This window comes from Maritalea porphyrae (assembly GCF_027213965.1).
Lineage (GTDB): Bacteria > Pseudomonadota > Alphaproteobacteria > Rhizobiales > Devosiaceae > Maritalea > Maritalea porphyrae_A.
This window is the reverse complement of the sequence record NZ_JAPWGX010000003.1, coordinates 456,483-514,153: the sequence shown is the minus strand read 5'-3', so window position 1 is coordinate 514,153 and position 57,671 is coordinate 456,483. Positions and strand designations below refer to the sequence as shown.

The 57,671-nt window shown below is 49.9% G+C and carries 55 protein-coding genes and 1 pseudogene (1 of these 56 only partly in view); 30 read left to right on the top strand and 26 right to left on the bottom strand.

Translation table 11 applies throughout. From position 1 onward, the window contains the following. From O4H47_RS11430 to aat, 6 genes are all read left to right on the top strand, one after another. Positions 1–522, top strand: partial view of a M48 family metalloprotease gene (locus O4H47_RS11430; RefSeq protein WP_269394108.1) — the 3' portion only. It extends 819 nt beyond the left edge of the window; 522 of the gene's 1,341 nt are visible here — the last part of the coding sequence; its start codon lies beyond the left edge, outside the window; it ends in the stop codon at positions 520–522. A 32-nt stretch (positions 523–554) separates the two neighbouring features. Continuing rightward, the gene (locus O4H47_RS11425; RefSeq protein ID WP_269394107.1) at positions 555–1,427 is read left to right on the top strand and encodes a DsbA family protein; all 873 of its coding nucleotides are present in this window, start codon (positions 555–557) and stop codon (positions 1,425–1,427) included. Between the two features lie 127 nt (positions 1,428–1,554). Beyond that, positions 1,555–1,995, top strand: coding sequence for a type II 3-dehydroquinate dehydratase (aroQ, locus tag O4H47_RS11420; RefSeq protein ID WP_269394106.1), 441 nt, complete (start codon positions 1,555–1,557; stop codon positions 1,993–1,995). Between the two features lie 24 nt (positions 1,996–2,019). Then, positions 2,020–2,514 (top strand): acetyl-CoA carboxylase biotin carboxyl carrier protein, encoded by a 495-nt coding sequence (gene accB, locus O4H47_RS11415; RefSeq protein WP_269394105.1) that lies wholly within the window; start codon positions 2,020–2,022, stop codon positions 2,512–2,514. A gap of 11 nt (positions 2,515–2,525) precedes the next feature. After that, on the top strand, positions 2,526–3,863 hold the full coding sequence (gene accC, locus O4H47_RS11410) for an acetyl-CoA carboxylase biotin carboxylase subunit (protein WP_269394104.1): 1,338 nt from the start codon (positions 2,526–2,528) through the stop codon (positions 3,861–3,863). Between the two features lie 17 nt (positions 3,864–3,880). After that, complete coding sequence (gene aat / locus O4H47_RS11405; RefSeq protein ID WP_269394103.1) at positions 3,881–4,570, top strand: leucyl/phenylalanyl-tRNA--protein transferase; 690 nt, start codon at positions 3,881–3,883, stop codon at positions 4,568–4,570. Here the strand turns inward: aat and O4H47_RS11400 are convergent. The 3 genes from O4H47_RS11400 to O4H47_RS11390 form a co-directional block, all read right to left on the bottom strand. Further along, positions 4,507–4,965 (bottom strand): DUF2155 domain-containing protein, encoded by a 459-nt coding sequence (locus O4H47_RS11400; protein ID WP_419719618.1) that lies wholly within the window; start codon positions 4,963–4,965, stop codon positions 4,507–4,509. The two genes, aat and O4H47_RS11400, sit on opposite strands and share 64 nt — an antisense overlap. Beyond that, the gene (locus O4H47_RS11395) at positions 4,946–5,332 is read right to left on the bottom strand and encodes an NADH:ubiquinone oxidoreductase subunit NDUFA12 (RefSeq protein ID WP_269394102.1); all 387 of its coding nucleotides are present in this window, start codon (positions 5,330–5,332) and stop codon (positions 4,946–4,948) included. The genes O4H47_RS11400 and O4H47_RS11395 overlap by 20 nt, the downstream gene beginning before the upstream one ends. A 162-nt stretch (positions 5,333–5,494) precedes the next feature. Continuing rightward, the gene (locus tag O4H47_RS11390) at positions 5,495–6,088 is read right to left on the bottom strand and encodes a response regulator (RefSeq protein WP_269394101.1); all 594 of its coding nucleotides are present in this window, start codon (positions 6,086–6,088) and stop codon (positions 5,495–5,497) included. 738 nt (positions 6,089–6,826) lie between these two features. On the opposite strand from O4H47_RS11390, the gene O4H47_RS11385 reads away from it, so the two are divergent. From O4H47_RS11385 to O4H47_RS11370, 4 genes are all read left to right on the top strand, one after another. Beyond that, positions 6,827–10,513, top strand: a complete 3,687-nt coding sequence (locus tag O4H47_RS11385; protein WP_269394100.1) for a vitamin B12-dependent ribonucleotide reductase — start codon at positions 6,827–6,829, stop codon at positions 10,511–10,513. 249 nt (positions 10,514–10,762) lie between these two features. Beyond that, positions 10,763–11,014 (top strand): HNH endonuclease signature motif containing protein, encoded by a 252-nt coding sequence (locus O4H47_RS11380; protein ID WP_269394099.1) that lies wholly within the window; start codon positions 10,763–10,765, stop codon positions 11,012–11,014. Between the two features lie 55 nt (positions 11,015–11,069). Beyond that, positions 11,070–11,849, top strand: a complete 780-nt coding sequence (locus O4H47_RS11375; protein ID WP_269394098.1) for a hypothetical protein — start codon at positions 11,070–11,072, stop codon at positions 11,847–11,849. 916 nt (positions 11,850–12,765) lie between these two features. After that, a complete protein-coding gene (locus tag O4H47_RS11370; RefSeq protein ID WP_269394097.1) occupies positions 12,766–13,053 on the top strand; it encodes a GIY-YIG nuclease family protein in 288 nt (95 codons plus the stop codon). A 956-nt stretch (positions 13,054–14,009) separates the two neighbouring features. Here O4H47_RS11370 and O4H47_RS11365 read toward each other — a convergent pair. From O4H47_RS11365 to O4H47_RS11345, 5 genes are all read right to left on the bottom strand, one after another. Next, positions 14,010–14,378 (bottom strand): DUF4342 domain-containing protein, encoded by a 369-nt coding sequence (locus tag O4H47_RS11365; RefSeq protein ID WP_269394096.1) that lies wholly within the window; start codon positions 14,376–14,378, stop codon positions 14,010–14,012. Between the two features lie 143 nt (positions 14,379–14,521). Continuing rightward, positions 14,522–15,271 (bottom strand): glycosyltransferase family 2 protein, encoded by a 750-nt coding sequence (locus tag O4H47_RS11360; protein ID WP_269394095.1) that lies wholly within the window; start codon positions 15,269–15,271, stop codon positions 14,522–14,524. Between the two features lie 137 nt (positions 15,272–15,408). Then, positions 15,409–16,338, bottom strand: coding sequence for a hypothetical protein (locus O4H47_RS11355; protein WP_269394094.1), 930 nt, complete (start codon positions 16,336–16,338; stop codon positions 15,409–15,411). Between the two features lie 69 nt (positions 16,339–16,407). Beyond that, the gene (locus tag O4H47_RS11350; protein WP_269394093.1) at positions 16,408–17,757 is read right to left on the bottom strand and encodes a pyridoxal phosphate-dependent decarboxylase family protein; all 1,350 of its coding nucleotides are present in this window, start codon (positions 17,755–17,757) and stop codon (positions 16,408–16,410) included. A gap of 9 nt (positions 17,758–17,766) precedes the next feature. Continuing rightward, positions 17,767–18,075, bottom strand: a complete 309-nt coding sequence (locus tag O4H47_RS11345) for an ArsR/SmtB family transcription factor (protein ID WP_269394092.1) — start codon at positions 18,073–18,075, stop codon at positions 17,767–17,769. An 80-nt stretch (positions 18,076–18,155) separates the two neighbouring features. Between O4H47_RS11345 and O4H47_RS11340 the strand changes: the two genes are divergently transcribed. From O4H47_RS11340 to O4H47_RS11325, 4 genes are all read left to right on the top strand, one after another. Beyond that, positions 18,156–18,575, top strand: a complete 420-nt coding sequence (locus O4H47_RS11340) for a DUF1801 domain-containing protein (protein WP_269394091.1) — start codon at positions 18,156–18,158, stop codon at positions 18,573–18,575. 46 nt (positions 18,576–18,621) lie between these two features. Further along, positions 18,622–19,047, top strand: coding sequence for a DUF1801 domain-containing protein (locus tag O4H47_RS11335; protein ID WP_269394090.1), 426 nt, complete (start codon positions 18,622–18,624; stop codon positions 19,045–19,047). A 9-nt stretch (positions 19,048–19,056) separates the two neighbouring features. Further along, positions 19,057–19,512 (top strand): SRPBCC family protein, encoded by a 456-nt coding sequence (locus O4H47_RS11330; protein ID WP_269394089.1) that lies wholly within the window; start codon positions 19,057–19,059, stop codon positions 19,510–19,512. 337 nt (positions 19,513–19,849) lie between these two features. Further along, positions 19,850–21,325 carry an AMP nucleosidase gene (locus tag O4H47_RS11325; RefSeq protein WP_269394088.1) on the top strand — a complete coding sequence of 492 codons (1,476 nt, stop codon included), beginning with the start codon at positions 19,850–19,852 and terminating at the stop codon, positions 21,323–21,325. Positions 21,326–21,346: 21 nt separating this feature from the next. On the opposite strand, the gene O4H47_RS11320 is transcribed toward O4H47_RS11325, so the two are convergent. The 3 genes from O4H47_RS11320 to aspS form a co-directional block, all read right to left on the bottom strand. Continuing rightward, positions 21,347–23,635 carry an NADP-dependent malic enzyme gene (locus O4H47_RS11320; protein WP_269394087.1) on the bottom strand — a complete coding sequence of 763 codons (2,289 nt, stop codon included), beginning with the start codon at positions 23,633–23,635 and terminating at the stop codon, positions 21,347–21,349. A 121-nt stretch (positions 23,636–23,756) separates the two neighbouring features. Beyond that, positions 23,757–25,547 carry an EAL domain-containing protein gene (locus O4H47_RS11315; RefSeq protein ID WP_269394086.1) on the bottom strand — a complete coding sequence of 597 codons (1,791 nt, stop codon included), beginning with the start codon at positions 25,545–25,547 and terminating at the stop codon, positions 23,757–23,759. A 160-nt stretch (positions 25,548–25,707) separates the two neighbouring features. Next, complete coding sequence (gene aspS / locus O4H47_RS11310; protein WP_269394085.1) at positions 25,708–27,480, bottom strand: aspartate--tRNA ligase; 1,773 nt, start codon at positions 27,478–27,480, stop codon at positions 25,708–25,710. 217 nt (positions 27,481–27,697) lie between these two features. Between aspS and rnd the strand changes: the two genes are divergently transcribed. After that, a complete protein-coding gene (gene rnd / locus O4H47_RS11305; protein ID WP_269394084.1) occupies positions 27,698–28,861 on the top strand; it encodes a ribonuclease D in 1,164 nt (387 codons plus the stop codon). Here rnd and O4H47_RS11295 read toward each other — a convergent pair. The 4 genes and pseudogenes from O4H47_RS11295 to O4H47_RS11280 form a co-directional block, all read right to left on the bottom strand. Next, a pseudogene (locus tag O4H47_RS11295) lies at positions 28,862–30,331 on the bottom strand (exopolyphosphatase). It lies immediately after the preceding gene. A 71-nt stretch (positions 30,332–30,402) separates the two neighbouring features. After that, positions 30,403–32,595, bottom strand: a complete 2,193-nt coding sequence (locus O4H47_RS11290; RefSeq protein WP_419719617.1) for an RNA degradosome polyphosphate kinase — start codon at positions 32,593–32,595, stop codon at positions 30,403–30,405. Positions 32,596–32,677: 82 nt separating this feature from the next. After that, positions 32,678–33,361 (bottom strand): hypothetical protein, encoded by a 684-nt coding sequence (locus tag O4H47_RS11285; protein WP_269394081.1) that lies wholly within the window; start codon positions 33,359–33,361, stop codon positions 32,678–32,680. A gap of 3 nt (positions 33,362–33,364) precedes the next feature. Next, positions 33,365–34,498 (bottom strand): AI-2E family transporter, encoded by a 1,134-nt coding sequence (locus tag O4H47_RS11280; protein ID WP_269394080.1) that lies wholly within the window; start codon positions 34,496–34,498, stop codon positions 33,365–33,367. A 150-nt stretch (positions 34,499–34,648) separates the two neighbouring features. Between O4H47_RS11280 and purM the strand changes: the two genes are divergently transcribed. The 4 genes from purM (at position 34,649) to O4H47_RS11260 (ending at position 38,053) form a co-directional block, all read left to right on the top strand. Further along, entirely contained in the window at positions 34,649–35,725 is a 1,077-nt protein-coding gene (gene purM / locus O4H47_RS11275) for a phosphoribosylformylglycinamidine cyclo-ligase (RefSeq protein ID WP_269394079.1), read from the top strand. Continuing rightward, positions 35,722–36,351 carry a phosphoribosylglycinamide formyltransferase gene (gene purN, locus O4H47_RS11270; protein WP_269394078.1) on the top strand — a complete coding sequence of 210 codons (630 nt, stop codon included), beginning with the start codon at positions 35,722–35,724 and terminating at the stop codon, positions 36,349–36,351. Before purM ends, purN begins: the two co-directional genes overlap by 4 nt. 10 nt (positions 36,352–36,361) lie before the next feature. After that, positions 36,362–37,060 carry an SDR family oxidoreductase gene (locus O4H47_RS11265; RefSeq protein ID WP_269394077.1) on the top strand — a complete coding sequence of 233 codons (699 nt, stop codon included), beginning with the start codon at positions 36,362–36,364 and terminating at the stop codon, positions 37,058–37,060. Between the two features lie 96 nt (positions 37,061–37,156). After that, positions 37,157–38,053, top strand: a complete 897-nt coding sequence (locus O4H47_RS11260; protein WP_269394076.1) for a DMT family transporter — start codon at positions 37,157–37,159, stop codon at positions 38,051–38,053. Between the two features lie 51 nt (positions 38,054–38,104). On the opposite strand, the gene O4H47_RS11255 is transcribed toward O4H47_RS11260, so the two are convergent. Beyond that, the gene (locus tag O4H47_RS11255) at positions 38,105–38,821 is read right to left on the bottom strand and encodes a helix-turn-helix transcriptional regulator (RefSeq protein WP_269394075.1); all 717 of its coding nucleotides are present in this window, start codon (positions 38,819–38,821) and stop codon (positions 38,105–38,107) included. An 81-nt stretch (positions 38,822–38,902) separates the two neighbouring features. Here O4H47_RS11255 and O4H47_RS11250 point away from each other — a divergent pair, with 81 nt between their 5' ends. After that, positions 38,903–39,631: a glutathione S-transferase family protein gene (locus O4H47_RS11250; protein WP_269394074.1), complete on the top strand. Its 729-nt coding sequence runs from the start codon at positions 38,903–38,905 to the stop codon at positions 39,629–39,631. Positions 39,632–39,798: 167 nt separating this feature from the next. Here O4H47_RS11250 and O4H47_RS11245 read toward each other — a convergent pair whose 3' ends face one another. The 9 genes from O4H47_RS11245 to gatC are packed head-to-tail and all read right to left on the bottom strand — an operon-like array spanning position 39,799 to position 45,860. Next, complete coding sequence (locus O4H47_RS11245) at positions 39,799–40,305, bottom strand: GNAT family N-acetyltransferase (RefSeq protein ID WP_269394073.1); 507 nt, start codon at positions 40,303–40,305, stop codon at positions 39,799–39,801. A 26-nt stretch (positions 40,306–40,331) separates the two neighbouring features. Next, a complete protein-coding gene (locus tag O4H47_RS11240; RefSeq protein WP_269394072.1) occupies positions 40,332–40,727 on the bottom strand; it encodes a VOC family protein in 396 nt (131 codons plus the stop codon). Beyond that, positions 40,717–41,226 carry a GNAT family N-acetyltransferase gene (locus O4H47_RS11235; RefSeq protein WP_269394071.1) on the bottom strand — a complete coding sequence of 170 codons (510 nt, stop codon included), beginning with the start codon at positions 41,224–41,226 and terminating at the stop codon, positions 40,717–40,719. Before O4H47_RS11235 ends, O4H47_RS11240 begins: the two co-directional genes overlap by 11 nt. Positions 41,227–41,244: 18 nt before the next feature. Next, positions 41,245–41,742 (bottom strand): GNAT family N-acetyltransferase, encoded by a 498-nt coding sequence (locus O4H47_RS11230; protein ID WP_269394070.1) that lies wholly within the window; start codon positions 41,740–41,742, stop codon positions 41,245–41,247. Positions 41,743–41,746: 4 nt separating this feature from the next. Next, positions 41,747–43,231 carry an Asp-tRNA(Asn)/Glu-tRNA(Gln) amidotransferase subunit GatB gene (gene gatB, locus O4H47_RS11225; RefSeq protein WP_269394069.1) on the bottom strand — a complete coding sequence of 495 codons (1,485 nt, stop codon included), beginning with the start codon at positions 43,229–43,231 and terminating at the stop codon, positions 41,747–41,749. Between the two features lie 25 nt (positions 43,232–43,256). Then, positions 43,257–43,574 carry a chorismate mutase gene (locus tag O4H47_RS11220; protein ID WP_269394068.1) on the bottom strand — a complete coding sequence of 106 codons (318 nt, stop codon included), beginning with the start codon at positions 43,572–43,574 and terminating at the stop codon, positions 43,257–43,259. 17 nt (positions 43,575–43,591) lie between these two features. Further along, positions 43,592–45,076, bottom strand: a complete 1,485-nt coding sequence (gatA, locus tag O4H47_RS11215) for an Asp-tRNA(Asn)/Glu-tRNA(Gln) amidotransferase subunit GatA (protein ID WP_269394067.1) — start codon at positions 45,074–45,076, stop codon at positions 43,592–43,594. Then, a complete protein-coding gene (locus tag O4H47_RS11210; RefSeq protein ID WP_269394066.1) occupies positions 45,073–45,567 on the bottom strand; it encodes a GNAT family N-acetyltransferase in 495 nt (164 codons plus the stop codon). The genes gatA and O4H47_RS11210 overlap by 4 nt, the downstream gene beginning before the upstream one ends. 5 nt (positions 45,568–45,572) lie before the next feature. Continuing rightward, positions 45,573–45,860, bottom strand: coding sequence for an Asp-tRNA(Asn)/Glu-tRNA(Gln) amidotransferase subunit GatC (gene gatC / locus O4H47_RS11205; protein WP_269394065.1), 288 nt, complete (start codon positions 45,858–45,860; stop codon positions 45,573–45,575). A gap of 214 nt (positions 45,861–46,074) precedes the next feature. Here gatC and O4H47_RS11200 point away from each other — a divergent pair, with 214 nt between their 5' ends. Next, a complete protein-coding gene (locus tag O4H47_RS11200; protein ID WP_269394064.1) occupies positions 46,075–46,437 on the top strand; it encodes a DUF1304 domain-containing protein in 363 nt (120 codons plus the stop codon). A 7-nt stretch (positions 46,438–46,444) separates the two neighbouring features. On the opposite strand, the gene O4H47_RS11195 is transcribed toward O4H47_RS11200, so the two are convergent. Next, positions 46,445–46,969 (bottom strand): hypothetical protein, encoded by a 525-nt coding sequence (locus tag O4H47_RS11195; RefSeq protein WP_269394063.1) that lies wholly within the window; start codon positions 46,967–46,969, stop codon positions 46,445–46,447. Between the two features lie 80 nt (positions 46,970–47,049). Between O4H47_RS11195 and ruvX the strand changes: the two genes are divergently transcribed. From ruvX to rpmG, 9 genes are all read left to right on the top strand, one after another. Further along, complete coding sequence (ruvX, locus tag O4H47_RS11190; protein ID WP_269394062.1) at positions 47,050–47,505, top strand: Holliday junction resolvase RuvX; 456 nt, start codon at positions 47,050–47,052, stop codon at positions 47,503–47,505. Positions 47,506–47,599: 94 nt separating this feature from the next. Beyond that, positions 47,600–48,556 carry an aspartate carbamoyltransferase catalytic subunit gene (locus tag O4H47_RS11185; protein ID WP_269394061.1) on the top strand — a complete coding sequence of 319 codons (957 nt, stop codon included), beginning with the start codon at positions 47,600–47,602 and terminating at the stop codon, positions 48,554–48,556. Then, positions 48,553–49,845 carry a dihydroorotase gene (gene pyrC, locus O4H47_RS11180; protein WP_269394060.1) on the top strand — a complete coding sequence of 431 codons (1,293 nt, stop codon included), beginning with the start codon at positions 48,553–48,555 and terminating at the stop codon, positions 49,843–49,845. Before O4H47_RS11185 ends, pyrC begins: the two co-directional genes overlap by 4 nt. Continuing rightward, entirely contained in the window at positions 49,846–50,454 is a 609-nt protein-coding gene (plsY, locus tag O4H47_RS11175; RefSeq protein WP_269394059.1) for a glycerol-3-phosphate 1-O-acyltransferase PlsY, read from the top strand. Beyond that, positions 50,454–51,599 carry a DNA-processing protein DprA gene (gene dprA, locus O4H47_RS11170; protein WP_269394058.1) on the top strand — a complete coding sequence of 382 codons (1,146 nt, stop codon included), beginning with the start codon at positions 50,454–50,456 and terminating at the stop codon, positions 51,597–51,599. The genes plsY and dprA overlap by 1 nt, the downstream gene beginning before the upstream one ends. Positions 51,600–51,735: 136 nt before the next feature. After that, positions 51,736–54,318, top strand: a complete 2,583-nt coding sequence (gene topA / locus O4H47_RS11165) for a type I DNA topoisomerase (protein WP_269394057.1) — start codon at positions 51,736–51,738, stop codon at positions 54,316–54,318. Between the two features lie 11 nt (positions 54,319–54,329). Further along, positions 54,330–56,636, top strand: a complete 2,307-nt coding sequence (gene rnr, locus O4H47_RS11160; RefSeq protein ID WP_269394056.1) for a ribonuclease R — start codon at positions 54,330–54,332, stop codon at positions 56,634–56,636. Positions 56,637–56,645: 9 nt separating this feature from the next. Beyond that, the gene (locus tag O4H47_RS11155; RefSeq protein ID WP_269394055.1) at positions 56,646–57,062 is read left to right on the top strand and encodes a DUF983 domain-containing protein; all 417 of its coding nucleotides are present in this window, start codon (positions 56,646–56,648) and stop codon (positions 57,060–57,062) included. 125 nt (positions 57,063–57,187) lie between these two features. After that, positions 57,188–57,355, top strand: coding sequence for a 50S ribosomal protein L33 (gene rpmG, locus O4H47_RS11150; protein ID WP_269394054.1), 168 nt, complete (start codon positions 57,188–57,190; stop codon positions 57,353–57,355). The last annotated feature ends 316 nt before the right edge of the window (positions 57,356–57,671 follow it).

The window sequence follows — 57,671 nt, the reverse complement described above, 5'->3', positions numbered from 1 at the left end:
GACAAGTCAATCGCAGCGCGCTATGCCCGCACAATTGCCGGTTATCGCGCGGGCGCAGGCGCAAGCGCTGTAAAACAAATGGCCGCTTTAGCCAATGCAGATCCACGCAATCCAAACTTCCAGGAAATGCTCGGACAAATGTATTATGAAACCGGCCAGCCAACCAAAGCCATCCCACCGCTAAAACGCGCAGTTGAGCTTTCACCAAATGAACCTGAATTTCGTTTGATCTACGCTTTGGCGTTGGCCGATACAGGCGACAATCCAAACATAGAAGAAGCCATTCGTCAGCTCAAACGTGTGTCGGCAACTTCACCAAAATCACCACGTCCCTTTGCGATACTCGCACGTGCTTATGCAAAACTTGGCGACAAAGGCCAAGCCGACCTAGCCTCAGCGGAAGCAGCCTTGCTGAATGGAGAAAAGGGTTTGGCGCGCAGTCTCGCCAAAAAGGCGCAACGCAATCTCACCAAAGGAACGCCTGCTTGGTTGCGTTCTGACGACATATTGTCCCTAACTTGATCTCAAACTCATTCTGATTCGAAAGATTTAAAATGCAAGCTCGTACCATTTACTTCATTACCGGCGCCCTGTTGCTCGCTGCCGCCATTCTCTTCGCAGCGGTTTCCATCACACAGCAGCAGCCCCAGCTTTCGACCTCAGAAATTCAGCAGTTAATCGATGACGCTATCGAACAAAAGATCGGCTCACTGCAAACAACAAAAACTCAGGGCCAAAGCACCCCCGTGGATACCTCTCAACTTGGCCCCGTTATCGAAAACTACCTGATTGCCAATCCGTCAATTTTGCAGCGCATGTCAATCGCATTGCAGCAAGAAACAGAACGCGAGCAGAATGAACAAGCCAAAGCGGCGTTGTCCACCTTGCACGGCGCGATCTACGATGATCCGGATCACGTAGTTTTGGGCAATCCAGAAGGTGATGTCACCCTGGTTGAGTTCTTTGACTATAATTGTGGTTTCTGTCGCCAGGCACTTGCCGACGTGATTGAGTTGCTGGAAGAAGACAAAAATGTTCGCCTCATCCTAAAAGAGTTCCCAATTCTAAGCCAAGGCTCTGTAGACGCGGCGCGGATAGCTGTATTGGTGGCGCGCGACAAAGACGTCAGCTATATGGATTTCCATCAGCAAGTCTTTGCCTCACGCGGTCAAATCGACAAGGCCACAGCACTAAAAGCAGCTGAAGCACTGGGCATGAACCCGATTGAGCTGGAATTGCAAATGGGCGACAAAACAGTCACCGATACAATTGGGCGCAATTACCAAATCGCAGATTCTTTGGGCATTTCTTCAACACCAAATTTCATCATTGGTGATGAAATCCTACGCGGCGCAGTCGGCATCGCTGAGATGCGGGAAAAGGTGAAAAACATGCGCGAATGCGGCAAAGCGACGTGTAATCTATAAAATCAGCCCATTTTATCTATAAACTGTCAAAAAGAGCAAAGGATTGTCTTGCAACCCTTTGCCTTTTCGCCCAATTTCGTATAGTCACATCACACTTTTGTGGCGAACGGCATAAGTAGAGGCGTTGATGACCAAAAAAATCGCAATTCTGAACGGACCAAATCTCAACTTGTTGGGGAACCGTGAAGGCGACATTTATGGCAATATCGGCCTAGCTGAAATTGAAGCCGCGTGCGCAGACGAATGCGCCCGGTTCGACTTTGGCCTTGAGTTCCTACAAACCAATTCTGAAGGTGAGCTTGTAACGCTTATCCAAGAAGCAGGCGCTGCGTGTGATGGACTTATCATCAACCCAGCTGCATATACGCATACTTCGGTGGCCATTCATGACGCGATCCGCGCCATCAATATCCCCACAATAGAAGTGCATCTTTCTAACATTTATGCGCGTGAAGAGTTCCGCCATAAATCATTTGTATCCCCAGTTGCCACCGGAACCATTTGCGGTTTGGGCCCAACTGGATATATCCTCGCAATTGGGGCACTGGCGACACAGATCCCAGCGTAATTATCAATCGGAGAAGCAACCTAGATGACTAAAGGTTCACAAATTGACCGCGATCTTATCCGGACGATTGCAGAATTGCTGAATGAGCAAGATCTTGCTGAAGTTGAAATCGAAAAAGACGACTTCCGCGTTCGTGTTACGCGTTCATACCCTCAAGAAGTTGTCCACATGCCAGCTCAAATGGGCTACGCTCCGCAAATGGCAGCACCTGCCCCAGCACAGGCAGCTGCTCCAGCAGCACCAGTAGCAGTGGCCGCACCTGCCCCCGAAGACTTGGGTTCTCACCCAGGCACGCTTACTTCACCAATGGTTGGCACTGCCTATATGGCACCAGAGCCGGGCGCAGCAGACTTTGTTCAAGTCGGCGCGAAAGTGACTGAAGGTCAGACCGTTTTGATCATTGAAGCCATGAAAACAATGAACCAAATCCCAGCTCACAAAGCTGGCACGGTGACACGTATTCTTGTGGAAGACGCCCAGCCTGTCGAATTCGGTGAACCACTTGTTGTGATTGAATAGGAGAAACAAACATGTTCTCCAAAGTCCTAATTGCCAACCGCGGCGAAATTGCATTGCGGATTTTGCGTGCCTGTAAAGAAATGGGCATTCAAACCGTTGCTGTACACTCGACAGCAGACGCAGATGCCATGCATGTGCGCCTTGCAGACGAAAGCGTGTGCATTGGCCCCGCCCCTGCAAAAGACAGCTATCTCAACATTCCCTCCATCATGGCGGCATGTGAGATCACCGGCGCAGACGCCGTTCACCCGGGTTACGGCTTTTTGTCGGAAAACGCACGGTTCTCGCAAATTCTTGCTGAGCATAATATCGCGTTCATCGGCCCTTCAGCGCACCATATCGACATTATGGGCGACAAGATCGAAGCGAAGCGCACCGCTAAAGCCCTTGGCATTCCTGTTGTGCCCGGCTCGGAAGGTGGCGTAACAGAAGACGCTGAAGCCAAACGCATCGCCAAAGAAATCGGCTATCCAGTGATCATCAAAGCAGCCTCTGGTGGCGGTGGTCGCGGCATGAAAGTGGCCAAAAACGAACAAGAAATTGGCGTTGCCCTTTCAACAGCCCGCACAGAAGCAAAAGCAGCTTTTGGTGATGATGCGGTATATATCGAGAAATATCTCGGCAAACCACGTCACATTGAGATTCAGGTTTTGGGTGACGGCAAAGGCCGTGCAGTGCACTTGGGCGAACGCGATTGTTCGCTGCAACGTCGCCACCAAAAGGTTTGGGAAGAAGCATGCGCTCCAACCATCACAGCCGAGCAACGTGACAGAATCGGCATGATTTGCGCGAATGCTGTGGCAGAAATGAAATATTCTGGCGCGGGCACAATTGAATTTCTCTATGAAGACGGCGAGTTCTATTTCATTGAAATGAATACGCGTTTGCAGGTTGAGCACCCCGTAACCGAACGCATTACCAACGTGGACATTGTTTACGAACAAATCCGCATTGCGGCAGGCATGGAAATGACGGTCAAGCAAGAGGAAGTGCAGTTTTGGGGGCACGCGATCGAAGTGCGCATTAACGCTGAAGATCCAGAAACCTTTGCACCATCACCGGGTACAATTTCATACTACCACCCAGCTGGTGGTGTGGGCGTTCGGGTCGATTCTGGTGTTTATCAAGGCTACAAAATTCCACCCTATTACGACAGTTTGATTGGCAAGCTCATCGTTCATGGCCGTACGCGACCAGAATGCCTGCAGCGTCTCAACCGAGCTTTGGACGAATTTGTGGTTGATGGTGTCAAAACAACTCTGCCATTGTTCAGAAAGCTCATCAAAGAACCTGATGTTATTGCCGGTAACTACGATATTCACTGGTTGGAAAAATATCTCGCGAAGTAAAGATATACAGGGCCGCAATGGCCCTGTTTTTAATTATGGAACCAAACGACCCTTACGCGCTCAAACTCACCCCTGAAATGCTGCTTAGTGCCTATGCACATGGCATCTTTCCCATGGCAGAAAGCGCCAACTCAAACGATCTGTTTTGGGTTGACCCCGATGAGCGCGGGATACTCCCCCTTGATGGGTTCCATATTTCCAGAAGCTTAAAGAAAAAAATGCGCCAAGAAGCGTTCGAAGTACGTGTGGACACCAATTTCTTGTCTGTCATTTCCGCCTGCGCAGCAGAACGGCCTGACAGTCAAGAAACCTGGATAAACGATGAGATTATAGACCTGTACCATGCGCTTTTCAGGGCCGGTCACTGCCATACGGTGGAGGTGTGGAGCCAAGGCAATCTGGTTGGCGGCCTTTACGGCATTTCTCTAGGTGGTGCTTTCTTTGGTGAAAGCATGTTCCATAAAGTGCGGGACGCCTCAAAGATCGCCCTAGCCCATCTGGTTGATCGCCTAGTTGTTGGCGGCTTTCAGCTATTGGATACCCAGTTCATAACTGATCACCTGCGCTCGATGGGCGCGGTCGAAATACCGCGCGCGCAATATCACGCTAAACTCAGTCAAGCACTGCAGCTAGACGGGGATTTCTATCGGCTTGATGGCGGCGGCACATCTGAGTTTTGCTTGCAATCAACCAGCCAAATATCATAAACGGCATTATCAATTGCATTCAACGCAGGGCTTTCGGCAAACATCCAACCTGTAAAGATGCGGCTCAAGGTTTGTTTGAGTGACACTTGATCAACTTCAACAAAAACTGTCGTGCGCTGCGTTTCATTGGGTGGTCGGGTGTGGCAGGCCCTTGGTGTCATCTGCAACGCACCAAATTGCACCGTTTCATCAATATATACGTCGAAATTAATGATGCGGCCTGTGATTTTGTCTAATCCGGCAAACACAGCAACAGGGTTAGAAACCGGCTCAGCCTTTGCAGGCGCAACGAAAAGCAGGCCCGCCAAAACGACGAGCCAAACAAAGGCGCAAGTGCGCCCAATCAAGAGGCGGTAAAACACCATCAATACATGACTATTCTGGAGACCAGGCATCGTAGTCGCCTGTCACATTTGGGCGCTCGCCTTCAACCAACATGCTGCCCTTCGGCCGATATGCCGATGCAGTGCCCGTCAAATTCTCGTGGTGAGGTTTTTCCCAAGCTTTTGGCTGATAGTTTTGCTCGGTTGGCGGCACGTCTGTGCGACCATGCATCCAGCCATGCCATCCCGCTTGAATTGCAGACGCTTCAACTGGACCATTAAACGTTACCCAGCGACGCTTTGGGTCTTTCTTGGAAACCCAATACTTGTTGCCCGCTTCATCTTCACCGACGAATTTGCCGTTCAATGCCGTGAACAAACGCGTGCCCATTGTCTGGCCATGCCACCAAATAAATATTTCTGCGAATAGCTGCTTCATTTCAGCTCCAAGATCAAATACGTCCAAATGAACCACATTGGCCCAATTCTTCTCTTGAAAGCGTTTAACATCTCTTTTGGGCAAGAGCCAGACATATAGCAGACAAAAACCGTGCCAAATTGTCCGTTTATGCGCCCTCACCTTATATCTGTTGTGCTCAGGTCAATAAAATGACGACTTCAGAATTCTGTCGACATCAGATTGAATTGATTCCACTTGCGCCATTTGCTCGTCTTGTTCAAATCCATTTGATTCGAACCCACCAGCTCTAAGCTGTTTGTTGTCGAGCCGGTCGACCAAATTTCCAACAACATACTTGTCACCAACCAGCTGCATTTTCTGGTGCTCCGCGGAGACCCAAGCAATGTACTCAAACAAGCGCGTGGTCGAAATGGGTTTGGCAAGCACGGCATGGGCACCCAGTTTGATTGCTTGTTCAAAAGCCCTCTGGCGCACCTGTGACATCACCATAATTACGGGCAATAAGCACACCGGATACAGCTGACGGGAGCGAAACTGTTTTAAGAATCGGTCGCCGGACAAACCATCTGCCTCCCAATCGACCAACAATACATCTGGTGGATCAGAGAGAATCGCGGGTATGGCGTCTTTGGGGTTGTTATATATCCGCAAAGCGCGCGTCGCGGCGCCGGAGAGCATTGATCTATATAGAACTTGCATGTGTCGTGCAGTCTCAATCACAACAACGGAGGGCCCCTTAATATCTTCGGGGCTGTGCGGAACATGAACACCCATAGAAAACAACCTAAACGCAATACAATATACTCACTAAATAATGCGCTTGACAGCATTCCAATAAAAGTTGGCACGGTCACCAATGGCACTTTCACGGACCCCAATTGGTTAACGTCTTCTTTGACCATTTGTTCAATCCTGGGCGCAAACTGTCGATATTTCGGGAACATATAGCCGTTGTTAGATGTGATTCTCATGGCGACCCACCCGGTACTTATTGCCGGACCTGCCCCATATTGCCACCGAATCACACTGTTCACTTTATCCCCATTGTTCACACCAAATATACCAGATATGGTCATAATCGAGGAAATTGGCACTAGGGATTGTGAAAACTGAAAATGATTGTAGTTGACGATATTTCGGAAATCAGTAGGCTCTGTCGTTGCGAATTGAGTAAATGCACCGACATAGCAAACCGCGTATTAGAACCCTTCATTTTATCGAAGGGTCGGGATGTTGTTTGTTCGGCCCAAGATGCGAATCCAGTTTGGATACGTTGATCTACTTAAGTAGGAAATTTGGGCAAATGGCAGCCGCAAGAGTTCAAAACGCGCGTATTTTGGGGAATTAAACCAGCAATTAATGTTGGGCTCCAAGATAAAATTAACGGGGCACATAGGCTGTGCAAGAAAGCCTCATTTCTTGCGCCTAACGGGCAAAGTCGAACAGAAAATCGAAGGACCATAGTGGTTCAACGGGCGCCATATGTGCGTCCAATTACAGCGGGGACTAAAGATGCGCATAGAGCGGCGTTACACCAAGCCAAATCAATCTCCTTACGCGGGAATTACATTTCGCAAGGCAACAAGTGAGATTAAGAACCCCGATGGTTCTGTTGTGTTTCGGCTTGAAAATATTGACGTGCCAGAAAGCTGGTCGCAGGTCGCAGCTGACATAATTGCGCAAAAATACTTTAGAAAAGCTGGTGTTGCAACCGCGCTGAAAAAAGTTGAAGAAAACACCGTTCCGTCTTGGCTTTGGCGCTCTGTCCCTGACGAAAAAGCCCTCGATAAACTGCCAGAAGACCAACAATTCGGCTCCGAAATTGATAGCCGCCAAGTGTTTGACCGCTTGGCTGGTACTTGGACCTATTGGGGTTGGAAAGGCGGCTACTTCAACAAAGAAGAAGACGCCCGCGCTTTCTTTGACGAACTTTGCTATATGCTCGCCACTCAAAAATGTGCGCCCAATTCCCCTCAGTGGTTTAACACTGGCCTACATTGGGCTTATGGCATTGATGGACCTGGCCAAGGCCACCACTATGTTGACCCCTTCACCCACGAGCTTGTGCGCTCAAACTCCGCCTATGAGCACCCCCAGCCACATGCCTGTTTCATTCAGTCAGTAGACGATGATTTGGTTGGCGACGGCGGCATTATGGACCTTTGGGTACGCGAAGCACGTTTGTTCAAATATGGTTCGGGCACCGGTTCAAACTTCTCTGCCCTTCGCGGCTCTGGCGAAAGCCTTTCGGGTGGCGGCAAGTCTTCCGGCTTGATGTCATTCCTTAAAATCGGTGACCGCGCTGCAGGCGCCATCAAATCTGGCGGCACAACCCGCCGCGCCGCCAAAATGGTTGTGGTCGACATTGATCACCCAGATATTGAAGAATATATCAATTGGAAGGTGAAGGAGGAGCAAAAAGTAGCCGCCCTCGTCACCGGGTCCAAAACAGTTTCCAAACATATGAAAGCCATCATGAAGGCCTGCGTGAATTGCGAAGGCCAAGGCAATGATTGCTTTGATGTGCTTAAAAACCCTGCCCTTAAGCGTGAAGTCCGCGCGGCGAAAAAAGCCTTGGTGCCAGAAAACTACATTCAGCGCGTCATCCAGTTCGCTGAACAAGGTTACACAGACCTTGAGTTCCCTGTTTACGATACGGATTGGGATAGCGAAGCTTACCTGACCGTTGCGGGCCAAAACTCCAACAACTCTATCCGCGTGACAGATGGCTTCCTAGAAGCTGTTGAACAAGACACCGATTGGGACTTGGTTGGCCGCATTTCAGGCAAAACCACCAAAACGCTAAAAGCCCGCGACCTTTGGGACAGTGTTGGCTATGCCGCTTGGGCATGTGCCGATCCGGGCATCCAATACCATACCACCATCAACGATTGGCACACCTGCAAATCATCAGGCGATATCCGCGCATCGAACCCATGTTCAGAATATATGTTCTTGGACGATACCGCGTGTAACCTCGCCTCTTTGAACCTGTTGCAGTATCGCGCAAAAAACGGCGACTTCCTGATCGAAGATTTTGAGCATTCTGTTCGCTTGTGGACCATGGTGCTTGAAGTTTCAGTGATGATGGCGCAATTCCCATCAAAAGCCATTGCAGAACGCTCATTTGAGTTCCGCACCTTGGGTCTTGGGTATGCCAATATCGGCGGCCTATTGATGACCAACGGCATTGGCTATGATTCAGATGAAGGCCGCGCCATTGGCGGTGCCATCACAGCAATCCTAACCGGCGTGTCTTATGCAACTTCTGCTGAAATGGCCAAAGAGTTAGGCCCGTTCCCAAGCTATAAGCCAAATGAGCAAGATATGCTGCGCGTGATCCGCAATCACCGCACCGCCGCACACGGCAAGTCAGAAGGCTACGAAGCGCTTTCCATCAATCCTGTGCCGCTTGACCATGCCAATTGCCCCGATACGCGGCTGGTGGATCATGCCAAAAAGGCATGGGACAAAGCCCTTAAACTCGGCGAAAAGCACGGTTTCCGTAACGCCCAAGTGTCTGTGATTGCCCCAACCGGCACCATTGGCTTGGTGATGGATTGTGACACCACTGGCATTGAGCCTGACTTTGCGCTTGTGAAGTTCAAAAAACTTGCCGGCGGCGGTTACTTTAAAATCATCAACCGCGCAGTGCCTGAAGCTTTGCGCACCCTTGGCTATGCAGAAGACCAAATCGCAGAGATTGAAGTCTATGCAGTTGGCCACGGTAACTTGAACCAAGCACCGGGCATCAACCCAACAACGCTGAAAGCCAAAGGCTTCACCGACGAGAAAGTTGAAGCCATCAATTCAGGACTTGAAAGCGCATTTGATATTAAATTCGCCTTCAACAAATGGAGCCTTGGCGAAGACTTCTGCCGCGATACGCTTGGTTTGTCTGACGAACAATTAGACGACATGAACTTTGATTTGTTGGCAGCTATTGGCTTCACCAAACAAGAAATCGACGCCGCCAACATCCACGTTTGTGGGGCGATGACGCTTGAAAAAGCACCTCACCTGAAAGAAGAGCACTATAATGTGTTCGATTGCGCCAACCCTTGTGGTCGGATCGGCAAGCGCTTCTTAAGCGTTGAAAGTCACATCCGCATGATGGCCGCCGCGCAACCGTTCATCTCTGGTGCGATTTCTAAAACCATCAACATGCCAAACGATGCAACGGTTGAAGAGTGTAAAGAAAGCTACATGCTGTCTTGGAAACTCGCGCTTAAAGCCAATGCACTTTATCGCGATGGCTCAAAGCTCTCTCAGCCACTCAACTCCCAACTTTTGGCCGACGATGAAGATGACGCCATTGACGCGGCAGAAGATTTGGTTGCCAAAGCCCCAGTGGACCGCACTGCTGCCGTTTCAGAGCGGATTGTTGAACGCATTGTTGAGCGGGTTCGCGACCGGGAAAAAATGCCCGACCGCCGCAAAGGCTACACGCAAAAATCCCGCGTGGGTGGTCACACCATCTTCTTGCGCACCGGCGAATATGACGATGGCCGCATTGGCGAAATCTTCATCGATATGCACAAAGAAGGCGCCGCCTTCCGCGCCATGATGAACAACTTCGCCATCGCCATTTCTCTTGGCCTTCAATATGGCGTGCCGCTGGAAGAATATGTGGATGCGTTCACTTTCACTAAGTTTGAGCCTGCGGGCATGGTGCAAGGCAACGAAGCAATTAAATCCGCAACATCTATTCTTGATTATGTGTTCCGCGAATTGGCGATCTCATATCTTGATCGCGATGATTTGGCCCACGTAACCCCAGACAATATGAGCACCACCTCTTTGTCCCCCAACGCTGCCCAAGACCAAACTTCAGGCAACGGCCCAAAACCAGTTGGCGCATCCCAATATGTGTCCAAAGGCCTAACCCGCGGCCGCGTGAAAGACAAAAACCTGATGCTTGTCTCCTCTGAACCAACGGCCTCTACTGGCAACCCGGTTCAAGCCATGCAAACCAGTGCTGCAACCATGTTGCACACCTCTGGCCAAACAGCCCTAAAAGCTGAACCCACCGTCGCCCCCGGCTCTGCCCCGTTAGCAGACACCAACATCCAACGCGCCCAAGCGCGGATGAAAGGCTACGAAGGCGAAAGCTGCCCCGAGTGCGCAAACTTCACGCTTGTGCGTAATGGCACGTGTTTGAAATGTGACACTTGTGGAAGCACTACGGGTTGTAGCTAGGAAATAACGAAGCCCGGGCAGAAATGTCCGGGCTAAAATTTTTAGGAAGTACAAATCATGAACTGAATATTCGCTGGTTCTAAATACACCAAAACCGGAGCTGTCACTCCGGTTTTGGAACCGCGCATCAACCGATTTGGCGGCGCGGGGCAAATAGGTAATCTCCCCTTTTTGCGATTCCGATTAAATCGCAAAATCTCCTGTTTGTCGACACGCCAAGTCATTCAAATGATCGACAAGGATATAAAAATGTTTGATCAACAAAACAGACAGGCTATTTGGCGCAAGGCCCAACCAATACCCAATTATGATCCAAATATTTGGCGATGGGACAAGTTTGGCAATGTGATTAAATATGCGAATTATGGTCTAACGACTGAGCATGGTTGGGAGTATGACCATATAACGCCAAGCTCCCTCGGCGGAGGAGATGAAATTCCAAACCTCCAGCCATTACACTGGCGAGCCAATAGACAAAAAAGCAATCGGTTTATTGGTTAATAGTTGCCCCGGTCGGCCCAAAATCGACCGGGGTTTTGATTTTTGAGGGATCGGAATGAAAATACCGGCTTGGTTAAATAAAGAGAACTTTGAATGGTTCTATAAGCTTGTCCGTAAAGCGCCGTATGTACGTGTAACAGGCTTAGGAATTGCAACTAGCGTTGCGATCCTAACAACGCCGATTTGGTGGCAGATACTCTTAGGTGCTGCATCTAAATATGACGTAGGGATCGGAGCCCCGCCTCACCCCCTTATTGGACTGGCAATTTTCGTCGTTAGCCTCGCATTTTTTTACGTTTGTTTTCAAACGGATCGAAAAAACACACATGACATCAAGGCTGCGAAGAGAGATCATGATAAAATTGTTGCGATAGATTTGGTTAAAAAATCAGTCCAGCCGGAGTTCATGAATTTTCTAATCCGCATGGAACGGGACCATGCGATTTTCTCTACTGAAAGCTATTTCATGTACGATCTCTGCGTGAGTCTTTTGGACAAAAGACGAAAATTCTCATCCCTAACTTTGGAAAAAGCGCGCGCCGAAGCTGGAGAGAGCTTAAACCTGTTAAACGAGTTTCGAGGAATGAGATTCTTCCCACATGGAAACGCAGATAGTTCTGAAGACAGATACTTTGCACTAGAACCAAATCTAAATCTTGATCGGAGCCGGAATTGGTCCCCCGAATTTGATGAACGATACAGAGCGGTAGTCAACGAGATGGTGAAATTACTCGACAGGTTTGAAAATTCATACAACACTCTACTCGACGAAATTCGTGAAGAACTCCAAGTATCCGTAAATACAGTTGAGCAGCAAAAAGATCCCTCACCCTGAGCCTGTCGAAGGGCGAGCTAAGAGGAAAAGGCGCCAACACAAATTGCAAACGCCATCGACAACGACCCATCCTTCGACAAGCTCAGGTTGAGGAATTCGTGGCGCTGCATGGATACTCGGGTCAAGCCCGAGTATGACGAGGGTGTGGTTGGGGTGGGCAAGCAGCACCAATCATCTGCAAGCGTCCAATGTGGAAGGCAAAACTTTCCAACAGCACCGCCCCGCACTCGATGCGGGGTCAAAGGGAGGTCCCGGATCAAGTCCGGGACGGTGCGAAAAGGGATGACGGGCGTGCGGGGCGCTTAGGTAGCGGTTACTGAATGCACATATATCACAACAGTTTCCCTATCCTTCGACAGGCTCAGGATGAGGAGTTCGTGGCGCTGCATGGATCCCCGAGCATGACGAGGGTGTTGTGAGGTTGAGCAAGCAATGCCAATCATCTGCAAGCGTCCAATGTGCAAAGCAAAACTTTCCACCCGCACCGCCCCGCACTCGATGCGGGGTCAAAGGGAGGTCCCGGATCAAGTCCGGGACGGTGCATAAGGGAGTGCGGGGCACTTAGGCAGCGAAAACACAATTGATTTGATAATCTGCTGCATGCGAGAGGCGCTCCCCTCACAGCAAAGGTAGAAAAACCCTGGCAATTCGGATGGACAACGCAGCAAAACACTCCAATTCGTCCAAACACTGTAAAGTCAAGTTATCCACCAGCATCTCAACCTCCCCCACCCGTCATCCCTGCGCAGGCAGGGATCCAGGCCGGAGCAAACGAAAAGCACAAATGCCCGCGGATAATCCCGCCTAGACGCCAGACTAAAACCGGGGTGACGACAGAGTGTTGTGGAACGGCCCAGCACAAACCGAAACTTGAAGTGATTTGACGGTCCGAAACAAACCAACCAAACTCCGGCCTATGCCTGCCTTCGTTTACATACTTGCCAGCAAAAAGAATGGAACTCTCTATGTCGGGGTGACCAATAATCTCGTTCGCCGGGTCTGGGAACACAAAGAAAGCTTGGTCGACGGTTTCACGAAGAAACATGAGATCAAACTGTTGGTGTACTTTGAACCATTCGATCAGATAGACGCGGCCATGAACCGCGAAAAGCAGATAAAAAGCTGGAAGCGACTATGGCGCATCAGATTGATTGAGAAAAACAATCCGATGTGGAACGATCTCTACGATGAGATTTGCCGATAGTCCTGCCTGGATCCCAGCCTTCGCTGGGATGACCGCGTTTAGATAAACAGCAGTTATAGGCAAACTCATGCGAAATCAGTGAGGCGACATGGATACTCGGGTCAAGCCCGAGCATGACGAGCGTGTGGTTGGGCTGGGCAAGCAGCACCAATCATCTGCAAGCGTCCAATGTGCAAAGCAAATCTTACCACTCGCACCGCCCCGCACTCGATGCGGGGCCATTTCAGCTCAAAACCAAAAAAAATTATCCCCGCCTCACCCACTTGCCGCATAATCACCCCATCTTCGCTCCAGCGGCCAACGACGGATGGTGGAGTAATTGAGCTACCCATGATTGGCGCATGCTAGCGCGCCAACCGCGGCTCAAAAAAGAAGAGGTTGAGGCCAAAGGGGACGCCATTGGCTACGCAACGCATTTATTGTCCAGCCCGACACCGAGGGCAGCTGTAAGTCGATTGGCGGGGGTTGTTTTCCGTCTTTGCCGCAAGGCAATCATCAAGTGATCGCAAGAGATCAAAGCAGTTTTGATGGATCGCAGGAAAAGGAGATAGAAGGGTTTAGCACTCCGGGGCAACAAGTGAATCGCGACAAAACTCAATTGCACGAGGCATTTATCGTCTCATTTAGATTCTATACCATAAGACGAGACCATAAATGCCTCGTGCTACCGCAACACATTTCGCACCCCGAGCGCTTCTGCGCGTCGGACGATTTTTCGTGCTTTGGTTTGGAAGTTGGGTCCCGGATCAAATCCGGGACAGCCAATCTGTTGGCGTGCCGCCTGCATGGGAAAACACAATGGCGGAGGTGCCGGGGAAGCGAACAAAGTTCGCGACGGCGGCAAAAAAAGCCCCGCACGTAGTGAGGTCAAAACTCCCATAAAAAAAGCCCCGGTAAAAACCGGGGCAATTGTTTGGGAGGTCATCTAAGTTGAATTCATGCTAGGCCAGCAAAAGTTAAGACTTTGCCTTCTTCTTCTTTTTCTTTTTAGGCGCATCTTCTGCATCGTCATCGCCCGCCGCTTTGTTGGGGTCTCGAATGACTTCAATTTTTACCTTAGCAAGCACGCCAGCAAGGCCCCCAAGAATGGCAAGCCACGGCGCTGCGAGCATCACCACGCCGCCAACAACCACGCTGCCGGTCAGTGGCACTTCAATCACCAAATCATCATTGGCCGAACGGATGCGTAGCTTGCGCACATTGCCTTCAGAAACCAGTTTGGTGATTTCTTCAACAAGCTTGCTGCCCGCCACCTCAATCTCTTCGGTGAAGCTTTCCCAGCCGCCCTTTGGCTCCTCGGAATTTTTGCGCTTTTCATCAACCATCATAGGTCTCCTTTGCTGCATTGTACGCCAAATGTGGGCATTAGCGCGCAAAGAACAAGGCGCAACGGGGCAAATAATTGCCGCCGCTGCGCCTTGAAATGCCTCAATCTGTGCCCTAGTGGGGCAAATTCAGTTGATTTTGCTTAGCTTTTGTCGCCGGGGCGAATGTCTGTATAGGTCTTGGTTGCCGGTTTGCCGCGGAATGTCACCCAGAAAAAGTTCAAAACATAAACCCCAGCGGTCTGAAACACACCCTCTTCGGTCAAGCGCCGGCCAGAGGTGCGCATAGGCAACTTAAAGGTCCATTTGACCGGACCAACCTTTGAAAGCCGCACAGCGATGTCTGTGTCTTCGCCATAAAAGGAAATTGAGGTGTCATAACCGCCAGCCTTAAGCCAAGCCGAACGGCGGATCACAAAGTTTCCACCCTGGATCATCGAGCCAACTTTAAGCACAAAGCGATTGAGTAAATAAACCGCAAAGGAAATGTAATAAAAGAACCGCACCAGCATTTGGTTCCAAAGCGAAAGGTCATAATAGATATAAGGACCGCTTAGACCAACAAGCTCAGGTCGTTTCTCAAATGTGGACATGACGGTTTCAATCCAACCGTCTGGCAATTCGGTGTCTGCATCAAGGTTAGCCACAAGCTCAGCGGTGGAGGCGTTAAAGCCCGCACGACGCGCATAAACCAAGCCCTTGTCGAACTCATCAACAACGGTTACGCCCTCAAAACTCTGGGCGATCTCCTTGGTGCGGTCCGTCGAAGCATTATTGACCACGATGATTTCGCATTCAACGCCCGAACTCTTCACCCGCTTGGTGACAGATTCAAGACAACGTCCGATTAGGCCTTCTTCGTTAAAGGCCGGAATAACAAATGCCAATTGCATGAGAGCTCCTTAAATTGGCATTTCAATCAGATGAAATGCCCCGCCGCTTCGCTCAAAACTATCCCCGTCCCTCAATTACTACATATAATGGGCGCAAATAGCGATGCTGCGGGCGGGTTATGCCCAAAATTGGAGAATTATTCAACCCCGAAGTGCTTGAATACCCGCATTGCAAACAGCGTAACCCATCTGCTGGGTTGCCCTGCCCGCTCCATATCAAAGTGGGTTTGCCCCGGATGTTTGGCCTGCACATTCCAGCGGCCATCTTTGCGACGTTTCTTTTTGAGCACGTCAATGGCGGGCTGCAACCGATCATCCCAAGGGTGTTTTGCGGCTTGCAAATAATCCAACGCGCGCAGGATGGAGTAATACCAACGATAGGGATAAGAGAGTTTTAGAAAACGTTTTTCAATCAACAAACCGGTGCGGTCCGAAATAAACAATTGATGCAAAAGCATAAATTCTTCTGCCTGTCGCATCGCACCCCGCACCTCATCAGCGCGATATGTGTAACCAGCATTCAAATAGCTCAAGAACCCTTCTAGCACCGAGCAGGTTGTATGCAGAGACGAATGATGTGGTTTGCCGCGATTGGAGCGACAATTAAAACCGCCATCCGCCATATGCTGACCCAGCAAAAAATCTACAATGGATTTCAAATCGTCTTCAGGCAATTGGAAATAACTAGCATAATGAAGAAACATGCCATTTACGCAAACATCGCAGACCCCCTTCGCCCCAAACGGCCCAATACCGCCATCAACGGGGGATTTTTCAGAAGCGACAATATGGGAAATGTCAGACCAGATTTGAGGAATATCAGGCGCAATTTCTATATTGCGCAAATCGAGCAGCGTATAATGGCTGGAGGTCCATTTTGGTTGATAAAATCTCTGTCCCCAACCGCCCGATGAATTGCGCGCCTCCAAAAACTGTTTGCCCCAGCCTTCTTTCCCAATTCGGTCGCGCAAGTCAAAACGGTCTTCACCGAGCAAATCGCGTCTGGTTTGATATTGAACTGCGATGTCGCCTTCCAGCAACCAAGCAATAATTTGCGCATTGTCCATGGGCGCACCCTCCAAACTGAAGTCAGTTTAGAGGAAACACCAATGATCTGTGTTGACCGATATCAACCGCTAAAGTTCAGCAATTGCGCGCCCAATGGCATCAATCGCACGCTCAATATCCTCGTCCGTCGTCCGCCAAGAAGAAACAGAAAGCCGAAACACACTTTCACCACGCCATTTGGACGGTCCAAACCAAATCTCTCCCGCTTCGGAGATCCGCTGAATAAGAGCGGCGTTCTTCTGTTCGTTGCCAAGGGTACAAAGCACTTGATTGATCACTACATCATTCAAAACGGTAACACCGTGGCCGCGCAAGCCTTCGGCCAGCCGCACTGCTTGTGCACAATGGCGAGTAACCATCTCGTCAACGCCTTGGCGCCCCAACGAACGAAGGGCAGCCCAAATGGGGATACCGCGCGCACGGCGCGAAAACTCAAGTACCAGGTTCTTTTGCGAAAAAGGTTCAGTAGTCGAATAAACAGCATCCGAGTTCAAGGTCGCTGCAAACTCATCTGCATGTCCGCAAATCGCCATCGCCCCATCATAAGGGGTGTTCAGCCATTTGTGCCCGTCAGTTGTCCAACTGTCTGCAAGTTCAACACCGTGCGTCAGATGTTTCTTCGTTTCACTAGCCCGCGCCCAAAGACCGAATGCGCCATCAACATGCACCCAAGCACCAGCAGCATGGGCAACAGGTATGATCTCAGAAAACCGATCAAACGAACCTTTATTGACTTCGCCGGCCTGCAAACAAACGATCGTCATATCGTCGATTTCTGGCATCTGATTAACGATCACCCGACCATCTTCATCGCATGGAGCAATCAGCAGCCGGTTCAGGCCAAAACCCAGCAGCTTGGCCGCTTTCTTGATGGTTATGTGAATGGTTTCAGACACCATCAGTTTAACCTCAGGCGCACCAACAAGGCCATCAACATCTATGTCCCAGCCCTTACGCTTGAGCAAAGTTCGTCTAGCAACAGCCAACATCGACAGGCCGCAAGCGGTGGCACTAGTGCCAAAACCAATCTGGCTCTCACGTGGCAAATCAAGGATATCAAGCACCCAATTTGTCGCCACAGTCTCAATTCTAGCGGCAACCGGAGAATTGACAAACGACGACCCACACTGGTCCCATGCGCTTGCCAATCGCTCAGCAGCAGCTGCAGCTGGCAAAGTCGCCCCGATAACAAAACCAAAATAACGCCCACCATTGTTGGTCACAGTGGCCGGTGTGCCCAGATCATTCAGCAACGCCAGTGTTTCCATAGGATCGGAAGAGCTATCGGGCAGCGCCTCATTAAACCCGTCCAAACCCTCAACCGCGGCCTGATCAGGAAACACGCGACGCTCGTCGACAGTATTCAAATATTCGATTGCTCGCTGATTTGCAGCACGAATGGTATCAATCTCACCCACAATATTCCCCTAAAGCTCGCTAGCAACGCGGTTAGCAACTCGCTGAATCGCCTCTTCGTTGCGCTTATAAAACGTCCACTTCTTGATCCGCTTGGACGAAATCAACCCCGCATCGCGCAACAAGCCAAGGTGCGCCGAAGCGGTGGGAGCACTGACACCAAGTTTGTCAGCAATAAAGCCCGAGCAGACCCCGTCACTAACCAAATCTCCATCCACTTGTGGAGGAAAATTACTTTCAGGGTCCTTTAGCCACTCCAAGACTTTAAGTCGTTTCTCGTGCGCCAAAGCGTTGGCGATAAATACAAATTCTTCGTCCATGATTTAGTCAATAAGCTAACTGACTAATTGAATGCAAGGAAATTCTTGACGATTGTGCCAACTACGTGATGATTAAACATATGACAGATTACATGACACCAGAGGCATTTCTCGCTTCCATTGAAGACGAAAACCGTCGCAATGATTGCATAAAAATCCACAACATGATGACCACCATTTCTGGCTGGGAAGCAAAGATGTGGGGACCATGCGTAATTGGTTATTCCAGCTACAAGTACAAATACAAAAGTGGCCACTCCGGCGAAACATTTCGCATAGGTTTTGCCAACCGCAAAACGCAAATCACACTCTATATTTTGTGGTACCCAGAAAAAAATGATCCCTTGCTTGCCAAATTGGGAAAGCACAAGGTCGGCAAAGGTTGTTTATATATCAAGCAATTAAGCGATATTGATGAATCTGTTCTGCAAGCCCTTATAAAACGCGCCGTAACTGGATTTGGCAATCGCAGTGAAATCAAAGAAACAACGGCAAACTAGCCAACTGGGCATATTTCGTGGTTTGATGATCCAAGGGGAAGCGAGAATGGCACAGAACAAAAACAAAACCCAAAAAACAGAACAAAATGTTGACGAATACCTTATGACGATTGAAGGGGACGAAAAACGCGCGGACTGCTTCAAAATCAATGAGATGATGGAACGCATTGTGGGCGCACCAGCCAAAATGTGGGGCACCTCGATCGTTGGCTTTGGCGATTATCACTATAAATATGAAAGCGGACGCGAAGGCGATTTCATGCGCTCGGGTTTTGCAGCGCGTAAGGCCAATATCGTCCTCTACATTATGGCCGGATTTTCAGAATACGAAACGCTACTTGAGAAAATGGGCAAGCACAAACACGGCAAAGGCTGCCTATATATCAAACGCTTAAGCGACATCGATGAATCAGCTCTTGAAGAAATCATCACCAAATCTGTCGCCTATATGGCGCAAAAATACCCGGAATAGGACCGCAACATGCCAACCATAACAGTTTCCAAACATTTCGAAAGCTCACCCGAAATCGCTTTCGATGTGGTCTCAGATTTTCCAAATGCCGCCAGCTTTGTCGACGGTATTATTAAAGTTGAAATGTTGACAGAAGGGCCAGTGGCCGTTGGCACGCGCGTGCGCGAAACCCGCATCATGATGGGACGCGAAGCCACCGAAGAAATGACAGTGACCACAATGAATAGACCCACATTGTTTGAGGTTGAAGCTTTCAGTCATGGCACAGAATATGTCACCAGCTACACAATTGAGCCAACCGAAGGCGGAGCGAATGTTACGCTTGTGTTTAAAGCAACCCCCAAAACATTCATGTCCAAAGTGTTAGCCGCACTGTTTTCCAAAATGATCTCAACCGTCGCGGATCTGATGGAAAAAGACCTCATTCAATCCAGCATCGAAGCGAAACGCAGGGCAGCAGCGTAGGAATTACTTAAAGAACTTAGCCAAACAAAAGCCAATGTGAGGGTGCATTGGTCTTGTTTGGGAAGTCAAAGATTTGGGTCGCCATCGGACATGGTTGAGGGCTGCAAAGGGGGACATGTCCGACAGCGACCAGAGCAATCAGCAAAGGGCAATATGCCGACCGCATGAGAACGATATGGGGATCAAGTTTGATGTTTAAAGGCCCGTCACATTCTTGTGATCAAAAAAACTTCTAACCACACTTAAAGACAAAATCGAAAACACCGGATATGCTTAGCGCATGGTACCAAACTCAGTGCCCAAAACGACAAAAAGCAAAAACAATAACGGAGCCCAAATGGATACTATTCGCCCAATAGCTTTGCCGAACAAATCTTTCAGCGATCCCTATCTAGCCCGCGACTACGTCGCTGAGATTTATGATCGCAACACACAGTTTATTCGAGATGCAGTGCGCGATCTGTCAGACGGCAAGCAACCAAAAGGGCGAATTCGCGCGACTTATCCAATGGCTAAAGTCCGCTCCACCAGCTTTCAAAAAGTCGATTCCCACTTGCCCTATGGGTTCTTGCATTCGCCGGGCATTTACCAGACAACAATTTCAGAACCAGAGCTGTTCAAATACTATTTAACAGCCCAGTTTGCGCAGCTTTTGAAAAATCATGATTGCGAAATTGAAGTCGGCGAATCTGACACACCCATTCCTGTGCATTTCGCGCTCGATCCAACCACCACTTTGGATGGAGATGCGATCAACGCGCTCGGTATTCCGCTGCGCGACATCTTTGATGTGCCAGATTTGGCCCATACAGACGACGAAATCGCCAATGGCACCTTCATACCACCAAAGGGCGGCCCCTACCCGCTAGCAGCCTTTACAGCGCCGCGTGTAGACTATTCGTTGCACAGATTGTCTCATTACACTGCAACGAAGCCTGAGCACTTCCAAAACTTTGTGTTGTTCACCAACTACAGTTTCTACATCGAAGAGTTTTGCCGCCTTGCCCATAAATGGATGGAAGAAGGTCACCCCGATTACCACGCCTTCGTGGAACCAGGCAATGTGGTCACCCACAATGTGAATTCCGACGAGGTATCGACCGGCGAAAAACCACCGCGAGAGCCGCAAATGCCCGCCTATCACTTGAAAGCCAAACATGGTTCGGGCATCACCATGGTCAATATTGGGGTTGGCCCCTCTAATGCGAAAACCATAACCGACCACATCGCGGTATTGCGCCCTCACGCCTGGATTATGTTGGGACACTGTGCGGGCTTGCGCAACTCGCAAGACCTAGGCGACTATGTTTTGGCACACGCTTACGTTCGAGAAGATCATGTGCTGGACGCCGATTTGCCCATTTCCGTTCCCATTCCAGCCCTAGCAGAAGTGCAAGTTGCTCTGGAACAAGCCGTTGGTGAAGTGACCCAACTCAGCGGTTCAGACAAAAAGCGCATTATGCGTACCGGCACTGTCGCAACATTTGACAATCGAAACTGGGAGTTGCGCGACCAAAACGAAATCGCCCAACGACTATCCCAATCTCGCGCCATTGCCTTGGATATGGAAAGCGCTACCATCGCAGCAAACGGGTTCAGGTTCCGTGTGCCATACGGCACCCTATTATGCGTTTCGGATAAACCTTTGCATGGCGAACTTAAATTGCCCGGCATGGCCAGCGATTTCTACCGCACCCAAGTCAGCAAACACCTAGAAATTGGCATACTCGCCATGGAAATCCTGCGCCAACAGCCGGCCCACTCGATCCATTCCCGCAAACTCAGATCGTTTGCGGAAACGGCGTTTCAGTAAAACGAAATTTGAAGGCGGACGCTATTTAGCGTCCGCACCAACGGCTTCAGAAACTGCTACAGCGGTCATATTGACAATGCCACGGCTGGTCACAGAAGGTGACAGAATATGCGCAGGTTTTGCGGTGCCCATCAAAATTGGCCCAACAGACAATGCGTCATTTAGCTCTTTGATGAGAGTCATCGACAAGTTTGCAGCATCCAAATTTGGGAACAACAACAGGTTTGCTTCACCTGACAATTTGCTTTGCGGGATATAACGTTCACGCAGCATTTGGTTGAGCGCCAAATCCCCCTGCATTTCACCCTCAACTATCATGTCAGGCGCAGCGGCTTTGAGTTTTTGGTAGGCAGTACGCATCTTCTCAGATGTGCCACCATCACGTGAACCAAAGTTTGAATAGCTGAGTAGCGCAGCTTTCGCTTCAAGGTTGAACCGCTTCAAATGGTCTTGCGCCTGCAATGCAATCTCAACCAACTCGTCCGGGCTCGGGTCCATCGTTACATAAGTATCGGCAAAGAAAAACACACCACGGCGCATGATCAGCATCGACAAGGCAGAAACATCCGTCGCGCCCTCATCAAGCCCAATGATCGACTTAATATCGCGAACGTGCTTGATGTAGCGCCCCTGCAAGCCACAAATCAGCGCGTCAGCATCGCCCCGCTTCACCGCAAGCGCACCAATCACCGTGGTGTTGGTCCGCACGATTGTGCGCGCTGTATCCGGCGTAACCCCATTGCGACCAACAAGCGAGTGGAACAAATCCACATAATCGCGATATCGAGGATCATCTTCTGGGTTGATGACTTCAAAGTCTTTGCCCACTTCCAAATTCAATCCGAATTTGTTGATGCGGTGTTCAATAACAGCTGGGCGGCCAATTAGGATTGGCTTCGCAATTCCATCTTCAAGCGCAACTTGTGCCGCACGCAACACACGCTCATCTTCACCATCGGCAAAAACCACGCGCTTGTTGCTCGAGCGCGCCATATCAATGATTGGCTTCATCACCATACCCGAACGGAACACAAAGCGGTTCAATCGGTCATGATAGGCTTCAAAATCGGTAATTGGACGCGTTGCGACGCCGCTTTCCATAGCCGCTCTGGCCACAGCTGGTGCAATGCGCAAAATGAGCCGTTGATCAAATGGATTTGGAATAAGATATTCAGGACCAAATGTTGCCCCGGCTTCCGCAGTTGAAGCCTCTAGTGCGGGTTCATGGGCCAATTTGGCGATAGCATGAACCGCCGCCATCTTCATTTCTTCGTTAATAGCCGTTGCGCCAACATCAAGCGCACCCCGGAAAATGAACGGGAAACACAAAACGTTGTTCACCTGGTTTGGATAGTCAGAGCGCCCTGTGCACATCATTGCGTCTGGACGAGCCTCTTTGGCCAATTCTGGCATAATTTCTGGGATTGGGTTGGCAAGCGCCATAATCAAAGGATTAGGCGCCATTTTCTTCAAGAGTTCGGGTTTCAACACACCCGCAGCGCTCAACCCCACAAAAATGTCAGCATCATCCATGACTTCAGCTAAAGTGGTTTTATCGGTGTCATGCGCAAATGCTGCCCGCCAGCGATCCATGGAATTCAGACGTTTTTTCGTCACCAATCCATCGCGGTCTGCAACCCAGATGTTTTCGCGCTTTGCGCCAAGGCTGATCAGCAAGTTCATGCAAGCGATTGCCGCAGCTCCTGCGCCAGACGTGACGATTTTAACGTCCTCAATCTTCTTTTTCGCCAAGCGCAATCCGTTGATTACCGCTGCAGCAACGATGATTGCGGTGCCGTGTTGATCATCATGGAAAACCGGAATTTCCATGCGTTCGCGCAAAGCTTCTTCAACCTCAAAACACTCTGGTGCTTTGATGTCTTCAAGGTTGATACCGCCAAATGTCGGCTCCAAAGGCGCAATGACTTCAACTAATTTTGCAGGATCGTTTTCGTCAATCTCAATGTCAAAAACATCAATGCCCGCAAACTTTTTGAACAGTACGGCCTTGCCTTCCATAACGGGCTTAGACGCCAATGCGCCAATGGCACCAAGGCCAAGAACGGCTGTACCGTTTGAAATCACCGCGACCAGATTACCGCGGGACGTATAGTCAGAAACAGTGGCGGGGTTCTTTGCGATCTCTTCGCAAGGGGCAGCGACACCAGGAGAATATGCAAGGGCCAGATCACGCTGATTGCCGAGCGGTTTTGTTGGTCGAATTTCCAATTTACCCGGCTTTGGGTACTTATGAAAATGTAGAGCCGCATCGTGAATCGAATTTTGCGTGTCACGTGGATCTTGCGTCATCTGCTTACCTCTTTGAAATTGCTGATCTGGTCTGCCACTAAACCAGCAAAAAGAAAAGCGTCAGATCAGCTTTGATGTGCATTTTATACTTTAGTATGATTTGGGATCCAAGCAAGGGCGATCATGCAACCGCTTCATCCTTGTTTTTGTCAGACAAATCCTCGTCACCAATCATAGGCTCGTCTTCAATTTCAGTTTCTGGCGCCACATAAACCTGATCCGAATCTGTGCCCGTGGCCTCGGTCGCATCAATTTGGGCAGAACCGTCTACGCCTGGCGCTTGGCCACCGTAATCAACGCCGATCTCGGCGTGCTCATCATCCACAAAGCCCACCAGATCATTGACACGATCTGAGTCGAGTTCGTCAATCAACTGCACTTCTTCATTGTTCATCCGTTCCGCTAATGCCAAATAGGCATCAACTGGCAGCGCGGGTGCAAACAAAAATCCTTGCGCTTGGCGAATGCCTTTTTTGCGCAAATACAATGCCTGCTCTTCAGTTTCCACGCCCTCAGCAATAATTTCTGTGCCCAAGTCATTTGCCATGCTGATCAAAGCATCGACCACAGGAACCGGCTGATTGCGGTGCTTAATCAACTCAACGAACACGCGGTCAATTTTGACAATATCGATCCCAAGTTTTTGGATATAGGCAAGGTTTGAATGCCCAGTTCCCGCGTCATCAAGCGCCACTTTGGACCCTAGATCGCGCAAGGCGTGAATTACTGCGTTCACACCACCCATATCAGACAGCGGTTGACGCTCTGTGATCTCGAACACCAACTGACTGTACCGAATATTTGTAGCTCCAAAGATTGATTGTACATCTTCAACAATCGAGCCATCGCGGAAATGGCGCTCAAACAGGTTGATACCAACTTTCAAATGTGGATGGCGATCACATAGATCTTCCAGATCATCGCGCACCTGCTCCATCATCGACAAGGTCATTGGAATGGCGAGACCACTCAGCTCCGCATATTCGATAAAGGCCCCCGGCGAAATCACCTCCCCGTTTGGCTTCTCCCAACGGATAAGCACCTCGCAACCCGCAATATGCCCTGTTTGCAAATCGATGACCGGTTGATAGCGCGGGCGCAGTTCACCGTCGTTGATCGCTCGTTCAAGATCAAATGTTGGCGCCTGTGAGCGACGCACATATTGCACACACAGCCACAAGAAAATACAGCTGGCCAAACTGGCGACCAAGGTGAAGCCAATCTGCAAATCGGCATATTCTGATGCTATTAAATCAATCGGAATCGCAGCAGAAACAGCAATAGGCACATTTTGTGCGACCTGTTGCGTATAGAGAAAATTCTCCTGCCTATGCACATCATCAAAGAAACGTGCCGGATCACCAAACTCGAAAATTGTCAGCCCACTCGTCAATGCAAAGCGGGTCATAATTGATTTTTCGACGGCCCCATGGCCAGAATCAAACATATGAGCATTGATGGGCACAAATGCTGAAACCTCTTTGCCCGGTCGAACGCGCAAGGAAACTTTCAGCAACGGGAACTCATTGTCCTCAATCTGCACAACCGTCATTTCTTGCGGACCGCCCGGCATGCTCATCGTAGGCGTAATCGCCGTATAGCTGAACTTGTCGCCGTACAAAGCGCATTGCAGCGCGCCATCCGTTGAATTGACGATCAACTGACGCATTAAATAATTCGCGCGCATCTCAACAGCAGCGGCGCGAAAGAACGTCGGGGTACACAATGATGGGCTTCTGGACGTTAAGCTTTGTAAGGAAATTGTGGCAGATTCAACGGCCTTTTGCGTTTCTTCAACAATGCCGTTCACAGACATTTTGATTTCTTGCATGCCGCGCATGCGGATGTAGCTGTCCATCAAATAATCGACAGAGATAACAGGTGCGAACGCAAGGATCGCACTAAAAAACATCAGGACATGTGAAATCCGTGATTTCAATTCGGCCACGCAACATACGAGTTGACTACACTTAGCTTGTACTCAACTAGGATTAACACCGAATTAACCAAATGGCGGCGCTGTGATCACTCACAGCGCCGCCACCTCAATAAAATCAATAAGTTAAAGCCGATTAGGCTTTGGGCAGGTTCAAGCGAATATTCAGTTCCCGCAACTGGCGTGCGGAAACATCAGACGGTGCGCCCATCAACAAATCTTCGGCCTGCTGATTCATTGGGAATGCCGTCACTTCACGAAGGTTTTCTTCGCCACAAAGCAACATAACGATTCTGTCGATGCCTGGTGCAATGCCACCGTGTGGAGGAGCGCCATATTCCATCGCCCGCAACATGCCACCGAATTTTTCGTACAAGATCGCCTCATCATAACCAGCCATATCGAATGCTTTCTTCATGATTTCTGGGCGGTGATTCCGGATCGCACCTGAACTCAATTCAAAACCATTACAAACAATATCGTACTGGTAAGCGTTGATGGTCAGCGGATCTTGGTTCTCCAAAGCTTCCAGACCACCTTGGGGCATAGAGAATGGGTTGTGTGAGAAATCAATGCGTTTCTCTTCTTCATTCCACTCAAACATCGGGAAGTCAACAATCCAGCAAAGGTCGAAACGATCTTCGTCAATCAGCTTGAGATCGGTACCAACTTTTGTGCGGGCAGCGCCTGCAAAGCTAACAAACTTGGACGGAAGACCACAGGTGAAGAAAACAGCATCGCCGTCTTTCAAGCCAAGCTGATCACGGATCGCAGCGGTGCGTTCTGGTCCCACATTCTTCGCAACAGGGCCTGCACCTTCACCGTCGCGGAAGAAAATGTAGCCAAGGCCAGGCTGCCCCTCATGCTGTGCCCATTTGTTCATCCGGTCACAGAATGCGCGTGAACCGCCGGTTGGCGCCGGGATAGCCCAAACTTCAACCTTTGGATCATTTGCGATTTGGTTGGCAAAAACGCCAAAACCAGAACCGGCAAAATGTTCAGTTACCGCTTGCATCTCAATCGGGTTGCGCAGGTCAGGCTTGTCGTTGCCGTATTTACGCATAGATTCTGCATAGGGAATACGTGGGAAGGTTTGGGTGACAGGCTTGCCCTTACCAAACTCTTCAAACACACCGCGCAACACAGGCTCAATCGCTTGGAACACGTCTTCTTGTTCCACAAAGCTCATCTCAATATCGAGCTGATAGAATTCACCCGGTGAGCGATCAGCACGTGCATCTTCATCGCGGAAACATGGAGCGATTTGGAAATAACGGTCAAAACCAGAGATCATCAACAATTGCTTGAACTGCTGAGGCGCTTGCGGCAGCGCGTAGAATTTACCCGGATGCATACGTGATGGAACCAAGAAATCACGCGCGCCTTCTGGGCTTGAAGCCGTCAAAATCGGCGTTTGATACTCTGTAAAACCTTGATCAGTCATGGTTTTGCGCAAATGCGCAATAATCTTTGAGCGCATCACGATGTTGTTGTGAATGCGTTCACGACGCAGATCTAGGAAGCGGTTGGTGAGACGGATATCTTCAGGGTATTCTTGCTCACCAAACACAGGCATCGGCAGTTCTTTGGCCGCGCCAAGAACTTCAATCTCGCGGATGAAAATCTCAACATCGCCAGTTGGCAAGTCAGCGTTTGCAGTGCCTTCGGCGCGGTCTTTTACTTCGCCGTCAATTCGCACAACAAATTCAGAGCGCAAGGTCTCGGCCAAGCCGAAAGCATTAGAATCAGGATCAACGACGCACTGGGTGATCCCGTAGTGGTCGCGCAGATCAATAAACAGAAGTCCGCCATGATCTCGAACACGGTGGACCCAACCTGAAAGGCGAACAGTTTCACCCACATGAGTTTTGCGTAAGTCAGCACAAGTATGGCTACGATAGCGATGCATTTTCAATACCAATCCCGGTAATCCGTTTGGGAAATTTTGCGCGGAAAAGCGCATGATGCGCGCCGTTTGTCAAGCATATGAACCCAAGAACCTGAGCAACGAGGCCACTTCACACATATCAAGGGTTGCAAGTTTGATGAAAAACCGCACACTAGCCCGCAACCAATAAACCAAAAACGACGCCGTTTCAAACGCGCAACCGGATAAAAAGAACAATATGAAAATCATCACGTCCACAACGGACTTGGCCGAATTTTGCGACGCAGCAAAAAACTTTGATTTTGTAACAGTCGACACCGAATTCCTACGTGAAACCACTTACTGGCCAATTCTGTGCCTTGTGCAAATGGCCACGCCCGAAGAGGCCGTCATCGTTGACCCAATGGTTGAGGGTATCGACCTGTCGCCAATGTTTGAATTGTTCCAAGACACTTCGGTTGTCAAAGTGTTCCATGCGGCCAAACAGGACATTGAGATTTTCGTCAAATTGTCCGGCAAAGCGCCCCAACCCGTGTTTGACACGCAAGTGGCAGCTGCGGTGTGTAGTTTTGGCGACAGTATTTCATATGATAATTTGGTCCGCCAGATTACGGGCACACAAGTCGACAAAAGTTCGCGCTTTACCAATTGGTCCCACCGCCCCCTCACCGACAAGCAACTCACCTATGCCATTGGTGACGTCACTCACTTGCGCGATTGCTACTTGCACATAGCCAATTTGCTCGAAGAAAAAGACCGCCGCCCGTGGATTGAAGCAGAACTTAACGCTTTGATGGACAAAGAGAACTATCTCGTGAAGCCCGAGGAAGCGTGGAAAAGATTGAAAATGAAAGTCAATCGGCCACGCGATTTGGCCATGATGATTGAACTAGCCGCATGGCGCGAACGCAAAGCGCAACAACAAGATGTACCGCGCGGCCGCGTGGTCAAAGACGATGCCATTTACGAGTTAGCGCAACAACAACCGAACTCGGCCAAAGCATTTGACCGCCTACGCTCCTTTTCAAAAGGATTTGGCCGGTCATCATCAGCGGAAGAAATCATCAAAATAGTAACGCGCGTTCAAGCAATTGACAAAGATGACTTGCCCAAAGTGCCGCGCAAGCCTAATGGCCCGTCGCCCAAAGGGGCAATCGGCGATCTGCTGCGCGTTTTGCTTAAGGCGGTCAGCGAAAACCAAGGGGTGGCCCCACGCATTATCGCCTCGAGCGACGATATCGATCAAATTGTTTTAGACGACAACGCTTTAGTCCCCGCGTTGGCAGGCTGGCGGCGCGACGTGTTTGGAGATCTTGCCTTATCGATCAAAAATGGAAAAATGGCTCTGGGCGCAACACCCGATGGCATTGTGCCAATTGAAGTTGATGTACAGGCTGAATAGCTAACGCACGATCACTTCAGCTTCTAGTTCAAGAAACGCTGCCAATTGGTTTAAACGCCTCAGCATTTTCTCAGCGGCTAACACTTCATAGCCCGCTGGCAAAAGTAGTTGCAGCTTGTCCCCAACGCGCTCCCATTCAACAAGTGGCAGCACGTTGGGCATAGCAGCGGACAACAAATAAGCGACACGAAAGAGCGCCCCCAACGTGTCTGCATGACGGGCAGATTTTTGCGAGCACATTTCAAATAGATCATCATTATCAAGGTGCTTACGCTTAAGTCCTAAATATCGCACTGCTAAACACCGCGCCAAATGGGCCCGCCCTGTGTGGTCAATCCCTACAAATGAACCGTAAGCTACTGCATCAACAGCCTGCACACCTCGATAGTCGGGGTGCCCGCGCCACGAAATGTCTGACAATTAGCACGCAGCATAACGCAACTGTTGCAACACCTGATTTTCATCATAGTTCATTGCGGCAACAAACCGATTTGTGAATTCAATCAGCTCATGCGCATGAGACGGCGAGCGAGACCGCAAAATTGACAACTCTTCGCACGCTTGTAAAAGCGGATCGACTTCTTGTTCAGCGCTATCTAGTTGACCGAACAAATAACCTTCGCGCACGCCGAGCGCTGAGAATTTGACTGTCTTAAACTTGCCAACTTCCAGCACCGCGTTTAATGCGGCGGCGCCAAAGCTGAGCAAGTCCTTGCGATTACTGGAAAGCCGTTGTGCCGCTTCGGGCCACTCGCCCTTATCCGCCAGTTCAATGATTTGGCTGCACATGTCGATCATTTTATCAGCATCAACGCGATAGCCCTGCACCATCGATAGGGGATATGCAGTCTGGATCTGGTGAACTTTTGCCAAGGCCCGCCATGTGCCGCCAATAGCCACAAACTCTGAATGCTGAACCCGTTCCATTATTGGGGAACTCGCTAGCGTTTTACGGGCAATCTTATATGCTTTGCTGGCGCTGCGTTCGCTATCATCTTGCAGCCGAATAGCCCCCAAGGGATGGGTTTCCCCATCTCCGGGCAACACACCATCCAAGATCGCCAATTCAAGGCTGCCGCCACCAAAATCGCCCAACATGCCTTGCTGTTGCGGCATGCCCGCGATCGTACCAAGCGCCGCAAAATAGGCCTCTTCCTCACCTGTAAGGATGCGTACGTTGGTGTTCATTATCTCTTCAACACCAGCAATAAACATCGCGCCATTGCTGGCGTCGCGCGTGGCAGCTGTCGCTAAAATGTGCAAATCGCCAACTTTGGTGAGCTGACACACAAGTGCAAAGCGCCGCATGGCGATCAAAGCACGCTCAACGCTCTCTTCGGCCAACGCACCAGTTTGCCCGACACCCCGACCCAACCCGCACGCAACTTTTTCATTATAGATTGGCGTGAGAGCGCGGATATGACGTTCATAAATGACCAAACGAACGGAGTTCGACCCAATATCAAGCACTGCAATTGGCTGCCCTTCGCTAATGCGACCCTGGGCAGTTGGTGATTTTAGTGACTTAACAAATGAACGGATCAATCCTCATCCTCTTCAACAAGCCCCTCGCTTGCCGAAGCACTACCGCGGCCAGACATGCTTGGGTTGGTCATAAAATAATCTTGCGCATTAAACACGACCTCCCCTTCTTGTGGCTCGATTCGCCGCGAAGTGCCATCGGGAAGCACCTCCCAGCTTTGCTGATTATCATTTATGTTCGCCACCATGATCCGATCAAGCACCTGTTTTTGAACGGTCTTATTGAACAAAGGCACCAAAACCTCCACGCGCCCATCAAGATTTCGTGGCATCAGGTCAGCGGAAGAAATATAGACCGCAGCCTTGCGCGAAGGCATTTCGTGCCCCTGCCCAAAACAGAAAATCCTTGAGTGTTCTAAAAAGCGCCCAACAATGCTCTTCACCCGAATATTGTCCGAAAAACCTGGAATGCCGGGGCGCAAACAGCAAATGCCACGCACCACCAGATCAACCTGCACGCCAGCCTGAGAGGCACGATAAAGCGCATCAATAACCTTTGGATCGACCAAAGAGTTCATCTTAAACCAAATACTCGCAGGCTCCCCGGCTTCGGCGTGTTCAATTTCTTTATCAATATGTTGCAGCAGAGTACTGCGCAGCGCCATCGGCGAAACCGAAATGCACTCAAGTGCTGTAGGCCGTGCGTATCCAGTAATATAATTGAACACCCGTGCCACATCCCGCGTGATTGATGGGTTCGTGGTGAAGTAACTCAGGTCAGTGTAAATCTTGGCGGTAATCGGGTGGTAGTTGCCAGTACCAATATGGCAATAGGAAACCAATTTCCCTTTTTTCTCGCGGCGCACCACTTGGCTCAGTTTTGCGTGGGTCTTCCACTCAATAAAACCAAATACCACTTGCACGCCGGCGCGCTCCAAATCGCGCGCCCAGCGGATGTTCGCCTCTTCATCAAAACGCGCCTTTAGCTCCACTAACGCCGTAACGGATTTACCCGCTTCCGCAGCCTGAATAAGCGCTTTAACAATTGGCGAGTCATTAGACGTGCGATAAAGTGTCTGCTTGATCGCCACAACGTCCGGATCGCTTGCCGCTTGCATCAGAAATTGAGCAACAATATCAAAGCTTTCATAAGGGTGGTGAACAACTATGTCTTTTTGTTTGATTGCCGCAAAACAATCACCCTGATGGTCACGAACACGTTCTGGGAATCGCGCATTGAACGGCTTGAACTTCAAATCCGAACGATCAACGCTACAAATGCTCGATGCATCCGAAAGAGCCAAAAAGCCCTCAACCTCAAATGTATCTTCTTGGCCCACGTGCAATTCATCGGCGATCCGCTTGCGCAATTTGCGCGGCATAGATCTATCAATCTCTAGCCGGATCACTTGCCCACGGCGCCGTTGACGCAATGCGGATTCAAACTCCACCACCAAGTCAGCCGCTTCGTCATCAATCTCCATTTCGCTGTCGCGAATAACCCGAAATGCACCGGCACCTACAACCTCATGCCCCGGGAACATGCCTTCAAAAAACAAATTGATCAGCGTTTCAATGGTGACCATTTCAATACGTTTGCCCTTGGTCAACTCGTCGGGCAAAAACACAAATCTCTCCACATTGTTCGGCACACGAACAAGCGCGGTCAACGTGTCATCTTCATCCGGGCGCTTAAGCTCAAACGCCAAAGAAAAACCAAGATTAGGAATAAATGGAAACGGATGCGCTGGGTCCACCGCCATAGGCGTAAGCACTGGAAAAATCTCGTCTTTGAAAAGCTGTTCCAAATAGACCAATTGTTCATCGGAGAGCTCCTCTGCATCGTGCAGAACAACATCATTCTTTTCCAATGCCTCGCGAATTTCTTGCCAATTGTCCTGTTGTTCCAAGTGCAAATGCTGAGCAAGAGCTGCAATTTCGTCCAGTTGTTCGGCAGGCGACATACCATCAGCGCTCAAACGCGTCACACCCGCCCTTAGCTGCCCTTTCAGGCCAGCCACACGCACCATGAAGAATTCATCAAGGTTGCTCGCGGAAATGGACACGAATCTCAAACGCTCGAGCAAAGGATGGGCCAAATTCCCAGCCTCTTCCAATACCCGCATGTTGAACTGCAACCAAGAGACCTCTCTGTTCACAAAGCGCGCCGGGCTCTGCCAAAGGGCGTCGATTTCTGGTGCGAAGTCTTCAGGTCCAACAGTGTCCATTTTCTTTGCTTTCAGTTGACGCATATTCTGCGCTCAAATTCTCTAATATCCCAGCACCTTAGCCATGAAATATGGCAATTGCGTTACACGCGGACGCAGCAGATGCTCAGTCGCGCGCCATTTCTTCCAACGCCTCTGCCGCCACACGCTTAGTTATGGCTTTACCGCGCGAAAGGGCCAACTCATCCATCTTCTCCACAAGCGCAACAACTTGCGCGGGTGAACGCTCCATACGGGGCAAAATATAGCTTATCAGTGACGGTTCGACCTGCACTTGACGGTCATCAAATAGCTTTACAAAAAGATGCATCAAATGCGCATCGTCTAGCGCCGCAATTTCCACAGAATGTGCCAAGCGCAGCCGGGAGCGCACGTCATTGGTTTGCAAAGCCCACTCATTAGGGTGCAGAGATGCGGTTAACACCACTCGAAACTCACTTCGCATGGCCTGGTTCAACAAGTTGAAAAGCGCAGTTTCGCCCATCCAAAGCAAGTCAGCGTGTTCCACCAATAAATCTGACTCTAAATAGTCAGGCCATTTATCATTTTTTTCAATGCTCAAGGCGCCCATGTGTTTGGCCCAAATACCTGCCAAATGGGTTTTGCCCGATTTAGGTGGACCAAACAAAACGCTCACCTGTGCGGGCCACTCGTTGGCAACCAAGAAGTGGTCGTAGGCATTTTTGTTGCCAGCTCCAACAACAAAGTCAGCTTCGCCCATTGCGGTCTCAACCGGCAAATCCAACACCAATTGCTGGCCCTGTTTGGTCTCAGTCTTATCGTTTTTCATGCGCTATTGTTTTGCGCTTTCTGCAATATCAGCTTTTGGCAAATCTGCCACAGCCGTGCCTGATGTGTTGGACGGCTCATATAGAGGGCTTTCAAGATACTTTTTAACCGCATATCGACCAAGCACACCGGCGATAGCGGCCATAGGAACTGCAAGCAGCACACCAACGGCGCCAAATAGGAGTGCAAAGGCGAACAATGCAAACATGAGCCAGACCGCGTGCACGCCAATAGAGCGGCCCACCAATTTGGGGTAAAGAATATTGCCCTCGATAAATTGCCCAACCATGAAAATGCCGAACACGACACCGACCATGAACCAGTCCGGCCAGAATTGCACAATGGCCACGCCAATAGAGAGCACAAAGCCAACCAAAAACCCTACATATGGGATAAAGCTAAAAAAGCCAGCGGCCAAACCGATGGCCAGTCCAAAGTTTAGGTCAACCAAGGTCAGTGCGGTGGCATAAAACGCGGCCAAAATCATGACCACAGAACTCTGCCCGCGCACAAAACCAGCCATTGCGACATCGATTTCACTAAAGACGTATTGAATCTCTTTTCGGTGGGCCCGCGGCAAAAGCTCATCAATCCGCTTGACCATCTGGTCCCAATCAAGCAGCAAATAAAAGGCCACAACCGGCGTCACAATCATCAGTCCAAGGGCGTTGAGCATCGTCAAACCGCTTTGCGCAACTTTTGTCGAGACATCGACCATTACGCCAACTCCTTGGTTTAGGAGTTGATTGAGCCATTTTTGGAATTCCGCAGCGCGCTCCTCACCTAACCTCTCGACAATCGTGGGCGCATATTTATTGCCATATTCGGTCGCAAAAACTTGCAACTGCGAAATATAGTCCGGCAACCGCGCCACGAGACCCACCAGTTGGTTGATCAACGGTGGAACAATGAACAAAAACAGCCCAATAAACACAGCAACAGCAACAACCAGAATGGTCAAGGTCGCCCAAAAACGAGAGAATTTGATCTTTTCCAAAAGATCCGCAACAGGATCCAGCAAATAAGCCAAAATCATACCCGCAATGAACGGCAAAAGGATGCCGCGGAACACCCACATGAACAAAATGAACACGGCGAGCATAACAACCCACGCTTTTATCTGATTTTGCAGTGTCATATAGGGCTCCGCCTCTTGCGTGAATGTGCTCAAACCTTTATCAGCGCTGATATCGTTTTGAATGCGCTTATTCAACCAGATATGGCTGATCGCATCAACATTTTCGCCTAACAGCGCGAACATGCCTAAAAATAGGGATTGGGGCACAAAATGCCAGACAAAACACCAAAAAAAACCAACTCACTGTCATATCGTGACGCAGGCGTGGATATCGACGCTGGCAACGAATTAGTTGAACGCATCAAACCAGCAGTAAAATCAACAAAACGTCCCGGCTCTGACACAGAGATTGGCGGATTCGGCGGGTTGTTTGATCTTAAGGCCGCAGGCTTTACGGACCCAATTCTTGTTGCAGCAAATGATGGCGTGGGCACAAAGCTGAAAATCGCGATCGATAGCGGTGTGCATGATACCGTCGGCATCGATTTGGTGGCCATGTGCGTAAACGACCTCATTGTGCAAGGTGCGGAACCACTATTCTTTCTTGACTATTATGCAACCGGCAAGCTTGAAAATGATGTGGCTGTTGCCGTTGTTGAAGGCATCGCCGCTGGCTGCCGCGACGCCAATTGCGCGTTAATTGGTGGCGAAACCGCAGAAATGCCGGGCATGTACAAAGAAGGCGATTACGACCTTGCTGGCTTTTGCGTTGGTGCGGCGGAACGCGGCCACATGTTGCCAACCAATGATCTTACAGCAGGCGACGTGATTATCGGCCTCCGCTCTTCGGGCGTTCATTCAAACGGCTATTCGCTGGTGCGCAAAATCGTTGAGCTGTCCGGTTTGGCGTGGGACGCACCTGCCCCATTTGAAGATGGCGTGACCCTTGGTCAAGCATTATTGCGCCCTACGCGCATCTATGTGCGCCAGATATTAGCAGCGCTGAAAAACGGGGTAAAAATCAAAGCCCTTGCCCACATCACAGGTGGTGGTTTTACGGAAAACATCCCACGCGTCTTGCCTGATACGCTTGCAGCATCAATTGATCGCTCAGCAATTGTCGCTCCTCCGGTCTTTCGTTGGCTGGCTGAACAAGGCGGTGTCGCGACTGACGAGATGATGCGCACCTTTAACTGTGGTGTAGGCATGGTCATGGTAGCAAGCGCAAACGAAAAAGACACGCTGATCGCAGAGCTTAAATCAGCAGGTGAAGAACCACTTGTTCTTGGTGAACTGATTGATCGGGATGGCGAAGCGGTTGTTTACTCGGGTGAGCTTTCACTATGAGTGCGAAAACCAAGGTCGCAATTCTGATTTCAGGACGTGGCTCGAACATGCGCACATTGATTCAAGCTGCGAAACAAGAAGACTATCCCGCTGAAATTATTGGCGTATTCTCCAACCGCGCAGATGCTGCCGGTTTGGAGTTTGCCCAAAGTGAAAATATTCAAACAGCCGTTATTTCCCAAAAAGACTTCGACAGCCGTGAATCATTTTGTGAAGCCCTTGATGCACAACTTGAAGCGTGGGGCGCAGAGCTTTTGGCCCACGCTGGCTATATGCGCATTCACGCTGACGGGTTTGCGCAAAAGTGGACGGGCAAAATGCTCAACATTCACCCTTCACTATTGCCTTCATTCAAGGGCCTACACCCCCAACAACAAGCTTTGGACGCAGGTGTAAAAATTGCGGGCGCAACAGTGCACGAAGTTACACCAGAATTGGATGCAGGCCCGCCCGTTTTGCAGGCTGCAGTTCCCGTGCTCGATAGTGACAACGCTGAATCACTTTCCGCACGCATTCTAAAAGTAGAACATCAGATCTACCCATTGGCGCTAAAACAATTCATCGAAAAGCGCACAAATAACGATGCAGAAACAGCCGACCAAACCAATTTGATCTGGCCAAACTAGGAAAAAGCACATGACCAAAACCGTAGTGATCACAGGCGCAAATCGCGGCATCGGGTTCGAATTGGTCAAATGCTATCTTGCAAACGGCGATTGGCAAATCATTGCTGCTTGTCGCACACCACAAAAAGCAACTGCCCTGAACGATTTGGCCGATGCCACAGATGGCGACATTGAAGTTGTTCAACTGGATGTTTCTAGCGCGCAATCGGTCGAAGCTTTTTCAAAAGCGATTGGCGACCGCCCCATAGACATTCTGGTGAACAACGCTGGCGTGATTGGTGGTGAACATCAATCGCTGGGCGATATTGATTACGACGAATGGATGGAAACACTTGCGATCAATACATTGGGCCCGATCCGTGTCACCGAAGCTTTGATTGAGAACATTCGAAAAAGCAAAAATGGCAAGATCGTCGCCATTTCGAGCCAGTTGGGCGCAATGCAATATCAAACCCAAGGCCGTTTCGCCTATAATTCATCCAAAGCAGCGCTCAACCGCACAATGACTTTGTTGGCAAACCAATTACGGGCAGAAAACATAGCGGTGGCCATGTATCACCCTGGGTGGGTTCAAACCGACATGGGCGGGCAAGCAGCTGACATAACTCCGCCCCAAAGCGCAAGTGGTCTATACCAATGTTTTGAAAAACTCAGCCTCGCCGACAGCGGGAAGTTCTTCAAGTGGAACGGCGAACCCCACGCTTGGTAACCCCATCACAAATTGTGATGCAATCATCGTCAGAATCGGTTCGACAGACAGTCCATCAAGGCGTAGCGTCATCGTCTGATCAAAGGACTGCGTCACATGAAACTATCGGACTGGCTTATCATCATCGGGCTTGGCGTCATTTGGGGCGGCTCATTTCTGTTTAATGCGATTCTTATTCGTGAACTGGGGCCGCTTTCCGTTTCACTTGGCCGTGTAGGTGTCGCGGCAATTGGTTGCTGGGCATATTTATTGGCGACCAAAGTAAAACTGCCAACCGATTGGCGGATTTACGCGGGCCTCACGTTATTGGGTTTGATCAATTTTTCAGTGCCATTTGCTCTTTTCCCGCTCGCCCAGAACTACGTCAACGTTGGTATCGCAGGCATTGTAAACGCCATGACGCCAATCATGGTCGTCATCGTCTCCCATTTTTGGCCGGGCGGTGAAAAAGCGAACCCAGCCAAATCTGTTGGAGTTGCCATTGCATTTGGCGGTGTTGCACTTATCGCTTTGCCAGCATTACAACGTGGTGGCCAATCTGAGATCTGGGCGATTGGCCTCATGATGTTGGCCACCCTAATGTATGGCATAGCGCTGAACTACACGCGCTCATTCAAACGACTAAACCCTTCATTTGTCGCGACGATCGCCTTGAGCGGCGCAACGATCGCTCTTGTACCTGTAGTCCTTTTGACAGAAGGCGTGCCGCACATTCAAACTGCTCAGAGTTGGGGGGCTTTGCTCTACATCGGGCTGATCGCCACTTCCTTCACATTCCTCGTAATGTACCGAATATTGGAACGCGTGGGCGCAACAAATATGTCCACATCCACATTCATTGCTCCTATATCTGCAATCTTTTTGGGCTATATCGTGTTGAATGAGCAAATCCAAACCGTGCATATTTTGGGCATGCTCGCCATTTTCATTGGCATTCTGGCGATTGATGGCAGGCTATATAGGGCCCTGCGTCCAAATAAACTGCCAACCTGAGCAAATTGAATGCGTCATTTCTCTGTGCGTCCAGACGACAGCGGTAAGGCTTCATTTCCTCCGCGTCTCCAAGTCCGCCTTTTTTCGCAACTCGAGTTCCCACCATTCGCGCTTCAACGCCTCTCGAGAGCGTGGCAACTTCTCCTCCAATATCTCAAGTTTTGTAATACGGTCAGCCCGAAAGGCACGAAATGTTTGCCGCAACTCGCACCAACACAGCATCAACCTTTTGAAATCAAAATAGCCAATCGAAATTGGCCAAACCCGCCTTTCACTCAATTCGCTGGCTTCGTTCGAATATGCTATTCGCAAAATCTTGCCTGTTTTAAGTGCGGCCCTGAGTTGATGCGAACTTACGTGTCCCTCAAATCGATCCTTTGTTCTTGCGGGCGCATAAAGAGCCACATCGAAAAACTCTGCCTTTAACTCAATGGGCAATACCGCGCCAATTTTTGCCACCACGTCTTTTGCCGCCAATTGTTGGTCTGCATCCCCATGCACCTGAACCCATCGAGCGCCCAGCATTAGAGTCTCTAGCTCGGTTGAATTAAAGATCAGCGGCGGCAAATCCAACCCACCTTCAAGCACATAACCCACACCTGCTTCCCCACGCACAGGCACATTTATCGACTCAAGTGACACCATATCGCGATAAATCGTACGTTGTGTCACCTCAAGCTCTTGAGCAATCTGGCGCGCGGAAACCGGCTTGCCGGCGGCCCGCCGTAGAATTTGAACAATCTGCAACAACCGGTCGGCTCTTCTCATTTTGCACTCCATGCTGACACAACGCTGTCAGCATCCTGTCAGTATTGTCAGTTTCATACAACCAAACAGGGAACTGCAAAAATGATCACCTTTTTTCAACCACCAACGCCGCCATCAAATGCCAATCTAAGCCCGTTTTGCACCAAGCTGGATATGATCCTGCAATTATCTGGGCTTGAATTTGAGCGCGAATTACAAATGGACCCTCGCGAAGGACCAAAGCAAAAGGTTCCGTTTATCAAGGACGGAGGGGAGCCATTGGGGGATACCCAATTCATTGAGGCTCATCTCAAAACAAAATATAATGTCGATTTGCTCGCACATTTAAGCCCAAGAGAACAAGCGATGGGCCGCATGATCATGGGCACCGTTGAAGAGCAACTCTATTTTATTCTGGTATATACTCGCTGGCAGATTGATGCCAATTGGCCAATAATGGAAAACATTTTCTTTGGCCATATGCCCGAAGGCATCCGCCAGGAAGTGAGCACTGGCGCGCGCAAAATGATCCAAAGTGCATTGATTGGCCAAGGCATCGGTCGCCACTCGCCAGATGAGGCCTATACACTTGGCAAGCGAATTATCAATGATTTGAATGCACTATTAGGCGACACAGATTATTTCTTGAGTGACAGACCAACCTCAATCGATGCCAGCGTTTATGGCTGTTTGATCAATCTGGTCCAAAACCCTGTCCAAACGCCACTTGCTGATCACATCAAAGGGCACAACAATTTGGCGGCCTTCCTAGATCGCTTGTCGGCAGAATACTTTAAAAACGCGACAAGAGCTCTCGCAAAAGCTGCCTAGAAGCCTCGGGTGGCACACAAGTGCCACTCGCCTTCTGAGGTCAACGAATTGGACCAATTGGCCGCAGGTTCAATCAACCTATCAAATTCCAAATCGCCAACAAGACTCGTTCCGCACCCCTCAAATGCGCGCTCGCTCACAACCCAAACGAAATGCTTGTTCGTTATCTAAAGCATCTTTATGAAATGCAAATCAAACAATTCGTTCGGAGTGGCGTGGCTCGATCGGTTGCGCCCCACTTGTTGATAACCCAGCTTCTTGTAAAACTCTATGGCACCCTTGCTGGTCTCAAAAACTTCAAGAGTTGCAGTGGTGACGTCCTCAAACCCTTCCTCCGCGGCGCCCATTAGGGCGCGGCCAACACCTTTGCCCTGAAAGGCCGGATCAACATACAAACGGCCAACATAGATATTTTCAGGTTCCTCAAAGACCACCATGACGTGCCCAATTAGATTGTCACCAACAAATGCACCCAAACTCAGCTTGTTATAATCCACGATTTCGCCGTTGAGTTTTGCATCGGCATGTAAGTCATCTGAAAGCTCATCAATGAGCGGTTGACCTAATGTGTCCTGATAGGTGATCGACCAAACCGCATGAAGCAGCCGCTTAAGTTGAGGTACGGTTTCAAGAGCAATTGGTTTGATGTCAAAATTCGAACTTTTTGTGTTCAAGACGCACCTTCCCTTCGGGGCAAAATCTAGTTTTGAACCGGAACCGTTGGCGAGGAGATATCGATCAATTGTCCGTTGGGGTCTTCAACGAGCATCCGCTCTTGGCCATAAGGCATCGCAGTTGGAACCGAAACGACATTTGCACCCAACTGCATTGCTGCAGTATGCGATTGGTGAACATCTTGAACGACAAAAGTAAGAATGCCGCCGGTCGCGCGTTTTGCCATTTCTTCTGGCACAATGGGGTTGGCTTCGTCCAAAATTGCAAGCTCAATTAGTGGCCCGCTCTCCGGCGTTAGTATGACGAACCAATCACTATCAAAGTGCCGCTTAAGTTCCAAGATGGAACAATAAAACGCAGCAGTGGCGGTCACATCCTTGGCCAAAATAGTATAAAACAGTCGAGAAACGCTATTCGCCATGACGTGCTAGATCCTTTTCCATCCGGTATTCGTAAAGCACATCATCGGTATGAGCGTCCCGGGTTTTTGCAACGATTTCAAAACCTTGCCCTTTATAGAACTCAACCGCACGCCTATTCGGTTCATAGACTTCCAGATACGCTTTATGAGCATGAGGAAAGGCACCAATGGCTTGCTGCAATAGCGCTTTGCCAATTCCTTTCCCATGATAGTCATGATCAAGATAAAGCCGGGCCAAATGGATGGTGCGTGGTTCAGGTTCGTACATCAGTGCATGCCCCACAATCTGCCCTTTGTCACAAGCCACCAGGCTACAAGTCCGTTCGGACTGAGCTTCGGCAATCAACTTTTCAAGCGTATGCCATCCCGCTGCCAACGTTGTAACGCGGTCAGCACCTAAAAAGGTATCATAAGTTTCGTGCCAAATGCACAGCAATGCGGCTTTAAGTTTGGCAGCATCTTCTGCCATTGTCGGCCGAATTGAAACTTGAATGGGCATAAAACACACTAAACATCATCAAAGGGTCATGGTCATCTTAATGCTGGAGGGCTCATCTGCCGGCGTCGGCTCTGGCCCCGCTTCATAAAACCCAATTGATTTGTAAAAAGCAATGGCGATATGATTATGTTCTAAAACACCGAGCTCCACATGAGCTGCGCCAGGAAAACACTCAATGGCACTGGACAACAGTGTTTTTCCAATGCCGCGACGTGCTGAGCTTTTGAGCACATATAGATAGGCGACCAGCAAGGAATTGTTTTGGCGGGGTAAGACATAGATGTGGCCAACAACTTCGCCGGCCGACACAGCAATCAAATTGCAAGCGTTCGTGTCGCTAAGGCGTTCTTCAAATTTCTCAGCCGTCAGCCAAACTTTGCAGATTTCTTCTAGCTTTGGGGCTGGGATGATGTCCACATAGCTCTCGCGCCAAGAGCGCACCATCATAGAGCTCAGATTTGACGCATCTGAAACTAGTGCGGTGCGGATCGAAAATGGATTTTGATCCGCACCCATTTGACTAAAGGCCCAACTTGGCTTTCAAAATCTCATTCACCGCTTGTGGGTTTGCTTTGCCCTGTGATGCTTTCATCACCTGACCAACAAACCAGCCCATAAGCTTTGGATTTTGCTTGGCTTTTTCCACCTGATCGGGATTAGCGGCAATGATCTCATCAACCACTTTCTCAATCGCACCGGTGTCAGTAACCTGTTTCATGCCGCGGCTTTCAACGATTTCAGCCGGGATGCCACCTTCGGTCCAAACGATTTCAAAAACGTCCTTGGCAATTTTGCCTGAGATATCACCCTTTGAAATCAGTTCAACGATGCCGCCCAATTGTTCGGCAGAAATAGGACTGTCAGTGACGTTTAGCCCTTCTTTGTTCAACCGACCAAAGAGCTCATTAATCACCCAGTTGGCCGCCAGTTTGCCATCGCGTCCGTCAGCCACAGCTTCATAGTATGCTGAGCTTTCGCGATCTGCCACCAGAACACTGGCATCATATGATGACAGGCCAAATTCGGTTATGAAACGCGCACGTTTTTCGTCCGGCAACTCTGGCAAGTCTTTTGCCAACGCTTCGATAAATGCATCATCGAACTCAAGCGGCAACAAATCTGGGTCTGGGAAGTAGCGATAGTCGTGTGCTTCTTCTTTTGAGCGCATCGAGCGTGTTTCGCCCAGTTTTGGATCAAACAAACGGGTTTGTTGGTCAATAGTGCCACCATCTTCCAAAATATCAATTTGGCGACGGGCTTCATATTCAATCGCTTGGCCTGCAAAACGCACAGAGTTGACGTTTTTGATCTCGCAACGCGTGCCAAATTCACCGCCCGGACGGCGCACAGAAACGTTGATATCTGCACGCATAGAGCCCTGCTCCATGTTGCCATCACACGTCCCCAAATAACGCAAGATCGTGCGCAATTTGTTGATGTAGGCTTTAGCTTCATCGGCTGAACGCAAATCAGGCTTTGAAACAATTTCCATCAAAGCAACGCCCGAACGGTTCAGATCAACAAAGCTCATATTTGGGTGCTGATCATGAATTGATTTGCCTGCATCTTGTTCAAGGTGCAAACGCTCAACGCCAATCTCAACTTCACCGTCTTCACCCATGTCGAGGTAGATTTTACCTTCGCCAACAATCGGGTCTTTAAACTGTGAAATCTGATAGCCTTGAGGCAAATCCGGGTAAAAATAGTTTTTACGGTCAAACAATGATCGTTTGTTGATTTGCGCTTTTAGGCCCAAACCTGTGCGCACAGCTTGGCGCACACATTCTTCATTGATCACCGGCAACATGCCGGGCATGGCCGCATCCACAAAGCTCACATTATTGTTGGGTGGCTGACCAAATTCAGTTGATGAACCAGAGAACAGCTTTGATTCAGAAGTGACCTGTGCGTGAACCTCTAGGCCCAGCACCATTTCCCAGTCGCCTGTCGCGCCTTTGATGAACTTCTTTGGGTCCGGCGTGCGTGTATCAACGAGTTGTGTCATATCGTTATCTCTTATGTCTTGCCGACTAGCTTTGGCTGCGGCGGGCGGCAATGACGCCCTTTTCAAAATTCACATTCCAATCAATCAGGGTCCGCCAAATCAACTCGGCTTGATCCTCATCCAATTGCTTTTCCAGCGCGCGGGCACGCACTTTATCAATTACCGCTTCAATCCGCGCCTTGTCGTAGGCTTCATGTGGGTCGGTCTTGATCGCGGCCATTCGGGTCACATATCCATGACGCTCTGCAAACAAATTGATCAAGTCCTGATCAAGACGATCAATTTCAGATCGCACATCTTGTTTGGTTTCGCACTGTGCTGGAGTTTTAATCCGATCAGCCATCATACCCGCCTTTGTCCCTACCACCATTTAGTCGGTGTAAAATCCAAACCATGTGATTTTTCAATCACCCGTGCTGCCGCAAACAATGTCTCTTCGTCAAACGGCTTGCCGATCAATTGAAGTCCCAACGGAAGCCCCTGCCCGTCTTTACCAGCAGGTACTGCAATGCCCGGCAATCCAGCCATATTCACAGTCACGGTGAATATGTCATTGAGATACATTTTGATTGGGTCAGACTTCATTTCCTGATCAGCAACACCAAATGCAGCAGAAGGTGTCGCAGGTGTCAAAATCGCATCGACACCATCGCTAAACACATTTTCAAAGTCGCGCTTAATTAGCGTGCGAACTTTTTGCGCTTGCACGTAATAAGCGTCGTAGTATCCAGCGGACAGCACATAAGTTCCAATCATCACCCGACGCTGCACTTCGTCACCAAAGCCTTCAGCCCGTGTGAGTTCGTACATATCAGTGATGTCTTTACCCGGAACGCGAAGACCATATTTCACGCCATCAAAACGCGCTAAGTTTGACGATGCTTCAGCGGGAGCCACAATATAATAAGCTGGCAATGCATATTTAGTGTGCGGCAAAGAAATATCTTTGATGATCGCGCCTTCGGCTTTGAGCCATGCAAGACCTTGCTGCCACAGCTTTTCGATCTCCGCTGGCATACCGTCCATGCTGTATTCTTTCGGAACACCAATGGTAAGCCCCTTAACACCACGCTCAACGGCTGCAGCAAAATCAGGTACCGCCATATCAACCGACGTAGAATCTTTCGGATCAAACCCACAAATCGAAGTGGTCATGATCGCCGCATCTTCAACTGTGCGGGCAATTGGGCCGGCCTGATCAAGCGACGACGCGAATGCAACAGTGCCCCAGCGCGATGCGCGGCCATATGTTGGCTTGATACCGACCGTGCCGGTAAAGGCTGCAGGCTGACGAATTGAACCACCCGTATCGGTAGCCGTCGCCCCAGCACAAAGCCAACCCGCAACAGCGGCCGCTGAACCACCAGATGAACCACCTGGCACCAGATCGGCATTTGAGCCTTCAGCGCGCCAAGGGTTAATCACCGGGCCGTAATATGAAGTTTCGTTTGAAGACCCCATCGCAAACTCGTCCATGTTGAGCTTACCCAACATAACCGCGCCATCGTCCCACAAGTTCTGTGTGACAGTGCTCTCATATTCTGGTTTGAACCCATCCAGAATGTGGCTAGCAGCCTGTGTGTGCACGCCTTTGGTGGCGAACAGGTCTTTAATCCCCAATGGCACACCTTCCAGCGCACCACCTTCACCCTTTTGCAATTTTACATCACTCTGCGCAGCCATATCCAGCGCTTGATCAGCAGTAACAGCCACAAACGCATTCAACGCTTCAGCTTTTTCAATTGCCAATAGGTAAGAGGCTGTAACTTCTTTTGAGGTGAAGTCTTTTGCCTTGAGTCCCTTTGCGGTATCCGCAAGGCTCAATCGTGTTAAATCTGTTGTCATCGAAATAATTCCTCAAACCCGCCCATCACGAGTTCTTTTTCAAAAAAGGCAGAATAGTCGCTAGCAGGATAGTCAAGCACCGGACCGCATTTGATAAAACCGGCATTTTCATAAAGCCGATATGCACCCGCGTACCCGTCGCCTGTGCCCGTTTCGAGCACCAAGCGCTTATGGCCACTCACCCGCGCTTTGTCCTGAATAGCATTCAAAAGTCGAACACCGACCCGTTTACCGCGCACTTCCGGCCGGGTGAACATGCGTTTAATCTCGCCCACTCCGTCGCCATGGTCTTTTAAAGCACCAATGCCAACCGCCTTGTTGTCATCGTCCCGAGCCACAAAAACTGTGGTCGTGTCGTCATCCATGTCTTCGACCGTCATGCAAAAGTTGAACTCTGCAGGTGCAAGCGGCTCAATATGTTCATTGAGCGCCGCGACAAGGTCGCGCACATCTTCTTGCAAAGCAGTTTCAACAAAAACGGTAATGGCCATGAATGCTACTCAACGACCTTTGGCACCATGAAGAAATTGTCTTCGGAAAGCGGTGAATTGGCGACAATCTTTTCCGGATAACCACCGTCGGTGACTTTGTCTTCCCGACGGCGCAACGCCATAGGGGCAACAGACGTCATTGGCTCAACGCCAGTAACATCAACTTCAGAAAGCTGCTCAACAAATTCAAGGATCGTGTTGAGTTCGCCGTTCAGCTTTTCAACATCGCTATCTTGAACTTTAATACGCGCCAAGCGCCCAATACGCTTCACTGTATCGGCATCGACCGACATATGAGACTCCTCAAGAAATCAGGAAAGGTTATTGGCGCTTTTAGCAATGCCAGTGGGACCTGACAACCAAAAGCAACACCAAAAATGCCAATTTAGTCTCTCAGTGCCAGAATAATGCGAAGATCAATCACTTGCGCAGCGCTTTTTGGTCAACCATTATGCGGAAACAGCAACTTGCACTGTTCTTCACAGCAACTCAAATCCGAGGACAAACATGTCGATATTCTCAATGGGGCTTATTACGCTGATCGCCATACTGCATATTTACATTCTTTGGTTTGAAATGTTCGCCTGGGAGAGCCGTGGCCCAAAAATCTTTCGCAGCTTCCCCAAAGACCTTTTCGCCCCCACAAAAACAATGGCTGCGAACCAAGGGCTATATAACGGCTTTCTGGCAGCTGGACTTATCTGGTCACTCTTAATTGGTGATGCCGAATGGGCAAAGAATGTGGCCCTGTTCTTTTTGGGGTGTGTCTTTATAGCTGGCGCATATGGGGCGGTAACGGCGTCCAAAAGAATTCTATATGTTCAGTCCGTTCCAGCAGCATTGGCCATTGTTTTGGTATTGCTCACCTAAAACAAATCTAAAGCTCAATCGCTAGGCTGGGCTCAAGCAATTGTATTCGCGCACCACCTGCTTTTGCCGCAATTTCATCCACGTCAAGGTTTTCCATATCCGATATGGCAATCAACACTTGTCGCACCCCTTTGCCAACCAATCCCTCCAGCGCGCCCAAACATTGCTGATAGGTGCCAGCGCACAATGCCACAGCACCGTCGATCCATGCCTCAAATTCGCGATTAGGCTCATTCCCCAGAAATTGGATCACCAAGCGCTCATCAGGCAAAGCATCAAGTACAAATATTCCCGCAGATGCCAAATAGCTTTCTGGTTCATCCATTACGTCAATCAGCCGCCCACCAGACATCTTAGGTTCAGCGTTCATCAATGGTTGAAACGGAGAAACTTGATTTTCAGTGATCACGATTGCCATACCAACAAGCTCATTTGCTGAAACATGTGCCATTGCGTCTTCTGGATAGAACACAAACTCCTTATCGCTAAACTTCACGCGAAAACATCTTTTGCCGAACCAGATGATCCGCATGACAGCATCCTATTTGCTTGAACTATATGTGGTGAGACGCTAGGGAAGATTCACCAGTATTGCCAGCAAAAGAGCACCCTTTGTCACAAGAAGATCAATTTCCACTCGACGCATTACCCACTAAAGGCCGCTTGATCGGCTTGGATTTGGGGACCAAGACCATTGGTGTCGCCATTTCTGACGGTCTGCAAATGACAGCGACCCCCAACGTTACAATCAACCGCAAGAAATTTGGTTTGGATGCCGAACGTCTATTGGAAATAATCAAAGACAACGCATGTGTTGGCGTTGTCATTGGTTTACCGCTCAATATGGACGGCTCAGAAGGCCCTCGCGCCCAATCAACCCGTGCCTTCGTGCGCAATTTCACCCAAAAATGCGATCTGCCGATTGCCTTTTGGGATGAACGCCTGTCCACCAGCGCCGTCACACGCACAATGATTGAAGCAGACATATCTCGCGCCAAACAAGCAAAAGTGGTCGACAAATTGGCAGCCAGCTTCATCCTGCAAGGCGCATTGGACCGCCGCCGTTAAGTCTGTTCGCCTTATTGGTGGGGATAGAGCTGATTTCCCTTGAGCGCAAAAGGGCCTTGGGGTATGTCGGGGAAACCGACTTGGAACGAGGCATATGACAAATACTTCGCCACGCCATAACGCATTCTCCCAAAAGCATCTACTTGGCATTGCAGATCTTAACCCTGTTGAGATTGTTGAATTGCTTGATCGCGCTGAGACCATGGTCAAAGTTTCACGGCAGCAAAAAAAGGCCAAGCACACTTTGGCAGGCCGCACACAGATCAATCTGTTTTTTGAAAACTCTACCCGTACGCAAAGCTCTTTTGAAATTGCGGGTAAACGCCTAGGCGCAGATGTGCTCAACATGGCGGTGAGCACATCAAGTGTCAAAAAGGGTGAGACCCTTATTGATACAGCCACAACACTCAATGCCATGCAGCCAGACGTGATCGTGGTGCGCCACGCCTCCTCTGGTGCGGTGAAGCTCTTGTCGCAAAAAGTGGGTTGCTCAGTAGTCAACGCAGGTGACGGCACCCACGAACACCCAACCCAGGCGTTACTTGATGCCCTCACCATCCGCCGCCACAAAGGTCGCTTGAATGGGCTGACCGTTGCCATTTGTGGTGATATCGCCAATTCACGAGTTGCACGTTCAAACTTGATGTTGCTCAACGCCATGAACGCGCGCACCCGGGTTATTGCACCAAGGACGATGTTGCCCACGGGCATTGAACATCTTGCTGCTGAAGTCTTCACTGATATGGAAGAAGGCTTAAAAGACGCGGATGTCGTGATGATGTTGCGTATTCAGCGCGAACGCGCCGCAGGGCAACAAATCCCGTCTGTCAGAGAATTCTATCGTTTTTATGGCTTAGATGAACGCAAACTGGCATTCGCCAAACCAGATGCAATCGTGATGCACCCCGGCCCAATGAACCGCGGCGTGGAAATTGACCCCGCCATTGCCGATTGCGATCGTTCAGTGATTACAGAACAGGTGGAAATGGGCGTTGCGGTGAGAATGGCAGTGCTTGAAGCGCTACTGGCAAATGATGAGGTGCAAGCATGAGCAACCAACTGGTCATCAAAAATGCTCGCATAATTGATCCTGCCTCAAACACCGACATGCATGGTTCAATTCTCATTAAAAATGGTAAATTTGCCAAAATCATCGAAGGTGAAATTGAATTACCTGAGGGCGCAACTGTACATGACGCACAAGGCCGTATTATTGCGCCAGGCCTTGTGGATCTTCGCGTCTTTACCGGAGAACCGGGCCGCGAATATCGCGAAACCTTAAAAACCGCCTCAAATGCCGCCGCTGCTGGCGGAGTAACGAGCGCGCTGATCATGCCGGACACCAATCCTGTGCTGGACGATGCGGCATTGATCGACTTTGTTGCTCGTCGTGCCCGCGACACAGCAGAAATCAACTTCTACCCCGCAGCTGCGATATCAAAAGGCTTAGAAGGGCAAGATATTGCTGAATTTGGGCTGCTGAAAGAAGCAGGCGCCAAAGCCTTCACGGATGGGCGCAACAGCATCCAGAACCCGGCGCTGCTCAAAACCGCCTTCACTTACGCTCAAAACTTTGACATGCCGATCATCCACCATGTGTCTGACGCCAACTTGACAGGCAGTGGTGTCATGAACGCGGGGCTGCTTGCGACTGGATTAGGTCTAAAAGGCATCCCACACATCGCAGAAACAATCCCGCTAGATCGTGACGTGCAATTGGCTGAGGCAACTGGCGTTCGTTACCATGCAGCGCAAATCTCTTGTGCCAAGTCAGCTGAAATCATCGCGCGGGCGAAAAAACACTCGAAACGAATCTCCGCTGGCATTTCAATCAATAATCTTTGCCTAAACGAGAACGACATCGGCGACTATCGCACCTTCTTCAAGCTGGCGCCCCCACTTCGAAGTGAGGATGAACGCCAAGCCATGATTGCAGCGCTAGTTGATGGGACGATCGACGTTATTCACTCCGCCCACGACCCACAAGATATGGAAGGCAAGCGCCGCCCATTTGCCGAAGCGGTTGATGGCGCGGTCGGCCTAGAAACTATGCTCAGCGCCGCTTTGCGCTTGGTCCACGAAGAGCAAATCGATCTGATTTCACTATTGCGCACCATGTCCACGAACCCCGCAGACCTGTTAGGCATCGATGCTGGTCGCATCCAAAAAGGGGCACCCGCAGATTTTATCGAAATTGACTTAGACTACCCATGGGTTGTTTCGGAAAATGATCTGAAATCGCGCTCGCAGAACACTGCATTTGAAGGTGCGCGATTTAGTGGTAAGGTTACAGCAACCTTTGTAAGTGGCACCAAGATATACGAACTGGCAGACGCATAAATGACACTCCTTTTTCTCTTCGTTGCAGCAGTTGGCGGCTATTTTCTTGGCTCTGTGCCGTTTGGGCTGGTGTTGGTTCGCCTTGCAGGCTTGGGTGACATTCGAGATATTGGTTCAAAAAGCATTGGCGCAACAAACGTTTTACGCACAGGCCGCAAGGATCTGGCATTAGCGACCTTGTTGCTGGATGCTGGAAAGGGCGGCATCGCTGTTTTGCTCGCCCGATATTTCTTCGGTGAAACTGCCGCCCTTATTGCAGGTGTTGCAGCTTTTGCCGGGCACTGCTGGCCAATATGGCTGGGTTTTAAAGGTGGCAAAGGTTTTGCGACCTATCTGGGCACCTTATTTGCCTTCAATTTCATTGTGGCACTACTTGTGTGCCTAACATGGGCCGTTGTTGCTTTCGCCCGTCGTTATTCTTCGCTGTCGGCACTTTCCGCCGCAGCTGCTGCGCCAGTTTTCGCTTGGATCTGGTCCGGCCCATACTTAAGCGCTGCGTGTGCAGTGATTTCCATATTTTTATACTATCGACACAAAGAGAATATTTTACGCCTTATGAACGGTACCGAACCCAAAATAGGTGGTGAAAAGTCTCAATCGGCTAGCTGATGCAGCTATTCGATGAGCCGACACCTCCCAAAACACATCTCTCTGACAATCAAAAGCTGGCTTGGCTAAGGCTGATCCGCTCCGAAAATGTTGGCCCTGCCACATTCAAGCGTTTGATCAACCGATACGGCACAGTTGATGCCGCATTGAACGCTTTGCCAGCTCTGGCGGCGCGCGGCGGCGCTGCCAAACCAATAAAAGTCTGCCCCACCGAAGACGCTATTCGAGAAATCGAGCAGTTGAATAAACTCGGCGGCCGACTAGTTGCACTGGGCGAGCCAGACTTTCCTCCCCTGCTCGCTCATGCGTCGGGCGCGCCGCCCTTGCTTTCAGTACTTGGGCAGGCGCGCTTCGACATGCAAAAAAGCCTCGCCATAGTTGGCGCCCGCAACGCATCAGCCGCTGGAATGGCACTTACACGCCAATTGGCCTCTGAATTGGGTCAGGAAGGTTATATCATTATCTCCGGTCTTGCGCGCGGCATTGATAGCGCCGCTCATGCCGCTAGCTTGAAAAATGGAACAGTTGCAGTATTTGCCGGCGGCGTCGACCATATCTACCCCGAACAAAACCGAGATTTAGCGCAATCGATCGTCGACAATGGTGGTCTATTGGTCAGCGAGATGCCCCTCGGCACGCGTCCTATCGCCCGCGACTTTCCACGCCGCAACCGCATCGTAGCAGGAATTTCACTCGGCGTTATGGTTGTAGAAGCGGCCATTCGCTCAGGCTCCCTCATCACCGCGCGTTTGGCAAACGAACAAAACCGCGATGTCATGGCGATCCCCGGCTTTCCATTGGATCCTCGTGCCGCAGGTGGCAATAAATTGATCCGAGATGGCGCGACGCTCGTAAGAAATGTGGATGACATAATAGAACAACTCAACACGTTCGAATTGAGCCAACCAACGCTGTTTAACGAGGATGAAGAGGAATTCGCAACAGAGTGGGATATGGACCAAGCACCTAACGCCACTGACGAGGTGTTATCAGCACTCAGTCATACCCCCATTGCAATTGATGAGGTGATAAGAGCAACCAATTTGCCCGCTCAAGCGGTGCAAATGGTTTTGCTAGATCTTGAAATTGCAGGGCGTATAGAAAGGTCTGCCGGGCAGCTCGTAAATATAAAATTGAGCGCGTGAAATAAAACATTCACTTGAATTCGTCATGTTTCTCCACTAGGTGACCACATCAGCAACGTGTTGAATGATTGACATTGAACACCGAACAATACCATGTTGCGCACCGCCCACCACACTCAAGTTAAGGAAATACGCGATGAAAGTTGTTATTGTCGAAAGCCCCGCTAAAGCTAAGACAATCAATAAGTATCTCGGAAAAGATTTCGAGGTTCTCGCGTCTTTCGGACACGTGCGTGATCTGCCGTCTAAGGATGGTTCAGTTGATCCCGAACATGATTTTGAGATGAAGTGGGAAGTTGATGCAGCGTCAAAAAAGCGCCTTACGGAAATCACGCGTGCTGTAAAAGCCGCTGACGAACTGATCCTCGCAACCGATCCGGATCGCGAAGGTGAAGCTATTTCTTGGCACGTTTTGGAAGTGCTTAGAGAAAAGAAAGCACTCAAAGACAAACCCGTCAAACGTGTTGTATTCAATGCGATTACCAAAACGGCTGTCTTGGAAGCGATGGCAAACCCTCGTGACCTTGATGTGCCGTTGGTCGACGCTTATTTGGCGCGCCGCGCACTCGACTATCTTGTGGGCTTCACGCTTTCGCCCGTCCTTTGGCGCAAATTGCCAGGCTCTCGCTCTGCGGGCCGCGTGCAATCTGTTGCTTTGCGCTTGGTTTGCGAACGCGAAACAGAAATTGAAAAATTCAAACCGCAAGAATATTGGAGCGTAACGTCCAACTTTGAAAAAGACGGCACCAAATTTGATGCGCGCCTATATACCCTTGATGGTAACAAAGTCGACAAACTCGATATTAAAACCAGCGAAGAAGCTGAAGCCATTCAAGCTGCGATTAAAGCTGGCAACATTGTTGTTGGCAAAGTTGAGAAGAAACCGACCAAGCGTAATCCATATGCGCCATTTACCACTTCAACGATCCAGCAAGATGCATCCAGTCGCCTAGGGTTCTCCCCTTCACGCACAATGCAGATCGCGCAACGCCTATATGAAGACGGTTCGATCACCTATATGCGTACCGATGGTGTGCAGATAGCGCCCGAAGCCATTGATGCAACGCGCCGCCAAATTGCGCGTGATTTTGGTGACAACTATCTGCCTGAGAAAGCGCGGATTTATCAGTCAAAAGCCAAAAACGCCCAAGAAGCGCACGAGGCCATTCGTCCGACCGATTTGTCGCGCACGCCAGCGCAGCTGAAAAACTCTGATCCAGATCAGCAAAAACTTTATGAGTTGATTTGGAAACGCACCATGGCCAGCCAAATGCGTGCAGCTGAAATTGCCCGCACAACTGCTGATCTTCGGGTTGAGGGCGATCGCCAAATCGACTTACGCGCTGTTGGTTCTGTTATTACGTTTCCAGGGTTTATGTCCCTTTATGGCGCGAGCACGCTGGACAAAGACGATGAAAACTCAAAAGAGCTTCCAGCCCTTGATACAGGCGACAAGCCTTCTTTGCTGGATGTTCTTGCAGAACAGCACCATACCCAGCCACCTGCCCGCTTTACTGAAGCCAGCTTGATCAAGAAAATGGAAGAGTTGGGCATCGGTCGCCCATCAACTTACGCTGCAACCCTTGGTGTTTTGCGCGATCGTGACTATATGAGACTTGAAAAGCGTGCACTGATCCCAGAAGATCGTGGACGTTTGGTAACAGCGTTCCTTGAAAGCTTCTTTGAACGCTATGTAGAATACGGGTTCACCGCCAGTCTTGAAGAGCAACTTGATGGCATTTCTGCCGGAGAGATCAACTACAAAGATGTGCTGACCAATTTCTGGCGCGACTTCCACGCACAAGTCGTCGAAATCAAAGATTTGCGTGTTACCGAAGTTCTCAACGCATTAAACGCGTTGCTAGGTTCACACATTTTTCCTGCTAAAGAAGACGGCAGTGATCCACGCAAATGTCCAGATTGCGATACTGGAATGTTGTCACTCAAACTTGGTCGCTATGGCGCGTTCATTGGTTGTGAGAATTATCCAGAATGCAATCACACACGTCAGTTGGCAGAAAGCGCCACGGGCCAAGCTGCAGAAACAGCTGGCGTTGGCATTATTGGCCAACACCCAGAGTTTGGTGTTGATATTGAAATGAAATCTGGTCGTTTTGGCCCCTACCTTGAAATGGTTGTTGAAGGCGAAAAGAAACGCGCCGGACTGCCAAAAGGTTGGGCACCCGAAACAATAGATTTAGAAAAAGCGGTCAAACTCATCTCGTTACCTCGAGACGTGGGTCCGCACCCAGAAGACGGCAACATGATCACAGCAGGCCTTGGCCGCTATGGACCATTCGTGTTGCACAACGGCAAATACGCAAACCTGCCAGACATTGAAGAAGTATTCAGTGTTGGCTTGAACCGCGCCGTAACCGTTTTGGCTGAAAAAGCAGCTGGCGGTGGCCGTCGCGGCGCAGCTGCGACGCTCAAAGAACTTGGTGACCACCCAGATGGTGGGCCAATGGCGGTTAAAGATGGTCGATATGGGCCTTACGTGAACTACGGCAAAATCAATGCGACTTTGCCAAAAGACACGGACCCGCAAAGCGTAACCGTTGAACAAGCGCTGGAACTAATTGCTGCCAAAGCAGCCAAAGGGCCAGCAAAGAAACGTAAAGCGCCTGCTAAGAAAAAAGCACCCGCAAAAAAGCCCGCAGCTAAAAAAGCGCCGGCAAAGAAAAAACCAGCAGCGAAAAAGACAGCTGCCAAGACATAGAAAGGGCTCTGATGGCCCGTAATGATAATCGGGGTCGCCTGCCCAAAGCACCAGATCAGCGACACGCACATAAAACCCGCGCGAAACAAAACCGCGACGGGCAAATACCTACACGCGACCAAATTGTAGAATATCTCGACATCAACCCCCACAATGCCAGCAAACGCGATATCGCGAAGGCTTTTGGCATTCGGGGTGACGACCGGATTATTCTCAAAGCACTGCTCAAGGAGATGGAAGACGACGGTCTGATCAATCGGACACGTAAAACCTATCGCCGTACTGCAGTTCTACCCTCTGTCACCGTAATTGATATTCCAAAAGACACAGACCCCAACTATATGATTGGGCACCCTGACAAATGGGATGACGACGATGGCGAGCGCCCCGGCGTTCTAATTGTTGTGGCAAAAGACGCCAAAATCGTACCTGGCCCTGGCGACCGGGTGCTGGCACGTGTGTCACCAAACGAAGTGCCAGACGGTCCTGCCTATTTGGCAAAACCCATGAAAATTCTAGATGCGCCGCGCAAGTCACTTATTGGCGTGGTGCGCATGGTAGAACGCGGCGCGCGCCTTGTGCCAGTAGAGCGCAAAGGACGTGAGATGCAAATCCACGCGGGCGATCTAAACGGTGCTAAAGACGGCGATTTAGTTGAAGTCGAACAGGCAGTTGCCGGTCGTGCGATGGTGCCAAAAGCCAAAGTGGTCAACGTTATTGGCAACCCATTGAGCGAAAAGGCCGTCAGCCTAATCGCGTTGCATAACCTTGAAATTCCGCACAAGTTCCCAAATTCGGTAATCGCGGAATCAGAAGCGGCAAAGCCTGCCGATTTGACCGGGCGTGAAGACTGGCGTCACCTGCCATTTGTCACCATTGACCCGGCAACGGCTAAAGACCACGACGATGCGGTCTATGCACAACTCGACGAAGACCCAGCCAACGAAGGTGGATTTGTTGTATATGTAGCGATTGCTGACGTGGCCCACTATGTACGCCCCGGCTCAGAAATGGAACGCGAGGCATTGCTTCGCGGCAACTCTGTCTACTTCCCTGACCGCGTTGTGCCGATGCTGCCGGAAAAGATCTCGAACAACCTATGTTCATTGATTGAATTACAAAACCGCGCGGCCCTTGGCTTGCGTATGGTATTTGATTCAGATGGTGAAAAGGTCAGCCACAGCTTCCATCGCACTCTCATTCGTTCGGCTGCCAAACTAAGCTATCAACAAGCACAAACAGCGATTGATGGCCACCCAGACGACAAAACACAGCCTTTACTTGAGCCCATCTTGAAGCCACTATTTGCAGCATTTACTGCAATGGAGCGGGCACAAAAGAAACGTGGCCCATTGGCGCTAGACTTGCCTGAACGCAAGATCATCCTCAACGACAAGGGCATGGTTCAAGACGTTCATATCCCCGAACGCCTAACCGCTCACCGCTTAATTGAAGAAATGATGATTCAATCAAACGTGTGCGCCGCCGAAACGCTCGAAAAACACAAGGTGCCGCTGCTCTATCGAGCGCATGACGCGCCATCGCAACAAAAGATGATTGGGCTAAAAGAAGCATTGTCATCAATGGAGCTGAATTTCAATCCTGGCGATACAGTGAAACCTGACCATTTCAACCGTATTTTAGCAATGGCGGAAAAAAGCGACAATCCCCATTTGGTCAACGAAATGATTTTGCGCTCGCAAGCGCAAGCCGAATACACCCATGAGAACTATGGGCACTTCGGGCTCAACCTGCGTCGCTACGCCCATTTCACCTCACCCATTCGCCGTTATGCCGATTTGATCGTTCATCGCGCCCTAATCCGCGCCCTAAAGCTTGGAAATGACGGTCTACCGCCTGAAACGGACAGCAAGCTACCGATGATCGGCGAACAGATTTCGATGACTGAGCGTCGCGCTATGGCAGCAGAACGCGAAACCACCGACCGGCTGCTTGCCTATTTCTTGGCAGACCAAGTTGGCGCCACCTTCCCTGGCCGCATTGCGGGAGTTATTGGGGCGGGACTATTTGTCCGATTGGATAAATCGGGCGCAGATGGTTTTATACCGGCAGGCACACTTGGCTCGGACTATTTCCTTCATGATGAAGGTCAACAGGCGCTGATTGGCGAACGCACCGGAGAGCGTTTTAGAATCGGTGATCAAGTTGAAGTCCGACTGGTGGAGGCTGAACCCCTTGCGGGCTCTTTGCGGTTTGAAATGCTTACCACTGGCGAGCAAGTAAAACCACCAAGGCGCAGCCGCGGGCGTAGTCCAGTTAGAAAGACGACATTCGGCAAACGCCGAAATAAAAGATAGGGATGCGGAGTGAGCATAGAAATAAGCGCAATTGCCAAGCCCAAACGAAGTGTTTGGGCCGCCATAAAAAACGGGATATCGGGTCGTTGTCCGAATTGTGGCAAAGGTAACCTTTTTAAAGGTTATCTGAAGGTGCAAGACAGTTGTTCCGAGTGCGGTGAATCCTTTCATCACCACCGTGCAGATGACGCGCCCCCCTATATTACAATGGCAATTGTTGGACACTTGGTTGTTGGTGGGATCTTCCATCTAGAATCATCCTACCAAATCGAACCCATGATCCACCTCTATTGGGCGATACCGACAATGCTAATTCTGTCGCTAGGTCTGCTACGGCCAATCAAAGGCATGATCGTGGGCGTTCAATGGGCAAATTACCTACACGGGTTCGACCCCAACTTCACCACTGCAACGGACATGCAGTAGAATAACCATTTCACAAAAACATCAATCGGGCGCTTGACTTTTTGCGCTAAATGCCTAGTTTGCGCCCGATATCGATTTTGTGCCGCGCGTATAATTCGCGTGGCCTTTTATTTGGGATTGCAGGCATGGCCAAGTCAAACACCGTCAAGATCAAGCTGGTTTCAACAGCTGACACAGGCTTCTTTTACGTAGCCAAGAAGAATTCACGCACAATGACAGAAAAGCTCACACTGAAGAAGTATGACCCTGTTGTGCGCAAGCACGTAGATTTCAAAGAATCTAAAATCAAGTAAGGTTTCTCTTTAGAAACCTATTGATGTGCGAAAAGATAAAAACCCCGCCTTTCGGCGGGGTTTTTTTAGTGGGCAGTTCAACCCAGCAAGAAGAGGCCACTCTAACGCTAGGTTGAACACGCCCGACCTACGGACCCAGGAAGTTGCGGCGGACCTGAGAAAACTCCGTAGGAATAGTCGGGTTCTTAACGAACCGCTTACCATTTTACCTACACCTACGAAGCAATTATTCCAAACAAATGCGCCCAATCGCAGCCGCATTTCGCTAGGTATGTTAAAGGCTTAACCTTAACACACCCCGTTAAGGTTGCCGCTT

Coding starts and splice junctions, on each gene's coding strand:
- O4H47_RS11425 (WP_269394107.1), top strand. CDS start 555: ATGCAAGCTCGTACCATTTACTTCATTACCGGCGCCCTGTTGCTCGCT.
- aroQ (WP_269394106.1), top strand. CDS start 1,555: ATGACCAAAAAAATCGCAATTCTGAACGGACCAAATCTCAACTTGTTG.
- accB (WP_269394105.1), top strand. CDS start 2,020: ATGACTAAAGGTTCACAAATTGACCGCGATCTTATCCGGACGATTGCA.
- accC (WP_269394104.1), top strand. CDS start 2,526: ATGTTCTCCAAAGTCCTAATTGCCAACCGCGGCGAAATTGCATTGCGG.
- aat (WP_269394103.1), top strand. CDS start 3,881: ATGGCCCTGTTTTTAATTATGGAACCAAACGACCCTTACGCGCTCAAA.
- O4H47_RS11400 (WP_419719618.1), bottom strand. CDS start 4,965: ATGCCTGGTCTCCAGAATAGTCATGTATTGATGGTGTTTTACCGCCTC.
- O4H47_RS11395 (WP_269394102.1), bottom strand. CDS start 5,332: ATGAAGCAGCTATTCGCAGAAATATTTATTTGGTGGCATGGCCAGACA.
- O4H47_RS11390 (WP_269394101.1), bottom strand. CDS start 6,088: ATGGGTGTTCATGTTCCGCACAGCCCCGAAGATATTAAGGGGCCCTCC.
- O4H47_RS11385 (WP_269394100.1), top strand. CDS start 6,827: ATGCGCATAGAGCGGCGTTACACCAAGCCAAATCAATCTCCTTACGCG.
- O4H47_RS11380 (WP_269394099.1), top strand. CDS start 10,763: ATGTTTGATCAACAAAACAGACAGGCTATTTGGCGCAAGGCCCAACCA.
- O4H47_RS11375 (WP_269394098.1), top strand. CDS start 11,070: ATGAAAATACCGGCTTGGTTAAATAAAGAGAACTTTGAATGGTTCTAT.
- O4H47_RS11370 (WP_269394097.1), top strand. CDS start 12,766: ATGCCTGCCTTCGTTTACATACTTGCCAGCAAAAAGAATGGAACTCTC.
- O4H47_RS11365 (WP_269394096.1), bottom strand. CDS start 14,378: ATGGTTGATGAAAAGCGCAAAAATTCCGAGGAGCCAAAGGGCGGCTGG.
- O4H47_RS11360 (WP_269394095.1), bottom strand. CDS start 15,271: ATGCAATTGGCATTTGTTATTCCGGCCTTTAACGAAGAAGGCCTAATC.
- O4H47_RS11355 (WP_269394094.1), bottom strand. CDS start 16,338: ATGGACAATGCGCAAATTATTGCTTGGTTGCTGGAAGGCGACATCGCA.
- O4H47_RS11345 (WP_269394092.1), bottom strand. CDS start 18,075: ATGGACGAAGAATTTGTATTTATCGCCAACGCTTTGGCGCACGAGAAA.
- O4H47_RS11340 (WP_269394091.1), top strand. CDS start 18,156: ATGACAGATTACATGACACCAGAGGCATTTCTCGCTTCCATTGAAGAC.
- O4H47_RS11335 (WP_269394090.1), top strand. CDS start 18,622: ATGGCACAGAACAAAAACAAAACCCAAAAAACAGAACAAAATGTTGAC.
- O4H47_RS11330 (WP_269394089.1), top strand. CDS start 19,057: ATGCCAACCATAACAGTTTCCAAACATTTCGAAAGCTCACCCGAAATC.
- O4H47_RS11325 (WP_269394088.1), top strand. CDS start 19,850: ATGGATACTATTCGCCCAATAGCTTTGCCGAACAAATCTTTCAGCGAT.
- O4H47_RS11320 (WP_269394087.1), bottom strand. CDS start 23,635: ATGACGCAAGATCCACGTGACACGCAAAATTCGATTCACGATGCGGCT.
- O4H47_RS11315 (WP_269394086.1), bottom strand. CDS start 25,547: ATGTTTTTTAGTGCGATCCTTGCGTTCGCACCTGTTATCTCTGTCGAT.
- aspS (WP_269394085.1), bottom strand. CDS start 27,480: ATGCATCGCTATCGTAGCCATACTTGTGCTGACTTACGCAAAACTCAT.
- rnd (WP_269394084.1), top strand. CDS start 27,698: ATGAAAATCATCACGTCCACAACGGACTTGGCCGAATTTTGCGACGCA.
- O4H47_RS11290 (WP_419719617.1), bottom strand. CDS start 32,595: ATGCGTCAACTGAAAGCAAAGAAAATGGACACTGTTGGACCTGAAGAC.
- O4H47_RS11285 (WP_269394081.1), bottom strand. CDS start 33,361: ATGAAAAACGATAAGACTGAGACCAAACAGGGCCAGCAATTGGTGTTG.
- O4H47_RS11280 (WP_269394080.1), bottom strand. CDS start 34,498: ATGACACTGCAAAATCAGATAAAAGCGTGGGTTGTTATGCTCGCCGTG.
- purM (WP_269394079.1), top strand. CDS start 34,649: ATGCCAGACAAAACACCAAAAAAAACCAACTCACTGTCATATCGTGAC.
- purN (WP_269394078.1), top strand. CDS start 35,722: ATGAGTGCGAAAACCAAGGTCGCAATTCTGATTTCAGGACGTGGCTCG.
- O4H47_RS11265 (WP_269394077.1), top strand. CDS start 36,362: ATGACCAAAACCGTAGTGATCACAGGCGCAAATCGCGGCATCGGGTTC.
- O4H47_RS11260 (WP_269394076.1), top strand. CDS start 37,157: ATGAAACTATCGGACTGGCTTATCATCATCGGGCTTGGCGTCATTTGG.
- O4H47_RS11255 (WP_269394075.1), bottom strand. CDS start 38,821: ATGAGAAGAGCCGACCGGTTGTTGCAGATTGTTCAAATTCTACGGCGG.
- O4H47_RS11250 (WP_269394074.1), top strand. CDS start 38,903: ATGATCACCTTTTTTCAACCACCAACGCCGCCATCAAATGCCAATCTA.
- O4H47_RS11240 (WP_269394072.1), bottom strand. CDS start 40,727: ATGGCGAATAGCGTTTCTCGACTGTTTTATACTATTTTGGCCAAGGAT.
- O4H47_RS11235 (WP_269394071.1), bottom strand. CDS start 41,226: ATGCCCATTCAAGTTTCAATTCGGCCGACAATGGCAGAAGATGCTGCC.
- O4H47_RS11230 (WP_269394070.1), bottom strand. CDS start 41,742: ATGGGTGCGGATCAAAATCCATTTTCGATCCGCACCGCACTAGTTTCA.
- gatB (WP_269394069.1), bottom strand. CDS start 43,231: ATGACACAACTCGTTGATACACGCACGCCGGACCCAAAGAAGTTCATC.
- O4H47_RS11220 (WP_269394068.1), bottom strand. CDS start 43,574: ATGGCTGATCGGATTAAAACTCCAGCACAGTGCGAAACCAAACAAGAT.
- gatA (WP_269394067.1), bottom strand. CDS start 45,076: ATGACAACAGATTTAACACGATTGAGCCTTGCGGATACCGCAAAGGGA.
- O4H47_RS11210 (WP_269394066.1), bottom strand. CDS start 45,567: ATGGCCATTACCGTTTTTGTTGAAACTGCTTTGCAAGAAGATGTGCGC.
- gatC (WP_269394065.1), bottom strand. CDS start 45,860: ATGTCGGTCGATGCCGATACAGTGAAGCGTATTGGGCGCTTGGCGCGT.
- O4H47_RS11200 (WP_269394064.1), top strand. CDS start 46,075: ATGTCGATATTCTCAATGGGGCTTATTACGCTGATCGCCATACTGCAT.
- O4H47_RS11195 (WP_269394063.1), bottom strand. CDS start 46,969: ATGCGGATCATCTGGTTCGGCAAAAGATGTTTTCGCGTGAAGTTTAGC.
- O4H47_RS11185 (WP_269394061.1), top strand. CDS start 47,600: ATGACAAATACTTCGCCACGCCATAACGCATTCTCCCAAAAGCATCTA.
- pyrC (WP_269394060.1), top strand. CDS start 48,553: ATGAGCAACCAACTGGTCATCAAAAATGCTCGCATAATTGATCCTGCC.
- plsY (WP_269394059.1), top strand. CDS start 49,846: ATGACACTCCTTTTTCTCTTCGTTGCAGCAGTTGGCGGCTATTTTCTT.
- dprA (WP_269394058.1), top strand. CDS start 50,454: ATGCAGCTATTCGATGAGCCGACACCTCCCAAAACACATCTCTCTGAC.
- topA (WP_269394057.1), top strand. CDS start 51,736: ATGAAAGTTGTTATTGTCGAAAGCCCCGCTAAAGCTAAGACAATCAAT.
- rnr (WP_269394056.1), top strand. CDS start 54,330: ATGGCCCGTAATGATAATCGGGGTCGCCTGCCCAAAGCACCAGATCAG.
- rpmG (WP_269394054.1), top strand. CDS start 57,188: ATGGCCAAGTCAAACACCGTCAAGATCAAGCTGGTTTCAACAGCTGAC.